This window comes from Gemmatimonadota bacterium (assembly GCA_041390105.1).
Classification (GTDB): domain Bacteria; phylum Gemmatimonadota; class Gemmatimonadetes; order Longimicrobiales; family Gaopeijiaceae; genus JAGQIF01.
On the sequence record JAWKQO010000003.1, the window covers coordinates 115344 to 173014 of the forward strand.

Consider the following 57671-nt stretch of genomic DNA (forward strand, 5'->3'; position numbering starts at 1 on the left):
GTCCGTCCATCGGTTCTACTCCTCCGCTCAGAGCTTCGCTGAGGTCACTGAAACAGGTTGAGCTGCATCGGCAACGGTGGGCGCAGCGGATCGGCAATTCGTACCGAGTCGCTCCGGCGCCGACCCGAAAACGGCCAGGGCGGCACCCGCGTGACCACCTGTCGGAGCGAGGTGCGATGGCGAATGGGGTGGTGGGTGCACGCGACCGGTTCGCACCCCGCGATCCGCGCCCACCGCTTCCAGGACGCGCCGTGTCCCTGCCTCCCGCTGAGGAGGTAGTCGGCCGCGTGTGCCATCTCGTGGGCGAACGTCTCCACGAGCTCTCGGTCGTTCCCCGCGAGGAAGAGGTCCACGTTGAGTGCGAGCTCGATCACGACGCGGCGTCCGAAGCGCAACCCAGGCACCATCTGGCCCAGTCGGGAGACCATCCGTCCACTCACCCGCACGGGCAGGTCGTCCGGCAAAACCCCAGCAAAACGCTGACGATTCAGGTGTCGGTACATGCGGCGGAGGAAGCTGCGTTGGGCCTCCGAACCGATACAGGGCCCCGGCTCCAGGCGAAGCAGCCGCGGGTCCCCCGACTGGATCGCCAGCTCCTCCATCGCCGACTCCAACCCGGGCCAGTTGCGCACGATGGCGGTGGCTCGCCGGTAGGAGGCCGAGGTGCCGCGGGCGCTCGATGCGATGACCGCGAACGCCTCCAATACCTGCTTCGGTGCCCGGCGATATCCGACGTGAAGGTTGAGCACGCCGCCGTCCTGGGTGAGCGACCAGATGGTGCTCCGGTTGGCTCGGAAGCGCACGTGCTTGAGGTGTTTGGCACCACGCTTGCGAAGCAGCGCCAGAATCTCGGTTTCCGAATGAGACGCGGCCACCGGTGAACACAAAGCGGAAGGTGAGTCAGACTGGGGGAGGGACAGCATACGCGACCCGTCCTCCGGAGGACAACCCAGGCTGAAGGGTTCGCTCACGCGCTCGATCACACGGCCGGGAGGGACAGGACGGAGGATACTTTATACAGTGGCGCTCTTGCGCAACAACACAATATATTGTATCCGACGTTTCACGAGGATTGGGTGCGCTCGGTGGGCGTACCCGGATCGGCACCCCAAACAGGAAGGGTCAGATGGCTGCAACCCGGAAGCGCGCGGCGAAGAAATCGACGCGTCGCAAAGCCACTGCGCGGAAGGCCACCAAACGGAAGGCCACCAAGCGCAAGGCTGTGAAGCGGAAGGCCACGAAGCGGAAGGCCACCAAGCGCAAGGCCACCAAGCGGAAGGCCACCAAGCGCAAGGCCACCAAGCGGAAGGCCACCAAGCGCAAGGCCACCAAGCGCAAGGCCACCAAGCGGAAGGCCACCAAGCGCAAGGCTACCAAGCGCAAGGCCACCAAGCGCAAGGCCACCAAGCGCAAGGCCACCAAGCGCAAGGCTACCAAGCGCAAGGCCACCAAGCGCAAGGCTACCAAGCGCAAGGCTACCAAGCGCAAGGCCACCAAGCGCAAGGCTACCAAGCGCAAGGCCACCAAGCGGAAGTCCACCAGACGTAAGGCTACCGCCCGCAAGACCACGGCTCGGAAGACTGCTTCACCGGCAGCCTCTTGACCGGATCCTGAGCCGAAAGGGGGCTCGGCCAACCGGCCGAGCCCCCTTCGTCGTTTCTGCCCCCCACCCAGCGGATCCAGATCGGGACACGCCCGCCCCGCTCAGCGCTGCGGGAGGTGCCGCGCTTCCGCTAGCTCAGCGAACCCTCCAGGACACCATGGCCCGGGCGTTGAGAAGAGCTTCCGTCGCAGCAACCGTCGCCGGCGGACGGACGATCCCGAGCGGGGTGTAGAACAACTCCCCGGTCAGTGAGAGCGCCTCGGAAAGCCGATAGCGCAGCCCGGCAGCACCGGCGTACGTGACGCCGCTGGCTTGCATGTCCCGGCGATCGGTCACCCCGGAGTAGCGGGCTCGCACTTCGAAGACCATGTCCAGGTAGTTGACCGATGCAGCCACATAGGGCTCCAGCGCACCATGGGGGAATGCCGCCGACAACTCCACTCCCGCGTAGCGTTGGGTCACCTCGTCCTCGGAGGGTTCCTCGCACAGGAAGGGGTTCCTGACGGGATCACTCCCGTACGAAACCGTCTGCGCGTCGCAGGTGATGTCCCCCTGTACTGTGCCGACCTGCCCGTAGACACGCCCCCCCACGCGTAGCGCATCCCGCTCCACGAGCGGAAGCCCCAGCGCTGCATCGAAGAGCAGGGGCTTGGCGCCCCCGACCTCGAGCGGCGGCACCACTCCGGCGCTCACCGACAGGCCACCGGGTCCATACACGGTGGCCCGGATCCGACCGAAGACGGGCGTCTTGTTGGTGTCTTCCAACTTCGTGCCGTTGAACCCCAGTCGGCGCTCGTCGTCGGACAGCTGCGGAACCCACCCACCCTCGAAGCCGAGCTCGAACGAGCCTGCCGCTCGCCGCTCGGGAACCCCGAGCCCCGTGAAGAGCGACACCGAGGTGTAGTACTTCATGCCCCAGGACTCGGGGCAATCGAAGCCCAACTCGTCCTGGTTGCACTGTTGAGCCTGGAGGGCGCTCGCGCCGAGAAGAGCACCCAGAGCCAGGATCCCGCTCGCGACCCACCGACCATTCATCGCAGCGCCTCGAGATTGAGGTAGATATCGAACTCGTTCCGGTTCCGGACGGAGCCCAGCGCGGCCGAATACGGCTCGATGCCAAACTCCTCGAAGGTGAAGCGTCCCGCTCCTTCCACTGACAGAACCGTGCCGTCGTAGCTCCATCGCAGGGGAACCGAGCGCTGGACCGTGCGGCCTCGCACCGTCAGCGCGATCTCCGCGGCCCAGGGGAAAGGCTCGCCCGCCACCGTCTGGTCTTTCTCCTGAAGAGCCATCAGTCGAACCGTGATTTCCGGAAAGCGATCGACGTCCAGCTGCTTCTCGCTCAGCATCGCCTCCCGGATCTTCGCCCGATCATCCTCCCCCGGGGTCCCCAGGTCGTCCTCGATCTCGAGGGCCGCCACCCGGTCTCCCCATCGCTCCCGGTCTCCGGCGTCATCGGGCCGCAGGTCCGCCACGGGGACCGTGAGTGCGAAGCTCGTGCGCAGAGGCTGATCGGGTTCGAACAGCAGCTCGGCCTCGTAGTCGCCGGCGACGATGAAGTGGTTGTGGGCCAGGCGTGCGGCGAAACCGGTCTTGTGCGTGACCACGGCGAAGACCGAGCGTTCCGGCAGAACCTGGAAGCGTTGTGGCGCAGCCGAGTCGGTCGGCTCGGCCTGCAGGGACAGCGCTGCGATCAGGAGCGGCCACATAGAAGGTGCCTGGGGGAAGGTAGTTCAAACTTTAACCTTCTTCCCCGGTGGGGGTTCCCCACGGCGGTGCCCCCGACCCCATGTCGTTTGCCTCGGCCGCACTGCGGCAGAATCTTGCGTCCCGGAGCCGGCCGCAGCGGACGGCCCGGTGGCTGCCACCCGCACCCTCGGAGAACCCATGAAGCGATGGACCCTTGCCGTGGCCCTGACCGCGCTGTCCGGAGGATGCGCACCGGCACCTGGTGGGCCGGCGCAGGCGGCCACGACCCAAGGACAAGAAGGCCGCCGACTCGGGTACGAGTGGTCGGAAGAGGAGGTGTGGGACGCGGTGAACGCCGTGCGGGCGGGCCGCGACCTGAATCCGCCGAACTGGCCGGGTGGTGCGCGCGTGGCCGTGCTCCTCTCCTTCGACGTGGACAACGAAACCGTACAGGGGATTCGCACCGGCGACCCCACTATCGGTTCCCTGTCCCAGGGGGAGTATGGCGCGCGCGTCGCCCTGCCCCGCATCGTCGATCTCCTGGACCGCCATCAGATCCCGGCATCGTTCTTCATCCCGGCCTGGAGCATGCGCGTCAGTCCCCAGATGAAGGACGTGATCCAGCGCTCCGGCCGCCACGAGATCGCGATCCACGGCTGGATCCACGAGCTGAACACCACGCTTGACGCTCCCACCGAGGAACGCTTGCTCCAGCAGGCCATCGACTACTACACGGAGCTGCTCGGCGAGCGTCCGCTGGGGTACCGCGCACCGTCCTGGAACTTCAGCCCCAATACACTCTCCATCCTGAGAAAGCTCGGGTTCCTCTACGACTCGTCTCTCATGGCGGACGAGCGGCCCTACGAGCTCGTGGAGAGGGGTGAAGCGACGGGCCTCGTCGAGCTTCCGGTCGAGTGGATCCTGGACGACGCACCCCTCTCCAACCCGCGGGGAAACGCGTACGCCCCCCCACGTGACCTCATGCAGATCTGGATCGACGAGTTCGACAAGGCCTACGAGGAAGGCACCACGTTCACGCTGACCATGCATCCGCATATCAGCGGGCACCGGTCGCGGATCGTGGCGCTGGAAGGCCTGATCGAACACATCCGCTCGAAGCCCGGCGTCTGGTGGGGAACGCACCGCCAGGCGGTGGAGTGGGCCAAGCAGCAGGCGGGCATGGAGTAGGCGTCGGACCGCGCGGGCGGTCGGGAGCGGGGGGGCCGTGCGACCCCGCTCCCACCACCCCACCGTGGAGCTCCTGGACGCCGCGACCCTTTTGAGATGGCGCGGTGTAGATGGAGCGCGCGGATCCTCCCTGGGCCCAATCAGGGGCGACCGGACGGATCCGACACGAAGACAGGCGATGCACATCCCGACGGGTTCGGCCCCACGTGTGGCCGGGCCCTTTTCTCATGGTAACAGGGCCCCACGGGCTTCGGGCACATCGCTCACGCTTCTCGCCCTACCCCTACCATCCCGTTCACTCCGGCACCTTCCCCGCGCGTGTGAACCCACAGGGGACGCACTCGACCATTCCGGTCGGGTGCCGCGCCGTCCGTATCGGCGGCACCTCTCTTCGTGCGCGCTGCGCTCGGAGGCTGGATGTACGCGCTCGCAACGCTTCCACAAACCCCCACGCCGTCCCCCGTTTCAGGGGGCCTGAGCCTTCACCAGCTCTTCGCGTCCCTGCCCCGCGACCCGCTGTCGATCGCGGTGGTGGTGTTCTTTCTGATCTCCGTGGGAATGGTGCTGCACTATGGCCGAGACCGATCGGGAGCGGCCCCTGGCAAACCCGACGCCTAGCCCTGATCCGTCACGCCGGATCGGTCGATACCGACGCCCCGATCGGTGGCGGCCTCCACCGGAGCTCGGGCGCGCACCGGCATCCGCGCGCAACTCCGCACCGCTCCTCCCCGTCCAATTGCGAAACGGGCGCCCCCGCCCGCGCGTAGGTCGTGACGGCATGGGGGTCGCGGGACGGACGGATGAGGGATGGCAGAGCCAGGCGAACAGGGCCTCTGGGCCGAGCTGAAGCGAAGAAGCGTCGTGAAGGTCGGGGCAGCGTACGCCGCCGCGGCCTTCGTGGTGTTGCAGCTCGCCGAGATCGTCCTGCCGGCTCTCGGGCTGCCCGAGTGGTCGCTGACGCTGGTGGTGGTCCTCGCGGCGGCCGGGCTCCCCGTGGCACTGGTTCTGAGCTGGGCCTTCGATCTCACACCAGAGGGCGTGCGTCGCACCCGGTCGGACGGACAGAGCCAGCCCTTCGGCCCCCGCAGGCGCCGGATCGTACAGGGGGCGGCGCTGGCGGTGAGCGCGGCCGTTCTGGGGGCGGCGGGATGGTGGAGTGTTCGCCACCGTTCCCTGGGCCCCGACGCCCCACCCGCGTCGATCGCCGTGCTGCCCTTCATCGACCTGAGCCCACTCGGAGATCAAGCGTACCTCGGTGACGGGATGGCCGAGGAGATTCTGAACCTGCTCACGCGTCTCGACGGTCTCCGGGTGGCAGCGCGCACCTCCGCCTTCGTGTTCCGCGGACAGGAGGTGGACATCCGGGACGTAGGCGAGACCCTTTCGGTGGCACACGTCCTGGAGGGGAGCGTGCGCAAGGACCGGGACGAGATCCGCATCACGGCGCAGCTGATCGATGTGGAGACGGGCTACCACGTCTGGTCGAACACCTATCAGCGGACGTTGGACAGCGTCTTCGAGATCCAGGACGAGATCGCGCGTGTGATCGTGGAAGCGCTGCGCGGCACGCTCACCCCGCGAGACCGCGCGCGGCTCAGCCAGTCCGATGCCACCACGTCGGAGGCCTTCGAGGCCTACCTGCGGGGGCGCATGGAATGGAATCGCAGAACACCGGATGGACTGCGCGCGGCCGTCGAACACTTCGAGGCCGCGATCGCCGAGGACGCGTCCTACGCCAAGGCCCACGCGGGGCTGGCCGACGCCTGGGCGCTGCTCCCTCTGTTCGACCCCGCGGGAGTCGACGCCGAAGGCGCCTGGGTGCGCGCGGAGGCGGCGGCCGCCCGGGCATTGGCGCTCGACCCCGAGCTGGCCGAAGCACACGCCTCGCTGGGGTTGATCCATGGCTTCCGCTACCGGCTGCAGCGCGGCGTTGCTGAGCTCGAGCGCGCCATCGAACTGAACCCCGCCTATGCGCCCGCAAGGCATTGGCACTCGCTGCAGCTTTCGGAGTTGGGACGGGGAGGAGAGGCAGTGGAGGAAGCGCGGGTAGCGCACGAGCTCGATCCGCTTTCCATGCCCATTCGCACGGATCTGGGCTACGCGCTGCTGTGGGCCGGACGCGCGCTCGACGCGAAGCGCGCGTTCCAGGATGCGCTCGAGCTCTCTGCGGACTACCCACCCGCGTGGTTCGGTCTGGCGCTGGCGTCGCTCTGGACGGACGACCAGGCCGGCTTCGAGAGCGCTGCGCGGCGTTGGGCCGCCGCGAGTGCTGAGAACCAGGCGTCGCTCGCTCCGTTGCTGGAAAGGGCCGTAGCGCGTCGTGCGGGCGGACCCACGATCTCGGTGGCGGCAGAGGTGGCGGCACTGAGCCGCGCCACGGCGGGAGCGCGAGCGACACTGGCGGCTTTGGCAGGAGACACTGCCACGGCCTGGGTCTGGCTGGAGCGGTCGCGCAGCGACCGCTCCTATGCCGACCACTACCCAGCGGTCAATCCCGCTTTCGCCGCGCTGCGGACCGATGTCCGCTTCCGGGCGTTCTTGGAGCGACTGAGGGACGGGTAACGCGAGTGGGGGAGAGGGAGCCGCCGCCCGCGCCGCGGCGGCTCCGTGACGTCGACCCCTAGTTCTTCTTCAGGAAGATCTGGATGACTCCGTTCTTGGCGTCGTCACCATGGACGGTGCGCGCCGCGTCGCCCTTGATCACCTCGACGCGGTCGATCCGGTCTGGAGACAGCTTGGCCAATACGTCCTTGGCGCTGCCGTCCACGCGCTCACCGTCGATCAGGACGAGGGGGCCGTTCTCGGTGTCGAGACCGGGAGGGGGAACTCCAGACGCGGGTCCGACTCACGGGCTTCGTAGAGGAAAGGACGCCCCTCTGTGTCGAAGCGGGCGCCGATCCCTGGCAGCTTGAGCTCATCGGGAGCGAGACGCACCCGCGGCTGGACGCGCTCGCGGAACCGGAACCGTGCAACGGGCTCGGACCCATCGACTCCGTCGGCCTCCCGCAGGCGCCCCTCCAACTCCACCTGCAGCCGGTCCAGTCGCTCCTGCTCCACGCGCAGCCGCTCTTCCTGGGCGCGCAACATCTCACGCTGCGCCTCCAGCTTGTCCTGAAGCAGGCGGAGCTGTCGCTCGCTCATCCGCTCCTGCGTGAGCTCGATGCGCCCCATGGACTCCTGCACGCGTGCCAGGGACTCCTCGAGCGCCGCCTTCGCGCGCGCCTGCTCCATGAAGGCGCGCTCCCTGGCCTCCAACGCCGCCTGGCTTGCCAGCTCCGTGTCGATCTTGAGCCGCTCCAGACGGTGACGGTGTCCGCTGAACTCGACGGTCACGAAGCGCGGTGCGAACGCGAAGATGCCGACCAGGCCGGCCGTGATGGCTACCACCAACGCGACGCGGGTGTACCCACCCATGGCGTTGGCACCGCTACGCATGGCCTCCAAGCGATCGCGCAGAAACGAGCGGCGTTCCGAGAGGGCGGCGAAGGCGAACGGGAAGGACGGCGTGTCGGCCGCCATGCGCACCAGCAGATCGGCGTAGGAGCGGCGGCCTGCGCCGCGGGCCAAGACACGCTGATCACAGTCGAGCTCGACCGCGCGCCGCAACCGCAGAGCCTGCCACACCAGCGCCACGTTCCACGGCAGGGCGATGATCATCACGGTAGCCAATGCCAGCAGCCAGGGGTCCCGGGCACGCACGTGCTGCTGCTCATGCTCGAGGACGAGCGCGAGCTCCTGTGCGTGCAGATCGAGCGCCGAGCGCGGCAACACGATGTCGGGGCGGACGAGGCCGACCACGGCGGGGCCGAAGCGCCGGGACAGGCGCACGCGGCGCTCCTGGATCTCGGCCTCCGCCCAGTGCCGCCGGGCCCGCCACAGGCGCGCCACCGCGACGAGCGCCACCAGGAGCGCGACCACGCTCGACCCCACCCAGAGGGCCGCGAACACGCGCTCGGTCCATATCGCGATTCCGTTGCTGGAGACACCCTCCAGCAGCGAGGCCAGGCGCTCGGCGCTCAAGGCCGTCGCGGGCAGGGCCGCCGCGGCCTCTCGCACATCTGGCGTCGGCATCAGGCGGGGCAGGAAGGGAATGGCCACCGTCAGCGCCATGGCCGCGACCCACGCCCAGCGCCCCGGCCGCCCTTCCGCACGCAACCCCCGCTCGGCGAGCCACGCCAACACACCCAACACAGCCCCGATTCCGATCGAGGTCATCATGAACATCGTCGTCGTCATCGCTCCTCCCCCCCTCCGTCGGTCGGCGGTGTGCCGGGTTCCAGGTCGTCCACGATCTCGCGCAGCTTCTGGATCTCGTCCGCCGTCAGATCACGGTCGGAGACCAGACGCGCCACCATCAAATCGAGTGAGCCGTGAAAGACCTTGTTCAGGATGCGGGAGAGCGCTCGCGTCCCCGCGTCTTCGGGTGCCACCAGGGGCCGGTAACGATAGGCCCGCCCCTCGGCGTCGTGGGCGACGTGGCCCTTCTCCTCGAGGATCTGGAGGATCTTGAGCACCGTGGTGTAGCCCACGTCGCCCATTTCCTCGCGAACCTCGGCCACGGTTCCAGAGCCGAGCCGCCAGAGGACGCTCATCACGTCCAGCTCCCGGTCCGTGAACACGATGGGTCGGTGCTCGGTCACGCGACTCTCCCTGGTCTGCGAACGGGTCGACGCCCGGTTCAGGGGAACCGGGCTTTCTACCCTAAACTTCGTAGATAGTACGACGGAGGGAGCCGGTTGTCTACCCCCTTCTTCGTAGATCCGGCATCCGGTGCGGGACGGGGAACACCCGGGCCTTCGTAGATCCCAGGAGAGGGGGGATTGAGGGCGCTTCCCGGTCGCCCAGCCCCCCTCAGGAGGCGTCGGCTCCCGGCGTCTGGACCCCGCGCGCCAGCGAAAGCACCGCCTCGAAGATGCGGGCCACCGCCCCGGGGTCGAGCTGCTCGCTCTCCGCCCAGGTGCGGCGCGCGTCGAGGAGCGACCGCTCGCGGGCCGGATCCCGCACCGGGAGGCTCCGCCCGCCCTTGATGCGCCCCGCTCGGCGAGCGAGTTCCGCCCGTCGCGCCAGCATGCGAATGAGCTCGCGGTCCAATTCGTCGATCAGGTCCCGCGTCTCGCGAAGCTCGGGCGCCGCTTGGCCGAGGTCCGGAATCGCGAAGCCTCCCGCGGTGCGGTAGGTAGCGGGATCGGTGGCGGCCAGCTCGTCGTGCAGCCGGGCGAGCGCATCCAGGAGCTCGGCGCGCGCCTCGTCCGCGAAGGGGTTCATGCGCTCGATGGCGTAGAAGAGGTGCCCGGCGTCCGACCGCACGGAGTCGATGGTGCGGAGCATGGCGCGAAAGGACGGAGGTACGAAGCGCGAACGCTCGACGGCTTCGATGTCGAGCATACCCTTGGCCAGGAAGAACGCGAGCGCATGGGTGTAGGCCATGCCGCGATCGTGAGCTTCGGTCTCCTCTTCGATCACCTCACAGCCCAAGGAGCGGTAGAGCGCTGCCGCCTTGGAGGCCGCATCCGGATGCAGCGGGTTGGGACAGACCACCACCCGTAGCGGCCGTTCTCCCAACGCGATCGACGAGGGGCCGAACAGCGGATGGGTGCCGACCCACGAGACCGCTCTCCCGAGCGTCTCCGCCATGGCTGCCTCCATGGGTGTCCGCACGCTGCTCACGTCGATCACCAGATCGGCGCCGTCGAGCCGCGGGCGAAGCCCACGCAACACCTCGCCGAAGGAGATCACGGGAACGCAGAGAAAGACGGTGCACCCCGGTGCGAACGGCACGCGCCCCTCGCCCGGCACGAGCCCGGCCGGGATCTCGGCCTCCGGGTCGAGGGCTACCACCTCGTTTCCCGCCTCGAGAAGAAGTCCCGCCAGCGCGCGCCCGAAGCGCCCATAGCCGACCAACGTGACAGGTGCTCGCATGGATCCCATAGCAGGGGGTCACGGATGCGAGCCCAAAGTAGCGGGTGCGTCCACTCCTCCGAGAGGCCCGGCATCGTTGCGGGCACAGCCCTGCGTCGGGCCTCATGCGAGGCCCCGGGGTCGACCCCCGCGCCCCGACCCGCCAGAATTCGCCCATGGCCTTCAAGATCCGCGACGAACACGTCCGGGGAGCCCAACCGCTCCCCAGCCCAGCCCAGCTCGCTTCCGAGCTTCCCGTACCAGAGGCCGTCGAGACCCACATCGCCGCCAGCCGCGCGTGCGTGCGCGCGCTGCTGTCCGGGGACGACCCCCGTGCTCTGGTCGTGGTCGGCCCCTGCTCGGTGGACGACCCCGACTCGGCTCTCGAATACGCCCACCGACTGCGGAAGGTCGCGGACGACGTGGCCGACGCCCTGTTCGTGGTCATGCGCGTCTACTTCGAGAAGCCCCGCACCACCATCGGATGGAAGGGTCTGATCAGCGATCCGCATCTCGATGACAGCGGCGACCTGGCCACCGGAATCCGCACGGCGCGCAGGCTCCTCCTGGACGTGGCCGCCCTCGGGCTCCCAGCAGCCACCGAGTTTCTGGAGCCGGTGGTCCCGCAGTACATCGCGGAGTTGGTGTCGTGGGCCGCCATCGGTGCACGCACCACCGAATCGCCGACCCACCGACAGCTCGCCTCCGGGCTCTCGATGCCGGTCGGCTTCAAGAACGGGACGGACGGCAGCTTGCAGATCGCTCTGGACGCGATGGTGGCCGCCAGCTACCCGCATCACTTCCTGGGGGTCGACCACGAGGGACGCATCGCCGTGATCGAGACCACGGGCAACCCGGACCGCCACCTGATCCTGCGCGGAGGCAACCGACCCAACTACGACGCCGGATCCATTGCGGACGCGGTGACGGCGCTCCGCGACCGCTCCCTGCCCGACGTGATCCTGATCGACTGCGCCCACGGCAACTCACGCAAGAACGCGCGCAAGCAAGCGGCCATTGCCACCGAGCTGGCGGACCGCCGGGCGGGCGGGGAGACGGCCATCCTGGGGTGGATGGTGGAGAGCTACCTGCAGGAGGGCCGTCAGGACCTGGGAAAGGACCCCACGCAACGCGTGCGAGGGCTGTCGCTCACCGATCCCTGCCTGGGCTGGACGGAGACCGAGATCATGCTGCGCGAAACCGCGGCGCGGCTCCGCGCCGGCCGAGCAGCACCGTCCCTCTGACGCGAATCAGCCCTTGGCGCGCACGCGACGCCACCATTCGGCGGGGGTGACTCGCTCTCCCCTGCCCGTCCACCGATCGAGCTTGAGCATCCATCCCCGGAGCGGCGTCCGCAGCAGACGGGCCCACAGCCGGTTGTACCAACGTCGATAGTCTCGGTTGTAGGGGCAGACGCGCACGCAGATGGAGCAGTCCGTGTTCTGGTTGGCCCAGAAGGTGAAGCACTTCACGCCGTCGACCGACCATTTGCGCACACCGCGCAGATTGGACTCGTTGTGCCGCTCCGCCGTGGGCTCCCCGCCAGGAATGGCCTTGGACGGGCAGGCGTCCACGCACGCGCGGCACCGCTGACACGTCTGCCGCACCCCGAAGCTGCGAGGCCGGTCGAAGCGCAGAGGCAGTGTGGTGAAGACCTTCCCCAGCCGTACCCGCGGTCCGAACTCCGGAGTGATGAGCAGCCCGTTCTTGCCGTATTCGCCCAGGCCGGCCTGGATCGCATAGGGAATGGCCAGGGCAGTGTCGTTCATGCTGGCCACCGCGTCATAGCCGAGATTGCGAATGAACTGCGCCAGCGACAGCAGCACGACCGTGTCGCGCGCGTACCCGACGCCAGTTGCCGTACCCGAGAGGGCCGAAGGAACCGTGCGCAGAAGGTCGTAGTCCATGGCCTGCGCGATCACGATGACCGCCGTGACGTCGCCCGGCAGGTCGATGGGCTTCTCCCCGTCGGAGGCGCGGCTGTAGGAGGAGTGATAGACCCAGCGCGGATCGTAGGGCGCGATGCCCACCAGATCCGCTCCGTAGACGCGGGCCGCCTGCTTCACCTCGCGGGTGAGCGCGTCCACGTCCTCCACCTCCAGCCGCACGCCTGGGCCCTCACGGTGCACGCTGAAGGAATCCAGGAATCCTTCCCGGCGGTCCTCCGACTCCTTCAGCTCCGCAAAGATGTCGGGCACGTGCCAGGCGGCGTTACGCAGCGCGTAGTCACGCTGGGTGTAGCCGTCGACCGCGCGCCAGCTTTGTAGCGGGGTCCGGTAGGTCTCGTAGAAGCGCGCCGTGCGCGGGGATTGAACCGTAGGGTCCCAGAAGGAGCGGGAGAACACGTCCATGCGCTGGGGAAAGCGTTCGAACTCGGGCAGGATGTCGAAGCCGGCCTCGAGGTCCCGGGTGCTGTCCGGACCGGACGGAGGCGAACCCGTTGGGCCCACCGGCGGATGGCGAACGACGTCGTCGGTCGGAAGGTCTTGGCTGGACACGGGAAGAACCTGGCCATCCCTGGCGGCACCCCACAAGCCTCGGATGGCCTGCGCGTGCGCGCCGCCCGCGCCCCCTCTATCATGGACCACCCACAGGAGTCCGGCCACCGCCGGAACGATCAGGAGTCGCACCGATGTCGTTTGTCCGCGTTGCCATCCTCGCAGGGCTCACGCTGAGCGCGGCCGCGCCCACGCCGCTTCGTGCCCAAACCACACCCACCGAGATGCAGGCAGCGTCTCGTGTGCTCGAGCAGATCGAAGCGCTGCAGAAGCGGATCGACCCCACCGGGCAAGCCAGCCGCATGGTGGGGCGCTCCGATCGGCTTCGCGACGGCGTCATGAATGGCGCGGGCGCGTGGTGGGACCGGGAGATGCAGGCGCTCTCCGACCACATCGGTCGCACTCCCGAGGTGGGTTGGAACGAGCATGCCGCCGTCGACACCCTCGTCAAGGTGCTCCGCGCACGAGGCTTCACGGTCGAGGTGGGCGTGGCCGGCCTGGAGACAGCCTTCGCGGCCACCTGGGACTCCCCGGGTGGGACCGACGGCCCCACCCTGGGCCTGATCGGGGAATACGACGCGCTGCGCGACATCGACGGCCCCTTCCACGGAGATCAGCACAACGCCCAGTCGCCCGTGGCCCTGTCCGCCGCCTTCGCGCTGCAGGACTTCATGACGGAACGCCGGACCCCGGGACGCATCAAGGTGTTCGGCACCCCGGCCGAGGAGGTAGGCCCGCCCGCCAAGACCATCATGTACGAGGCGGGCGTCTTCGACGGCACTGACCTGTTGGTGCGAAGCCACTCTTCCACCGAGACCGCTCGGGCCCGCGCCGGCTTCGGGGTCTGCTGCCTCAACATCAACGAGGTGAAGTACACGTTCACCGGGCGTCCGGCCCACCAGTTGACGTCCTGGAACGGGCGCAACGCGCTCGAAGCCGCAGTCCGCTTCTACACCGCGGTCGACGGACTGCGCTCGACCTTCCGGCCGGAGGCATCCATTCAGGGTGTGATCCCCGAAGGAGGCGTCGCGCCCAATGTGGTGCCGGCCCGGGCCGTGGTGGACTACTACATCCGCTATCCCGACGAGGTCTACCTCGAGCACATCACGCGCATGATGGACGACGCCGCGCGCGGCGCCGCGCTCGCGACCGGCACGGAAGTGACCATCGATCGCTACGGCGAATACCGGGACGGCGTGACCTTGGGCTCCCTGGAAGAGCTCTATTGGGCCTACGCCAGCAAGCTCGGGGCTCCGGAGATGAACGAGGTGCCGCAGCGACCCGCAGGCTATGAAGAGACCGGCTTCCTGACCCGCGACATCCCCGGCATCGGTGTCAGCGTGTTCAGCTCGCGTGGTACCTACCACACCAAGGAGATGGAGGCGGATGCCTTCACCGACGTCGGACACGGTGGGTTCCGCATGGACGCGCAGATCATGGCCGGCATCGTCTACGACTATCTCACCAACGAAGCCTTCCGCACCCGCGTGGCGGAGGAGCATGCCGAGCTCAAGGGTCTGCTCGCCGAGTACCATCGACGTTTGCGCGAAGTCTACGCGCCGGAGACCGGCCCCGTGTCGGACGCCAACCCATGACCGCGCACCGCGCCCTCGGGGCGCTTCTGGTCCTGACCGCGCTGGGGTGCGCGGAGCCCGGTCCCCAGCCACCACCCGATACCCGCCGAGCCGGGCCGGACGTGGACTCCGCGCTCACGGTCATCCGCGCCCAACGCATCCTGGATGGGCGGGGGGGCGTGCTCGAGAACCGGGACATCGTCATTCGGAACGGGGTCATCGAAGCCATCACGGCGCCGGGTGAGCGGCCTGCGCTCCGCGTCCACGACGTGGGCCGCCTGACCGTGCTGCCGGGCCTGATCGATACGCACGTGCACATCGGGTGGCATTTCGATCGAACGGGTCGGACGCAGAGCTCGGCCGTGGAGGAGACTTCAGAGGAACGGGCCTACTACGCGGCCGAAAACGCCTGGATGACCCTGATGGGTGGGGTCACCACGGCGCAGAGCCTGGGTTCCCCGGACGACCTGGCGCTCCGCGACGCCTTGGGGCGCGGTGTGCTGCCCGGCCCCAGGGTGCTCACCTCCATTGCACCGGTCACGGAGCGCACCGGCTCGCCCGCAGAGATCCGCGCCTTCGTGGACCGCATGGCCGAGCGAGGGGCGGACGTCATCAAGATCTTCGCCTCGGCGAGCATCCGCGATGGGGGCGCGCCTACGCTGTCCCAGGAGCAGCTGGACGCCGCTTGCGGCCGGGCGCGCGAGCGTGGTCTGCGGTCGGTGGTGCATGCGCACGGACCCGAGAGCGCGCAGCGCTCGGCGCGGGCAGGCTGCACCACCGTCGAGCACGGTGCGCTGCTGGACCGCGCCACCCTGGAGTTGCTCGCCGAGCAGGGGACGTTCTTCGACCCCAACATCGACCTGGTCTTCCGCAACTATCTCGAGAACAAGGAGCGCTACCTGGGCGTCGGCAACTACACCGAAGAGGGGTTCGCGCAGATGGAGCGCGCGCTGCCGCTGGCGCTGGCCGTCTTCAAGGAGGGGCTCACCACTCCCGGTCTGCGCATGGTGTTCGGCACGGACGCCGTGGCAGGGTCGCACGGCCGCAATTGGCAGGAGCTGGCCTACCGAGTGCACCAGGGAGGGCAGGATCCCATGGCAGCCGTGATCTCGGCGACCTCGCTGGCCGCCGAGTCGCTCGGGCTGGGAGACCGCATCGGGTCCATCGCGCCCGGTATGGCGGCGGACTTGATCGTCACCGACGGCGATCCCAGTCAGGACATCGACGCGCTGGGGCGGGTGGACTGGGTGATGGTGGGTGGGCGCATGTTCCGGGTGGACCGCTAAGGGACCTCCGCACGGGGGGCACCCGCGTTGGCAGCCGCGGGCCCCCCGGTTGTGCTTGGATCGCCCCGGAACCCGCCTCGCCAAAGCGCTCCGATGCACCCGCACCCCTTGAGGGGCGGCCGGGCGATGCTATCGTATTCCCCGCCGGCACACATCGCGCCTCCGCTCCGGAGCTCGCAGGTGTCGGTTCCCGTGCGGGTCGGAGGTCCGCACATGTTCCTGATCCCAACGATTCTGCGGCGCAGTTCTGTCCATGGTACGGGCGTGTTTTCCGCACAGCCGCTCACCCGCGGCACCAAGGTGTGGGAGTTCACCGAGGGCGTGGATTGGGAGATGACGCCGGAGCAACTCGCCGCGTTCCCGGAGCCGTTCCGCACGCAACTCACCGACTGGGTCTACCAGACGGATGAAGGCATCTACGTGCTGTGCGGGGACGCCGGACGCTTCATGAACCACTCCTTCGAGCCGAACTGCGACGACCTCGAGGACGCAACCTATGCGAATCGGGACATCGCGGCGGGCGAGGAGCTCACCTGCGACTATCGCAGCTTCGACCTGCGCAGTCGGCTGGACGGCCTGGAGGATTGGCGGCCCCGGCGGGTAGGCTGAGCTAGTCGTCTTGCAGGATGCGGGCTGGATCGAGGCGTGCCGCCCTGGCGGCTGGGTCGACACATGCAGCGATCGCGACCAGCACCAGCAGACCCGCGACCACGCCGAATGTGGTGGGATCGACCGGCGTGACGCCGTACAGCATGCCGCGGACAAGGCGTGTAGCCGGAATCGCCCCGAGGACGCCCAGGGCCGCGCCCGAGACACCCATCAGGACTCCGCTCCGTACCACCAGGGAGGTCACCTGGCGCCGGGTAGCGCCCATGGCCAGGCGTACGCCCAACTCGCGCCGCCGTAGTCGCACGCCATAGGCCAGCACGGCGTAGACACCGGTCGCGGCGAGCGAAACGGCCAGCAGGGCGAACGCCGCGAGCAGCGCGGCGTAGAAGCGCTGACTGGCCGTGGTCGCCGTCACCAGGGTCTCGACGGGGAAGGTGGCCTGCGGAGGTAGCAGTGCGTCCACATCGGAAACGGCACCTGCGAGCTCGGCAACGAAGCGCGCGGCAGGGCCGTCCACCCGCGCCACGACGGTCATGAACCCCCAGCCCACCTGATCGGAAGGATAAAACATCTCGCGACGGAGGGATGCGGTCGGACCATAGAAGCGAGTGTCCTCGACGACTCCGATCACCTCGAAGAACGCGTCCTGACGCCAGACGTTCTGGATCGGCTTGCCGACGGCGCTCTCTCCGGGCCAGAAGGACTCAGCGAGCGAACGGTTCACCACGGCCACCGGAGGGCCGCCTCGATCACGATCGTCGAAGAAGCGCCCTTCGAGAATCCTGAGCCCCAGCGCCCTGTCCAGACCGGGGGAGGCGATGCGGAAATCCACCTGAGGTGCCTCGCTCCAGGGGACCGAAGCGTCTTTGCGCGTGGGGAGGTCGAAGTTGGCCGCCACCGGATCCATGGGAAGGGCGGATGTGAGTCCGGCCGCGCGCACACCCGGGATCGCACGTACTCGCGCGAGGAGCCGATCGTAGTAGACACGCTGACCCTCCCGCCCTTGATGGCGTGATCCGTCCAGCGAGACGCGCGCCGCGACCGCGCCAGTGGGGGCGAAGCCGACGTCGATGGCACCCACCGCCTGTACGGTTCGGATCAGCAGCCCCGCAGCCACCAACAGCACCGCGCTCAATCCGAGCTGAGCGACGGCGAGTCCCTGACGGGAGCGCGTGCCCCGCCGGGTGGCGCGGCGGCTGCCGAGTGCGAGCCCGGACGATGCACTCCGACTACGTTCAGTCCACCAAGCGGGCACCATACCTGCCGTCAACGCGATACAGAGCGCCGCCGTGACGCCTACCACGACCGCCGGCAGACCAGGTGCTGCCTCGAACGAACGCGGCAGCGTGGGCCCCAACGCATCGACGAGCCAGCCTCCCAGGCCCCAGGCCAGCAGTAGGCCAGCCACCGCACCCCCGAACGCCAGAAGCAGCGCTTCCAGGACAGGGACCGCCAGCAACCGAAGGCCGCTCGCTCCAAGGGCGGCACGGACCGCCGTGTCACTCCGTCGATCGGACGTCCGCACCAAGAAGAGATTCGCCAGATTCACAACCGCGACGAGCAACAACAGCGCAACCCCGGCGCTGGCCGCGAGCAGGCGCGGACGGGTGGTACTCAGAAGGTACTCCCCGACCGGCTGCGCGTGGGCGCTCCAGCCGCGAGCCGACGTAGGGTACAGCTCGGAGTAGCGCTCGGTCAGTGCCGCGATTTCGGCGGACAAGCGGCCTACGTTTGCGCCGGGCGCCACTCGGGCGGCCGCGGTGAGCGTGCGCCCCCCTCGATTGGTCGGATCCTCCGGCCGAAAGGCGGTCGGCAGGAAGATCTCTGCCTGCGCCGACAGCACCTCCAGACGAGGGGGCAGGATGCCAACGACCTCATGGTCGCGTCCATCGATGCGCACAGTCCGCCCTACGGCGGTGGCGTCCCCGCCGAAACGGCGCTGCCAGTACCCGTGGGAGAGCATCACCGCGGGGTTGGTCCCCTCCACAATGTCGTCGTCCGCCGTGAACGTCCTACCGAGTGCGGGTGTGATTCCCAATACCGTCCAGGTATCGGGAGACATGCGAACGCCGATGAGTTCTTCGGGGCGCTCCGGATCCGCGAGGGTCCATGAGTCCCATTCCCAAGCGACCAGGCGCCCCGCCATGCGCAGATCGCGCTGCCAATCCTGGAACGTGGCTGCCGACGTGGGGCTCGCCTCGATCCCCTCCTCCGGCATGCGTTCGAGCAGGATGACCAAGGAGTCCGGGTCGGCGATGGCGAGCGGCCGGAGCAGGACCTGCCAGACCAGGCTGAACACCGTGACACACGCCGCCAGCGTCAGTGCCAGAGTCAGCATCACCCCCACGGCGAAGACCGGAGCGCGTGCCAGGGCGCGAGTCGCATGGGTGAGATCGGAACGGAGCCCCGCGAACGTCGCGAGAACGCCCCCACGGGACACCTGTCGCGTACGTCTCGCCACCTGACCGGGATCACCGAACCGTCTCGCCGCCTCCCGTCGAGCTTGCTCCAGCGTCAGTCCGGAGCGTACCAGCTCGTCCGTCAGTTCGGCGAGGTGGTGAGCGAGCTCCTCTTCGATGCGCCGGCCCTCCCGGTCTTCGTCCATCCCCTCACCCCTCCGCTCCCAGGACTCTGCGCACTGCCCAGGTCGATCCTTCCCAGCGCTCGGTCTGCCGCACCAATTCGGCCCTGCCTTCGGTGGTGAGGCGGTAGATCCGTGCACGTCGCCCGTGATCCGTGCGATGCCAGGAGGAGCGCAGCCAGCCTCTCTTCTCCATTCGGTGGAGCGCAGGGTAGAGCGCGCCCTCCTCGACGCTCAGGCGGTCTCCGGTGACGTGCTCGATCCAGCGTGCGATGCCGAACCCGTGACGCGCCTCCACGGACACGGCCTTCAGGATCAGCATCTCCAGCGTCCCCGGCACCAACTCGACGCGTCCGCTCAACAACAGCTCCGGCGTTGGGGTCGACTGCTGGAGCGTACCCTAATTCACTTACCCTAAATTGTCTAGGGTAAAGCCCCGCGGGCCCCCCCGTCTGCGGGCGCCCGGTAGACGACCACGTTGGCGCTGTCCGCAGACCAGCGGACCAAGGCCGCCACGCCCGGCCGGTAGCTGAGGGCCACCACACCGTCCCACCACTGGCTCGGCCCGTAGGTGGGGACGGTGGCTTGCGCGGTCGAGGGCTCCGGCACACGCACCACGAATGGGTCGCCGTCCACCAGCAAGGGCGGCTTGCCCAGTCGTTGGATGGCGAGTCCGTGGTCCGCCATCCAGCTCGGCTCCGTCCAGCCGCCCAGCCGGCCCAGAGGGACAGGCCGGCGCGCGCTCGCCTCGAAGGCCCAGAACTCTGCCCGATCGGCCACCGGAGCCGCGCACAGGTGACGGCCCGGCACTCCAACCGCCGGGCCGCACATCAGGCGGAGCGCCGTGCGGCCCAGCTCATGAACCCCGGCTCCATCGACGATCCACACCTCGCTCTGGGACGACAGAGCCCGTAGGAAGGCGAGCATACCGGCAGCGCCGGACATGGTCGACAGGGGAACGGCCGTGCGGGTGATCAACACGCTACCCGTCGTCGCGCTCTCGACATTCACGGCGGCAGGAAGCGCTGCGGCGGGAAGGGTCCAGTGGCTCGTGGAGACTTCGCTCCCCTGAGCGCGTCCGGCGTGTCGCACCACCTCCGCCCCCTCGCGTATCTCCCAGACGGCCCACCCGTCCTCATCCACCGCCAGCGTCGGAGCACCCTCCACATCCAGGGGCAACGTTGTGACGATATCCGCCGCCAGGTCCGTGTGGTGAAGCGCGTATCCCTCTTCAGCCCAGGCCAGCGAGACGACATCGTTTTCCGACAACCAGCCGAGGTCGAAGCCCGGAACCTCCTTCCAGTCCCCCTCCGCCTCGACGAGGTACCCACTCGGCCACTCGGAACCGGTCCCGTCCGGCTCGTCCCACTCCCCGGACATCAGGGCCGCCAGTCGACTGCCGGCAGGCGAGACGGACAGTGCGGACGGCCAGTCGGGCAGCGACACGGCACGGATCGGATCCATGCCGCCCGAGCGGGCCACGATGCGAGGACCCGCGGTGCTCAGGACGTCTCCCGCGAAGCGGCTCCGGAAGGCGTCCGTTCCGACGGCGCCCCACGCCACCGCGAAGAGCATGATCAGGATCCCCTGGCTGCGGGCCGGCCGCGAAGGCACCAGCAGCAGAGCGGCTCCGGCGGAGGCCAGGGTGATCAAGGTGCCGGGCGTCGACTTGGCCCACAGGTAGAGGTGCATGCCCTGGCCCGGTCCAGAGCTCATCACCAGGGCCAGCGCAATGCCGAGCCCGCCGCACAGGACCAGGACCAAGGCCGCTCGCTCGCGTTGCCGAACCGGGTCACCCCGGCCACGACGCGTTCGGACCCACGCCAACAGGAAGAGCGCCAGACCCACACCGGCGTGCAGGCCCGGCAGCAGCAGCGCGTCCCCGCCGGCAAGCGCTCGCAGCAGGCGGAGAATCGCACCGATGAGAAGCGCAGCGCCGGTGCTGGCCAGCGTGAAGGCCAGCGGCCAGATCAGAGCGACCAGACCGTTCAGCAGCGACGCACCGTCGTACACCGTGGCCGCCACCAGCAGGGCGATCAGGGCCGCCACCCGCACCAGGGACGGCGAAGCGTACCAGGATGCGCGCGCTTCCGCGGTGGCGGAGGCGAGCTTGTGATCGATGCTGTCCAAGAAGGCCTGCACTCGGGCCGCGTCCTCCGCGGCGAGCGGGTGCTTCCACTGGCTACCGTCCTCGCGCCGCACCATCAGCGAGCGATGCTGCGCGCGCGGAGCGTGCACTCTCACTTCGGTCAGCCTGTCGTAGGGGAAAGCAGCCGCCAGGGAGGAGGCGTCCAGAACCAGGTCGTCGAGTGGCCCCTCCTCGAGGGGGAGATCCTCGAACCACTCGATACGATCGATCTGGAGGCGCACCGCTTTGCGCGGATCGTCGGCGTTGCGCACGGCCAACGATCCGACGACCGGCGCCTCCCCGCGTAGGCCCGCATGCTCGCGGATGGCCTGCGCGCGACGCGCGAGACTGGGGTGGGTCGCGTGGCGCTCGACCCGGGCGGCCAGGCGGCGCGGTTGGTGATTGAGGGCGTGCAGCTTCTCGAGCGCCCGGATCACGAGCTCCGGGTCTCCCGTCAGCTCCGCAGCACGCAGGTCGGAGGCGGTCTCCCTACCGCGGATGCCCGCAGCAGCCATCCCCATTGCGGCCAGGAGCACCCAGGGCAGGATCCCTCCCACCCACACCATGACGTCCGAGTCCGGGCCGATGACACCGATCGCGGCCATTTCCAGCGCGGTGGCCAGGGGCAGCGGCAGAGAGCGCCAGAACCAGCGCTTCGGCGTGAATTCCTCCAGGTGCGCGACCTCGTGCGCGAAGATCGCGTCGACCTCTCCAGGCTCCAGACCTTCGAGGAGCCCCTCGGTCAACAGGACCGCCTGACGTCCAGGATGGGGAAGCGCGAACGCGTTTACCCAGCGCCCGCCGGGCGCCGTCATCAGCAAGAGGCGGGGCATGTCCACCGTGGCGCGCTCCACCAGCGCCGCGAAGCGTTGCCGGAGCCCCGTGTCCTCCAGGGGTCGGGCCGACAGGACCCGGAGCAGCACGCGGGAGTCGAAGGCGAGCACTGCCGACAACGCCACGGCGACGGGAGCGAGCCAGACATAGAAGTCAGGGCGTCGGACCACGATCGCAGGAACGAACAGCAGGGGAAGCGCGGCACCGAAGAAGGCCAGCGCCACGCGGGCGAGGTGGAGGACGTATCCCGCCAACGTCCACTGCTCGTCAAAGATACGGCGGCGCGCCGGGAAGCCTCCGACCAGGGCACCCGCCACCGTCAAGGCCACGTGGCCCCAGCCGAAGCCGTCCACGAGCAGGGTGCCCGAGACGCCCACGGCGACGGTCGCGAGCTGGACTCGTGCCCGATGGGCTTGCAGCAGGTCCGGGAACGACGGGTCCGCGAGGTGGGCCGCCAGGCGGCGCCCCCCCCACCACGCCACCAATGCGGGCAACAGCGCCAGGCCGAGCGAGAGCTCCATGCCTGGCGGCCGTGCAGGGGCCGTGCCGTGGGCTAGGCGGTCTGCATCCGGTCGAAGTCCACCCAGAGAGGGGGGTGGCCTTCGGCCTCCAGGAACGCCGTCAGCCCGGGCGCGGAGATCGATGTGGTCTTGTCGTTCACCAGCGGGTGGAAGTTCAGTGGATCGTAGGTCAGCAACGCCCGGTCCAGGGCCACGCCCACCTCGCGCCCCCGGTCGTTGATGATCCCGAACGGCGTGACGGAACCGGGCTCGACGCCCAGGGTCCGCCAGAGCCGCTCCGCGCTACCGAACGACAGGCGCTTGCATCCCAATTGGCTGGAGAGCCAGGCCAGATCCACCTGTCGGTCCTCCAGACAGACCACCAACCACATCACGCCCTTCTTGTCCCGGAGAAAGAGGTTCTTCACGTGGGCGCCGGGGATCGTCCCCCTCAGCCGCTTGGCCTCGTCGACCGTGAAGACCGGTGGGTGCTCGATGGTGGAATGGGCGATGGTCAGCTCATCGAGGCGGCGGAAAAGCTGCTCGGGCGTGTGGGGCTCGATTCGGTGCACGGCGGCTCTGCTATTCGTGGCGGATCGCATCGATGGGCGACAGGTGGGCGGCGCGCATTGCAGGGTACGTCCCGAAGGCCAAGCCCACCACCACGGCCGACGCGATGCCCACGGCCACCGTGGCAGGAGTGACCTGAGCCCACACCGGCGCCTCGGTGGCCCGCCGGATGGCCGCGGTGATCACGTAGGCCCCCGCCGTGCCCAGCACGATCCCCAACAGACCGCCGGCGAGCGTGACGGCCACCGACTCCGCCAGGAACTGGATCAGCACGTCCGCACGTCGCGCACCGGCGGCCCGGCGGATCCCGATCTCGCGTGTCCGCTCCTGCACCGCCGAGAGCATCACATTCATGATGCCGATCCCGCCCACGAGGATGGAGATCCCCGTGATGGAGCCCATGGCGAGCTTGAAGACCCCCATCGCCTGCTCGACCTGCTCCACTCTCCTTCGCATCGTCTGGATCTCGAAGTACTCGGCAGCCGCTCCGTGCCGGGCGCCGATCCATGCGGCCGCCCGGCTCTCGCACTCCCGCACGTCCTCCACCCGTTGGGCCCGCACGACCAGTCGAGGCACCACGGACGAAGGTGTCTCCACCAGCAGGCTCGCTTGTGGGAGCGGAACCCAGACGACCGGAGGTCCTGCAGCAGCGGCTACGATCCCCACGATCTCGAGTCGGGCATCGCCGATCCGTAGCGATCGACCGATCCACGCGGACAGGTCCTCAGCGGAAGCGTCCAACAGAGCCTGGGAGACCACAGCCGCCGGAGCACCTGCGAGCACCTCGACGGGCGACAGGAACCGCCCCGACTTCAGGACGAGGTTGTAGACGACGTCCGCACCGGTGCTCGTCCCGCGCAACAGCGTCGCTTTGCGGGCCGTGTCCCCATCGAACGAAACCCAGGCGGAACGATCCAGGTCGAGCACCGCAACGCCGATCCCGGCCAACGTGTCTGCGATGGCCGCGGCGTCGGCGGCGTCCAACCGGACGATCGAATCGCGAGGGACGAGCAGGCCGTCGAGACGATCCACCGTACGCGGGGCGAAGACGATCGACTGCACGCCGGTCGTGCCCGCGATCTGGCCACGCGAATAGGCCTCCAGACCCTCCCCCAGGGCCAGGATCGCGATCAGAGAGGCCACGCCGATGACGACACCCAGCGTAGACAACGCCGTTCTCAAGGGATGTTCCCGCAGGGTGCCCAGCGCGGCCCGCACCGCGGAGGCTAGGGGGCTCATGGGCCGAACAGCCCTACGAGGCGCTCCCGGTAGCGGCGGCTGAGCTTCAGTTCCACGCCCGAGTCGAGGATCACCATCCAGTCCCCGTGCGACCACGGCTGTAGCTCCTTGATGCGATCGAGGCGGATGATCGTCGAGCGGTGTATGCGCGCGAAGCAGCCAGCCGGCAATCGGTCTTCCACGTCCGCCAGCGTACCCCGCACCAGGTGGACGGCATCTCCGACGTGGACCTCGACATAGTTGCCCGCGGCGCCGATCCACTCCACCTGGGCGACCGGCACCAGCACCATCCGACCCCTCGACCGTACGAGGAAGCGCTCGATGGGGGTTCGCTCTGCCAGCGTCGCACGGAGCGCAGCGGGGAGCGGCGCCTCCGTTCCCCGCTCGTGTGCGTCGACCGCACGCTGCAGCGTCTCCGTGAAGCGGTCCGGATCGACGGGTTTGAGCAGGTAGTCGAGTGCGTGCACCTCGAAGGCACGAAGCGCGTGGTCGTCGTGGGCCGTGACGAAGATCACCTGGGGCTGCACACTGGGGTCCAGTTGCTGCAACACCTCGAACCCGTCCATGCCGGGCATCTGGATGTCCAGGAACACCAGGTGCGGACGCTCCCGCTCCAACACTTCCAAGGCCTCGAGTCCGTCGGAGGCTTCGGCGACGACCCGGATCCGCGCATCTTCGGAAAGGAAGCGTCGGATCTTCGAGCGCGCATGGGGCTCGTCGTCCACGACCACCGCAGTGAGCACGCTCACGAAGACGCTCGCTCCACCGGCAGCGTGGCCTCCACCACCACCCCACCACCGGAACGCGGCGCCACCTCGAGATCCGCTCCGTCACCGAACAGCAGCCGGAGGCGCTCGCGCGTATTGGAGAGGCCGATCCCCCGACTGAACGCGGCGGTGGGCTCTCCTTCCAGTCCCACCCCGTCGTCCTCCACACGTACCGTGAGCAGAGCGTTCTCGGTCTCCATCGTCACCCACACGCTCAGGGGTCCGGCGCGGTCTCCCCCATGCTGGATGGCGTTCTCGACCAGCGGCTGCAGCAGGAAGGACGGGACCAGGGCTTCGCGAGCGCCCTCCCCGACGCGTGTGGACACGCGGAGCCGATCATCGAAGCGCGTGCGCATGATCTCCAGGTAGCGCTCCAGAATCTGGAGCTCCTCCTCCACCGTGACCTGGGGACGGCTCGGTGCCGCGAGGGAAAAGCGGAGCAGCTCGGACAGCCTGGACAGCAGGCGATCGGCGCGCTCGGGATCGCCGTACATGACCGACGAGATCGTGTTCAGGGTGTTGAACAGGAAGTGGGGCTGGAGCTGGCCCTGGAGCGCCTGCAGCCGGGCTTCGTGCAGGCGTGCCTCCAACTGGGCCTGGTGCAGGCGACGTCGCTGTTGTTCCTGCCAGCCGCGCACGGCGTGTACCGCCCCCACCAGGATCACGAAGCCGAACACGTCGTTCGACCCCTCCATCAAGAACCGGTACCCGAGGTCGCCGTAGTCATAGCGCCCCAGTCCCGCCAAAGGCCACAGAAGGCTTCGGCTCCCCCACATGATCAGCGTCTTCAGTCCCGAGAACAGCACGAAGCCGACGACATAGGGGGGCAGCACGTGAGGAAACGCGCCGCGGCGGATGCGCCAACGCGCGCACAACGGCAGCAGCACGGCGAAGAAGACCGCGATGACGGCCAGTGAGCCCGTCGTCTCGGAGAGCAACGTATCCAGGAACGGTCGGGTGCTACCCTCCGCACGCTCCCCGAAGTGGAAATAGCCGGTGCGGAAGATGCCCTCCACCAGGAACACGCCCAGGATGACCAGGACGGTCCGGCGGTCGAGCCCGGTCGCCCGGTCGGGGTCCCGGGAACGCGGTTCGGCTGAAAGGTCGGTCAGCGGCATGCAAGGACGTTCGGGCATCGCCCTCCGTTCGCAAAGTGCCTTCCGACCCGCTCGCCCCGCCCTGGTCCCGCCGGGCCCCGATCGCTGGACCGCACGGGGCTCGGGTGGAGATTGCTGTATGGTCGCATGCTCTCGGAGGCACCCATGAACACGACGAGTTCCTCGGCCCGCCCGCTCTGCCCGGCGTTCGCCGTGGCCGCGCTGATGCTCCTGTGGCTGACCGGCTGCGCGCCTCCCGCTTCCGAGACCGGTGAGTCCTCGCCGGACGTGGAATGGCGCCACTATGCCAATGATGCCGGCGGCACCAAGTACTCCCCGCTGCGTGACGTGCACACCGGCAACGTGGCGCGTCTGGAGATGGCGTGGACCGCGCGGGCGGGCGACGTGCCCGCCGAGATGTTCGATCCGGAGCGTCACGGAACCGAGGGCGTGCGGGGCGATGGGCTGCCTGTCGACCCACGGGCGGGGGGAACCTGCTCGGCCTGCCACGGGCAAGACTTGCGCTTCGAGACCACGCCGCTCATGCGCTCCGGCGCTTTGGTCGTCTCCACACCGCTCAATCGGGTGCTGTCCCTGGACCCGGCCACCGGCGAGCAGCGCTGGGCCTACGATCCGCACGTCAGCGTGGACCACGGCTACTCGGAAGACTTCATCTCCCGAGGAGTGTCCGCTTGGGATGATCCGACGGCACCGGCCGCAGCCACCTGCGCCCACCGCATCTTCGTCGCCACCATCGAAGCCCGCCTCATCGCGTTGGACGCGGCCACCGGATCACCGTGTACGGACTTCGGAACCGAGGGCGTCGTTCGCCTCGACCTGGGTGTGTCGCTGGGCGAGCAGGAGGTCGACGTCGGCCAGTACCTGGTGACGTCGCCGCCAGCCGTGGTAGGTGACGTGCTGGTCGTGGGGTCCGCCATCGGTGACAATCGTCGGCGCGACGTGGAAAGCGGGATCGTACGCGCGTTCGACACCCGCAGCGGTGCGTTGCGTTGGAGCTTCGACCCGATCCCGCGCACGCCGAGTTCACCGGGCTGGGAAGGCTGGACGGAGGAGGCGGCCCACTCCACGGGCGCAGCCAACGTCTGGGCGCCGATCGCGGCCGATCCGGCACGCGATCTGGTCTTCCTGCCCACCGGCAGCGCCGCTCCGGACTTCTACGGCGGCGACCGTCCCGGACGGAACGACTTCGCCAATTCGGTAGTGGCGCTGCGGGCGGGCACCGGTGAGCTCGTGTGGTCCTTCCAGGTCGTGCATCACGACCTGTGGGACTATGACGTCGCCTCCCAGCCCATGCTCATCGACGTCGAGCATGAGGGTCGGCAGAGGGCCGCCGTGGTTGTGGGCACCAAGATGGGGCTGCTCTTCGTTCTGGACCGGGAGACCGGCGAACCCCTTCTTCCGGTCACCGAGCGACCCGTGCCGCAGAGCGACGTACCCGGCGAATCGAGCTGGCCTACCCAGCCCTTCCCCAGCCTGCCCCCCCTGCACGAGAGCGTGCTCACGCCTGACTCGGCCTTCGGCCTGACGGAGGAGAGCCGCAGGGCTTGTGGCGAATGGATCGGCCGGCTGCGCAACGAAGGGATGTATACGCCCCCTTCGCTGGAGGGGTCTCTCCTGTGGCCGGGGTTCGGAGGCGGCATGAACTGGGACGGAGCGGCCTGGGATCCCGAGCGCCACCTGCTGGTCGTGCCGATCAAGCGCTTGGCGATGTTCGTCCAGCTCCACCGCCGCCCCGACTTCGACACCCGCCTGCAGAATCGAGAACAGGGTCTCGAATACGCGCGCCAGGGAGGCACGCCCTACGGCATGAGTCGAATGCCCCTGATCGGAGCGGACGGGGTCCCCTGCTCCCCTCCGCCCTGGTCCAAGCTGGTCGCCGTCGACCTCGCCACCGGCACCATCCGCTGGGAGCGCCCCCATGGTGGGCTGGCAGCGTTCGAGACCCCATCGGGACCCGTCCACCCCGACCCGGCCTGGGGGTCGTTGACGTTCGGAGGGCCCCTCAGCACTGCGGGCGGGCTGACCTTCATCGCCGGGGGGATGGACGATCGCATTCGCGCATACGCCACCGAAACGGGCGATCTGCTCTGGGAGCATGCGTTGCCGGCCGGCGGACAGGCTTCGCCCATGACGTATCGCTACCGCGGCCGACAGTATGTGGTCATCGCAGCAGGTGGGCGCTCCGGGATCGGCACGTCCGGAGACCACATCGTGGCGTTCGCTCTGCCGGAGTGAGCCGACCTGTGCGGATCAGCCCAGCCCGCGCGCTCCCGCATAGGCGGGCAGCGCCGGCTGTCCACCCAGGTGGCAGTAGAGGACCTTCGAGCCCGGCGGAATGGTTCCGTCCTGGACCAGACCGATCAGGCCCGCCATCGACTTTCCTTCATAGACGGGATCGGTGAGCATGCCCTCGGTACGGGCAGCCAGGTGGATGGCGTCGACGGTCCGCTCGTCCGGGATGCCGTAGGCGGGCCCCTCGTAGCCGGTCACGATGGTGATCTCGTCTTCGCGCAGGGAACGACCGACGCCGATCTTCTCCGCTGTGGCCACGGCGATGCGGGTGACTTGCGCGCGCGTCTTCTCGATGGTGGCCGACGCATCGATCCCCACCACCCGACGGGCACGCCCCTTCTCCAGCGCGAAGCCGGCGATCATGCCGGCATGGCTGGAGCCTGTCACGGTGCACACGATCACGTGGTCGAAGAAGATCCCCAGCCCGGCTTCCTGCTCCGCCACCTCACGGGCCCAGTTGGCGAAGCCCAGCCCGCCCAGGGGATGGTCGGAGGCGCCCGCGGGGATTGGATAGGGCTTTCCTCCCGCCTCCACCACGGACTCCAGGGCCCGCTTCCAGCTGTCCCGGATCCCGATGTCGAAGCCGGCGGGGTCGATGCGCAGGTCTCCTCCGAGGATCCGGGTGAGTTGGATGTTGCCCACCTTGTCGTAGTTCATGTCGGGCCAGTCCACCCAGGCCTCCTGCACGGTGACTGCCCCCATTCCCAGATGGCGAGCCACACCGGTCACCTGCCGTGTGTGGTTGGACTGGATGCCCCCGATGGACACGAGCGTGTCGCATCCCTGGTCGAGGGCTTCGGCAACGAGGTATTCGAGCTTGCGGACCTTGTTGCCCCCGTAGGCGATCCCCGAGTTGCAGTCCTCGCGCTTGGCCCAGACCTCGACCTTGCCGCCCAGAGCCTCACTGAGGCGAGGGAGGGGGTGGATGGGGGAGGGGCCGAAGAGGAGTGGGACGCGCCGGAAATCGTCGAGGCTCATGGGACTCGGGGCCGGAGTGGGTGCGAGGGGTCGGGTGCAAGCTACGCTCTCGCCAGGCGCCGCGCCGCCCCCCAGGAAACGTCGAAGGGGCACCCCGTGCGGGGTGCCCCTCGAAGCCCGGAACGACCGCAAGGGCCGCCCTGGAGACGTAGTACGCCTAGAACTTCACGTTCACCTTCGTATAGATGTAGCGCCCGTTCATGCTCAGCCCCGAGGAGCTGTCGAACGGGAAGATGCCCGAGAAGTTGTAGCCCTCGGGCACCACCACCGGACGTGCGTTCAGCAGGTTCTCGGCGCCGATGGACAGTCGGATACCGTCCGTGACGTTGTAGCTGGCATCGCCGTCCATCACGAAGTGCGGCCCGTTCTCCAGGAACACGTCCTGGGCCGGCGTCGCGCCCTCCTCCAGACGATCCACCTGCTGGCCGTACCAGTTCCCGGCCAGCCCGACATCGAACCTCTCGTGCACGAAACGCGCTCGCGTGGTCGCACGATCCCGGGGCCGTCCATTCTCCAGCACGTAACGGTCGCCACTATCGAACACCTGGTCCGCGATCTCCTGGATCACGGCCGGCACGTGCACGTCGGTGACCTCGATCGAGTTCCGGTTGTACTGGGCCAGAAGCTCGAGATAGGTGCCCGCCGGCAACAAGTGGCGGTAACGGGCGGTCACATCGACGCCCTTGGTGCGCGTGTCCACGGCGTTGGTGAAGAACTTCACCGTGGGTGCGCCGAACTGGGCCAACAGCGCCTCGACCGTTGGACCCTCCAATGAACCGGTCAGGATGATCCGGTCACGCAGATCGATGAGGTAGCCGTCCACCGTGAAGGTGAGGCGCTCGACGGGCGTGAACGCGATTCCGCCGCTGTAGTTGGTCGAAGTCTCCTCGCGGAGGGACTCTGCCCCCAACGCCCTCGCTTCCGGCGATTCGACCGGGATCTCACCGATCTCGTAGGCGATCTGGTTGCCAGGATTGTTCGGATCCGTGCGGAAGCCCGTCGAAACGTGGCTGTAGTAGCTCTGGTTCAAGTTGGGAGCGCGGAATCCCGTGCTCACCGCACCACGCAGGATGAACTGATCGCCCGCCTGCAAGCGCGTGGCGATCTTCCCGGTCACCGTGCTTCCGAAGTCGCTGTAGTTCTCGAAGCGCGCGGCGGCCGCCACCAGCAGCCGCTCGGTAACGTCCGTCTCCACATCCACGTAGGCGCCGACGTTGGAGCGCCACTTGTCGACCGCCTGATCGGGTCGGAAGCCCGTAAACACCTGGCTCCCCACCGCGGCGGTGCCGCCTGAGCGGGTCGGATGGTTTCCGTTGACATAGGACGCGGCTTCGCCGGCCTCGATCTGGAAGTTGTCGGCACGGAAGGCGAGCCCCACGGCCAGATTCAGCGGCGAAGAGGCGCCGATGTCGACGCCGCGGTTGAAGTCCGCGGAGACGACTGCTTGGTTGCTGATCAGCTTTCCGGCGTAGACGTCGGTCTTGTTGGGGATCTCGTCCCCCGTGCCAGGCACCCCATCGGGCCCCGGTCCCAGCGACTCGCCGGGCGCGTTGCTGCAGCTCGCATCCAGGCACGGTCCCAACGACACGTTCATCGTCTGGTAGATATCCGTGTCCAGCGAATTGCGACCCCACTGGCCACTGATGTCGTAGTTCCACTGCCCTGCGAACCCGCGGACTCCGCTCACCCACATGAAGTCGGTGGCATCCCCGCGGAAATGCGGGAGGAACCCGAGCGGGAAGATCTGCGGCCAGTTGCGGTTGTCCAACCCGCGCCGATAGAAGCCGCTGTGCAGGTCGCGGCGGAAGGTGTAGCCTCCGAACCCGTACAGGTTGTGGGTCTGGTCCTCGTTGAGCGCGTAGTTGAGGTTGAAGAACCCACCACCGTTCTTGCTGGCGCCATCCCCGATCACGTGGTTGGGCATGGGCACCGCATTGTTCTTCTGGATGATCTCGTTGATGCCGTCGCCATTGGTGTCCGCCACCACGTCCGCGTCGCCCGGGACGATCTGGTCGCGCGGGTCGGGGCCGGCCCGTTCGGTCTCGGCGCGGCTGGAGAACATACCGCTGAGCACCAGCGTGCCACGCTCACCGAGTCCCCAGCCGGAGCTTCCGGTAAACTCGAAGCGCTCGCCATCGGGATCGAAGTACTCGGGCCGGTACTGTCCCACCGACGCCGAAAACTCCGGACGATGGATGTCGTCGCGGAGCTGCACGTTGATCACTCCGGCGATGGCATCCGACCCGTACTGGGCCGCGGCCCCGTCGCGCAGGATCTCCATTCCACCCATGGCCGACGGGACGATGGCGTTCATGTCCACGCCGCTGGATCCAGCGCCTCCGGATGCGGCACCGAAGACGTGCACGACTGCCGTGGAGTGCCTGCGCTTGCCGTTGATCAGCACCAGGGAGTGGTCCGGGCTCAGGCCACGGAGCTGGAAGGGCCGCACGCCCGACGTCAGGTCGGCGATCTGAGGACGCGGGAAGTAGATCGCCGGTGACAGCTCCTGCAGGATGGTGGCCACCTCCAGTTGTGGCGTAGCCATCTGGATCTCGTCGGCGCTGAACACGTCCACGGGGACAGCCAACTCGTCGGCGGCCGTGACCGCGCGCCGGGAACCCACCGTGACGGCCACCCCTTCGATGGCCACCGCGGTCTGGGTGATGCGGAAGTTGTGGGTGACGGTCTGCCCCGCGGCGACCTGGACGGTCACCTCGGAATCCTGGTATCCCAGCATCTGCACCTGCAGCGTGTAGGAGCCAGGCGGGACATTGACGATCAAGAACGCCCCGCGGGCGTTGGTGATCGCTCCCTGCCCGGTGCCTGAAAGGCTGACCTGTGCTCCGATCAAGGCCGAGCCGTCCTCGCCGGTGACGCGGCCCGCAACGGTGCCGTTCTGCGCTGCCACCCCGCGGGGCAACACCACGAACAGCGCCAGAGCAAGCAGGATTCGTAACACTCGAGCCATCGTGCTCCTCCTTCCAAGGTTCTTCCGTCGCGCACCTGAGCGCCCCGAACGGACCGCCAGTGCGAGATGAGGGCTGGACCCAGAGCAAGGCATCCGTCGCCCGGGGGGAAGACATGCCCACGATACGGGGCCGCTTCCCCGTGCTGCAAGGGTTTTCAGGGCCCTCCGACCCGCCTCCCGGCGCGGGTCGCCGCAGCGCGCGCGGACGGCGAGCGACGGCCGGGGGCTCCCGCTCGCGCCGCCGAGATCAGTTTCCGCCAGGCCCGGCCCCACCCTAGCTTGGCGTCAGCGAGACCATCCACTTCAGAACTCGGCCGTCCCATGATCCGACCTTCGCGGCTCCTGGCATTGGGCTTCCTGCTCCTGGGGTCAGTCGGGCCCCGTCCCCTCCCGGCCCAGACCCCAGATCTCTCGGGTGAGCTCGGCGAGGTGCGCACGATGCTGCAGTCCCCTGCAGTACAGCGCGCGATGGAGTACGTGCGCGCCTCGCGCGACGAGACGCTCACGGAATGGCTTTCCCTCTGCAACGCCGACGGCGCCTCCGGCCGGGAAGGCAACCGCTCTCGGCTGCTGTACAAGCTCTTTCGGATCTACGGGCTCGATGACGTGCGCATCGACGATTCAGGTACCGTGATCGGGATCCGTCGCGGCGTCGGGGGCGGCCCCACCGTGGTGCTGAACGCGCACCACGACAACGTCGCTCTCTCCCCGGAGGGCCAGTCCGTGGAGGCGTTCATCGCCGACGGTCGGGTCTGGTGCCCCGCCGCCTTCGACGACCTGGCCGGCGTGACCCAGATGTTGGGCGTGCTGCGCGCACTGAATGCCGCCGGTATCGAGACCCGCGGCGACATCTGGTTCGTCGGTCTCACCGGGGAGGAAGCGCCGCACGGACCGGATCACCCGGACGCCAGCCCCGGCGTCGAGCACCTGGTGCGCGCCCATGTGCCTCGCGACCTGGACTGGCGGCGTGGGGACATCCTGATGCAGTTCCACGGTCGCGGGGGCGCGGGCGTCACCACGGGGAGCACGCCGCTGCGCAACCGCAGCCAGCTCCGGGTCTTCGCCCCCTTCGAGGGCGATCGCTGGTCGCCGCATGCGGTCGACGCCCTGGGTCGCATCCTGGTGCGCTTGAGTGAGGAAGTGCGTGACCCGCGCGCCGGCGAGGAGCCATTCCCGGTGCGGGTGCAGCCCGATCCCAACTCAGCAGTGCTCTACCTGAACATGGCCATGATCCACGCCAGCGACATCATCGCACGGCCAGCCAGCGAGGCCTGGGTCCGCTTCGACATGCGCTCGGACGCGAACGCGCGCTTGCAGCAGGCGCACGACGCCATCCGGCGTATCGCGGCCGAAGAGACGGCCCGCATGGGAGGGGGATTCTCGTTCAGCTACGAGATCAACTCGGTCAACGGCACCGAGGCAGGGGTGCCCGGTTGGAACCCGGCGGACAACCGACCTGCCCGGGTGGCGGCCGCGGCGGGAGTCGCGCTCTACGGCAGCGAGCCGCTGATCGATCCCACGACCGGGTGCGGCGACTGCGTGCGGGCGTTCGCCTCGGGCATGCCGGCCATGTCCTTCCGGGGCGGGGTGCGGGAGGACTTCGGCGACCCGGTCGGTACACTCAGCGGATACGACCCGGTGCGACTGAGGAGCACGTCCCACGACGTCACCGAAAGCGCGGAGATCGCGCAGCTCTGGCCCGGCCTCAAGCAGGGCCTGCTGTTCGCGATCACCTACGCGGGCCTGGCAAACTGACCGAGGTGGGCGAGTCCCGCTACGAGCGCATCTACCGGGTCGTGCGGGCCATCCCGCCGGGCCGGGTGTCCACCTACGGGGCACTGGCCCGCTCGGCGGGTCTGCCGGGCCACGCCCGCCAGGTGGGGTACGCCTTGGCGGCACTTCCCACGGACCACGACGTGCCCTGGCACCGTGTGGTGAACGCGCGCGGCGAGATCTCCAAACGAAGCGCAGGACCGCTCTCCGAGCGCATCCAGCGCGCACTGTTGAACGAGGAAGGCGTGCGCTTCACCGCAGGCGGACGAATCGATCTGGAGCGTTTTGGCGTGTAGGGTGTGGCACCCGAAATCGCGGCCCCTGCGCTCAGCGCGCAACGTGGGATCGTCGGGCGCCTCGGCCTCGAGGAAGGCATCGCGTCCGTCGGGCGGCAGGAGGCGGGCCTCGTGGAACAGGCGAGCAATCACGTCCCAACGATCTGGTGCGTCCGACGCGCGGGAACCTGGCATGGATACGCCCTCTTAGGGCTCCTCCCCGCCGTCCGGGGAGAGGACCTTCCGCACCCAGCGCTCCGCGTGGACCGGGACTCCGACCAGCTCCGTGACCAGTCCGGCGTCGCGGGCATCGTCCAGGATGCGCCGCAGCGCGAGGGCTCCTGACAGGTCGATGCGGCCCAAGCCCTTGAGATCGACGCGCAGCACCTTGGCCCCTTCGTACTGGGAGAGGGCCCACAGGAGCTCCGGCTCCAGGAACGGTGCCGAGGCGAACCACAGCACGCCCTGCGGAGCCACTTCGATGACGTCTCCGTCGATTCGCAGGTTCGGCACCAGGCGCAGCTCACGATAGGCGTGCACGGCCAACGAGGTGGCGATGCCGAGCAGGACCGCCAGATCGATCCGCGGCGCGAACAGGAGCGTCGTCGCGAACGTGGTCAGGGCCACCACGCCTTGCGAGACGGACAACCGCGTCACCCGCGCGATGGCCTTCACATCGATGAGGCTCCAGGTGGCCGTGATCACGATCGCCGCCAAGGCCGCGCTGGGCATCGCCCGGAGCATGTCCGCGAAGGGCAGGAACGCCAGCACCGTCAGACCGGTGACGAAGCCGGCCCAACGGGAACGTGCTCCGGCCAGGCGTCCCAGGCTGGAACGGGCGAACGAACCGCCGACCGCGAAGCCGCCCACCAGTCCGGACGCGACGTTGGCGAAGCCCTGCCCGATGAATTCCCGGTCGGGATCCCAGGACTGCCGGTCCCGGGTCGCATAGGTCCGGGCGATGGCTGCCGCGTCGGCGAAGCCCACCAATGCGATCACCAGGCCCGGGAGCAGCAGCGCCGGCACGGCCGACCACGGGAGCCGCAACGACAGGTGCGGGAGCCCGGCCGTGATGGATCCGGTCACCGGGCCCTGGAACTCCATCGTGCGCGAGTACACCAACGCCCCCGCCGCCACGACCAGCACGCCGGGGATGCGCGGCCACCAGCGGCGCAGGCCGACGATCACCGCGATGGAGGCGGCCCCCAGCACCAGTGCCTCCCGCGACCAGGTCGCGGGTGAGGACAGTGCGGTGACGGCATCCGCCAGAACGCCTGCTCCACCCTTGGGTACGCCCACCAGGCCGGGCACCTGCGACGCAGCAATCAATACGCTCGCCGCCGACATGAAGCCCAGGATCACCGGCTGCGACATCAGATAGCTGATCCACCCCACCTGGAAGAGCCCGATCGTGAGGCGGACAACGCCAACCAGCAGCGCCAACAAGGCGGCCAGGGCTACGTAGCGGGGACTTCCAGCCGGCGCGAGCTGTACCAACGCACCGAGGGTCAGCAGCGACGTGACGGCGACAGGGCCCGTCTGCAGGAATGGAGACGAAGCGAACAACGCCGCAGCGATGGGCGCGGCGGCCGCAGCCCAGAGTCCGTGTTGCCCAGGCAACCCCGCCACGTCGGCGTACGCCAGCGCCTGCGGGATCAGAACCAGCGCCACCGAGACGCCGGCGATGATGTCGTGCCACGAAAAGCGCGGTTTCAGCGCTCCCTCTCCGGCAGGCGATAGGCGTCACGCTCCGGCCGCACCGGCCGCAGCAACCAATAGGGTCGCCGCGTGCCGTCCGGTGAGAACCGCGAGGCCGGACGGGCGCGCTGCAGCCATTCTTCGTATACCGCGCGCGACTTCTCCGTGTCCACGTGTACGTCTCCGTAGCGGTCGCCCGGCTCGGCCCGACGGACCCGCACCGCTTGATGCCAACAATGCGCGCCGGAAATGGGATCCGGCTGCACACCGAAGGTCAGATTCTGGTGCACGCCGGCGTCGGTCCACCAGATGCGTGCTGTGTCCGCGTCCGCGGACGCGAAAGGGCCGGGACCGCTGCTCTGCCGCAGCGACCAGCCACTTCCGGTGCGCTGCAACTGGACGGTTGCCATCCCGGCTCGCTGTCCCGGCCCCTCGACACGCCAGCGTCCCATGTGGTGGGAGCACGCGACCACGTCGGGGCGGATCCCCTCTGTGACCCAGGCTCGCAGCACGAAGTACCCGATCCGCGTCTCGACACGCACCAGATCCCCCGTCTTCACTCCCAGCGCGTTCGCGCGCTGCGGGTGGATCCAGAGGGGATTCGAGTGCGCGATCTCATCCAACCACTTGGCGTTGGCGCTCCGCGTATGGATGTGTACCGGCAGTCGGAACGTCGCGATCAGGGGCACTTGCCCTTCCTCGAGATGATCCGGATGGATCTGACTCTTCACGTACGTGGGAATGGCCAACTCGGGCCAGCCCCATTCCGCCACAGTCCGCGACCAGAACTCGAGGCGGCCACTCGGGGTCGGGAACCCCCGCTTGATCTCGCCATCCACATCGACACCCACCCGGCGGCGCCCCTCCGCGTCCGGGTCCAGCACGGGCAGGGGAACGACGTTGTGGGTCGCCGGCTTGGGTGCACGCGTGAACACACGGCCCTGCTCGTCCGTGCGTGCGTCCTGCAGCTCGTCGGCGGCGACCGATTCCTGGTAGACCGCACCCACGCCACGACTCACCTCGAACGCACCAAAGCGCCGCATGTACTGCAGCGGCGTCAGGCCCTTCGCCGCCGCGGCCTCCGGCAGGCCGGGTACGGAGTGCTCGAACAGCCATCCGTAGTACTCGTCCACGGTGAGTTTCTCACCGGGACGGGCCCTGGATTCGAAGAACGACCGGATGCCCAGGCTGCCGTCCGGATCGATCCTCCAGGTGAGGTCGATCCAGAACTCGTTCTCCTCCCAGACCTGACCCGGGTTGACGTCGCGTGTGTCGGAGACCGATTCCCCACCCCGGGTCCGGGCCTCTCGCAGCACCGGCTGTCGGAAGGCGATCCACTGCCCGTCGTACTGCTCGTACGACGTGAGGTCGTGCCGCTCAGAGGATAGGCCCATGGGGAGCACATAGTCCGCGAAGTACGCGGTTTCGTTCCACGTGGGTGTCAGCGCCACATGGAGTCCGATGCGGGCGGGATCCGTCAGCATCTCGATCCAGCTGAATCCGTCGGGGTTGGTCCAGACGGGATTGTAGACACGGCTGAAGTAGACCTCGAGCGGCCGCTCCCGTCGGCGCAGCAAATGCGGCAACAAGAATGACATTTCCATGTGCGCCAGCGGATACTCGTCCGGCCAGGTCATGTCGTTCCAGGTGGCGGGGTGCCGCGGCAATTGGATCGGGCGCGGCACGTACTTGTTCCACGCGTTCGGGTAGGTCCCCCCCGGCACCGCGATCGCCCCCAGCAGGGCATTCAGCATGAACAGGGTGCGTGAGGTCTGCCAACCGCCCAGGTTGCCCGCGGAGGCGGAGCGCCAGGTGTGGCTTGCCAACTGGGGTCCTGCCTCCGCGACCACCTCCGCGACTTCCTCGAGCACGTCGGCGGCGACACCGGACTCCGCAGCGGCGTACTCGAACGTGTAGTCGGCGTAGATCGTCAGCAGCGACTCGTGGAAACGCTCGAAGGTGGGCTCGGCGTCCGGGGCCATCTGCTCGAGGTACTCCTCCCAATTCCACCAGCGACGCACGAACTCCGCGTCGTAGCGGCGCGTGCGGATGAGATGCGCGGCCATGGCGAGGAAAATGGCAGCTTCTGAGCCCGGATAGGGCGAGAGCCAGTAGTCGGCGTGTGTCGCCGTATTGGAGAGGCGCGTATCGAGCACGATGACCTTGGCGCCTCGCTTCTTGCCCTCCATGATGCGTTGCGCGTGGGGATTGAAGTAGTGACCCGCCTCCAGGTGGCTGGACATCAACAGGATCACCTTGGCGTTCTGGTGATCAGGGCTGGGCCGGTCGATCCCCATCCAGAACGCGTACCCCGTGCGCGCACCAGCCGAACAGATGTTGGTGTGGGAGTTGTGTCCGTCGATGCCCCACTGGGCGATCATGCGCTCGGTGAAACCGTCTTCGCCGGGGCGGCCGACGTGGTACATCACGTCTTCGCCCCGCTGCTCCGTGAGGGCGGCTCGGACGCGACGGGCGATGTCGTCGAGCGCCTCGTCCCAGCTCACCTGCTCCCAGTGGCCTTGTCCCCGCTCACCCACCCGACGCAGCGGGTGCAGGATCCGGTCAGGATCCTGGATCTGGTTGAGCGTCGCAGGCCCCTTCGCGCAGTTGCGACCCCGGGAACCCGGATGCTCGGGGTTCCCCTCGAGCTTGCGCACCTGTCCGGTGGCGTGATCCACATAGGCGAGCAACCCGCAGGCCGACTCGCAGTTGAAGCAGGTCGTCGGAATCAGCGCATACCGGCACTCCTTGCGACGCGGCCAGGCCTGGGTGTCCAGCTCGGTCCAGTCGTCCCAGCGTTCCTTTGGAGGAAAGGGGGAGAGTGGGGTCATGCCTTGGCCGCCACGGTCGGGCGCCACGACCCGAATTCCCCATCGACGTAGACCACGTCGTATCCGTCCCTCTGGAGCAAGGCAACCGCCGGAGCCGCCCGCGCCCCGGTCCGGCAGTGGACCAGGATCTCGCGGTCCTTGGGAAGCTCCGCCTCCCGAACCCGCAAACGGGTGTGGGCGATGTTCAGGGCGCCCGGTACGTGGCTGGCCTCGAACTCGTCCAGGCGCCGGACATCCAACACCAATCCGCCCTCGGCCTTCTGCCGACGATCCATCTCCGTGATATCGATCACATCGATCGCCTTCAGGCCACTCGACGACTCCACCACGTCGGGTGTGACATAGGCACCTACATGATCGTAGCCGATGCGGATCAGGTCGAGGATCGCCTCCTCGATGAACGCCTCTTCGATGATGAGCACCACTTCGGACTCGGGAAGCACGTACGACCCCACGATGGTGGGGAAGCTCTTGTCGAAGGGTGCGTAGAGCGTGCCCGGCAAGTGCCCTTCCATGAAGTCGCGACGATTGACGCGCGCGTCGACCACCGTCCTGGTGGTATCCGCAAGCGCCGCCGTGAGGGCCGCCTGGTCCAGCCGCCGAGCGCGGGGGATCTGCCCCAGCACCGGGGCCCCATCGCGGTTGAGGCGCTTCATCTCGGCGAAGTACACCGGCGGCTCGGGCTGACCGGTGAGGATGAAATCGACGAAGTCGTTCTGGCTGCGTTGCACCATGTCCAGGGCGGGGCTGAAGCGCCGTTCATAGCCGACCGTGGTTTCCGGAACGGCGCCCAGCGCCTTGCCGCAGGCGCTCCCGGCGCCGTGTCCAGGCCAGACCTGTAGATAGTCGGGCAGTTCGAGGAACCGGGTCGCGGACTCCCAGAGCCGGCGGGCCGAAGGCTCCATGGCGCCCTCCACGCCCGCGGCCGTCTCGAGCAGGTCGGGGCGGCCCAGATCACCCACGAACACGAAGTCCCCGGAGGCGATGCCCATGGGCTCGTTGGCCCCGCCGCCCTCGTCCGTGATCAGGAAGCTGAGGTGCTCGGGAGTGTGCCCAGGCGTGTGCACCGCCTCGATGCGGATGTTTCCCACGCGAAAGTGGTCGCCGTGCTTCAAGAAGTGGACGTCGTGCCGTCCCCTCTCCGGCCAGGTGTACTCCCAACCGGCGCCGCCCTCCGCGGACAGATACGCTTTGACGCCGTGCAGCTCGGCAAGCTCGCGGATCCCGGAGAGGAAGTCCGCGTGGATGTGTGTTTCCGTTGCGGCCACCAGACGCAGCCCCTCTTCTTCCGCGATCTTCCGGTAGCGCGCCACGTCACGCATCGGATCGATCACCAGCGCCTCACCAGTGCGCTGACACCCGACGAGGTAGGCGTACTGGGCGAGCTTCTCTTCGAAGATCTGACGAAAGAACATGATCCCCCCAACGGCCAACGGAAATCGGCGAGGCCCGCCGGACGATCAGGCCTCTGCTGCCCTGCTTGCCGAGTATATGCCTCCATGGTTATATGTGTCAACATCGACTCGCCCCCCGCCTGGGAGCCGCCGGAGTGAACCCCACAGCCGCCTCTGCTGCCCCGACGCAAGCCCCCGTCCAGCGCTGGGCCAAGGTCATCGACCACACGCGGTGCATCGGCTGCCACGCCTGCTCCACCGCGTGCAAGTCCGAGAACCTGGTTCCGCTCTCGGTCAACCGCACCTACGTCAAGTACGTGGAGGTCGGGGAGTTCCCGCAGGTCCGGCGCTCCTTCCAGGTGACGCGCTGCAACCAGTGTGACGATCCCCCCTGCGTCCACGCCTGCCCGACCGCGGCCATGTTCCGTCGAACCGACGGGATCGTGGACTTCGACAAGGCCGCTTGTATCGGCTGCAAGGCGTGCATCGCAGCCTGCCCCTACGACGCGATCTTCATCAATCCCGACGATCACTCGGCCGAGAAGTGCAACTTCTGCGCGCATCGCCTGGACGTCGGACTCGAACCGGCGTGCGTCGTGGTGTGTCCGACGCAGGCGATCCTGGTGGGCGACCTGGAGGATGCCCAGTCGGCGGTCTCCCAGATCGTGCACCGGGAGCCGGTCTCGGTGCGGCGACCGGAGAAGGAGACACGCCCCAAGCTCTTCTACCGGGGTGCCACCCAGTTCACGTTGGACCCCCTGGCCGCGCAGCGCCCGGATGGTGGACTCTTCATGTGGAGCCAACAGCCGAGCGGCCCGCATGCGGTGACGTCCGGACATCCCGGCCGGCACAACTCGTCCGCGGCCGCACTCCTGGCCTATGACGTCGCCCACAGCGCTCCCTGGGACTGGCGGGTCTCCCTGTACACCTGGACCAAGTCCATCGCCGCCGGTGCGTACCTGGCCCCTCTGCTTCTGGCCGTGTCGGGTCTGCTGGGGTGGACGGGGAGTCTGTGGAGCTGGGCGGCACCGCTCGTGGGACTCGTGTTCCTGGGCCTGACGGGCGTGCTCCTGATCTGGGACCTCGAGCATCCGGAGCGTTTCTACCTCCTCTTCCTCCGCCCCCAGTGGAAGAGCTGGCTGGTGCGCGGCGGCTTCATCATCACCGGCTACGCACTGGTCCTGGTGGCGCACATGGCCTTCGGCCTGACGGGGCGCGCGCCCCTGATCCGGATGGTGGCGCCGCTGGGAGGCGTGCTGGCCGTGCTCACGGCCATCTACACCGCGTTCCTCTTCGGCCAGTCGCGTGGTCGCGACCTGTGGCAGAACCCCATGCTGCCGGTGCACCTGCTCGCTCAGGCCGTGATGGCCGGAGCGGGCGTCCTGGGCCTGCTGGCCCCGGCCTTCGGCGTGTGGCCGCTGCCGGCACTCCGTTGGGTGTTCGCCATCGCTGCGGCCGGACACCTGTTCCTGATGGTGAGCGATATCTGGGTGGGAGGAGCAACGGCGCACGCGCGCTTGGCTCACCATGAATTGATCCGTGGTCACTTCGCGGGCTTCTACTGGGGTGGCCTCCTGCTGTCGCTGGTCGCGCTGGCCGCACCGTGGCTGGGAATGCCCTCCTTCATCGCCGGGCTGGTGGGCCTCTTCCTCTTCGAGCACGGCTTCGTGCAGGCGGGCCAAAGGGTGCCCCTGGCATGAGCACCACGCCGTTGACACCGGAACAGCTGGAGCAGGTGGCCGGCCGTTTCCGCGTCCTGGCGGACCCGTCGCGGCTCTCCGTGCTCAATTGTCTGCTGTCGGGAGAGCGTTCGGTCTCCGAGTTGGTCGAGCTGACGGGGCTCAGGCAGGCCAACGTGTCCAAGCACCTGCAAATCCTGCACAAAGCAGGGTTCGTCCGCAGGCGCAAGGAAGGGCTCTGGGTGCGCTACCGGGTGGCGGACGCCGGTGTGGAAACGCTTTGCATGGTCATGTGCGCACGACTCCCAGAGGGAGCCACGGGGACGCGCGGGCGGGCGCGGTCCGCGCCCTAGCCGCCTCTTCGTCGAGAGGCGCCCAACCTGGCAGTGGGGCGCCGCCGCTGGCGCCCGCCCCCGTCACGCGCGGCCGCGCAGCATCCCGTGCCAGTACATCCGGGGCAGTGCGTAGGCCTTCAGCGCGTACATGCTGTAGCGCTCCTGGGACTGGTCGAAGGGGAACGACTCCTTCGGGACCTTGTCGTAGTCGAACTCCGCCAGGATCAGGCTTCCGTAACCAGTCACCAGTGGGCAGGACGTGTAGCCATCGTAGCGTGCGGGCAGATCATGACCGCGCAGGGCCGCCAGCAGGTTCTCGGCCAGCGTTGGCGCTTGCTTGCGAATGGCCGCGCCGGTCTTGGAGGTCGGCAGGCTGCTGCAGTCGCCGCAGGAGAACACGTTGGCAAAACGGACATGGCGCAGGGTGGCTTGATCCACATCGACCCACCCGGTGGAAGCGGCCAACGGGCTCTTCTTGATGAAATCCGGCGCGCTCTGCCGCGGCGTGACATGGATCATGTCGTAGCGAATGACGGTCTGCTCCCCACCGCCGACCGGCTCGAAGATCGCCTCTTTGGCGTCGGGACGCAGGGCCACCAACTCCTGGTTGAAGTGCGTCTCGATTCCCTTGCGTTCGATGACGCGATAGAGCGAGTCCGCATACTTCTTGACGGCGAAGATCCCGCCCGTTCCCGAGACGAACACCACCTTGATGTTCGATCGCACGCCGGCGCGACGAAAGTAGTCGTCGGCCAGGTAGCAGATCTTCTGCGGAGCGCCCGCACACTTGATACCGGTGCTCGGCTGTGTGAACAGGGCCGTTCCGCTCTTGAGCGCCTGCAGGTTCGCCCAGGTAGACGGGACGGTCTCGTATGAGTAGTTGGAGCACACCCCGGTACCGGGCTTGCCGACGCTTTCAGCAAGCCCGGGGATGGCGCCCCAGTCCAGCTGGATGCCTGCGGTCACCACCAGGAAGTCGTATCCGATGGTCCGCCCCGATGCGGTCGTGACCGTGTTGTTGGCGGGATCGAACGTCTCCACGCGATCGTGGATCCAATCCGCGCCGGCTGGGATGTAGTCCCTTTCGGAGCGCTCGGTTTCCTCGCGCGGGAACACTCCCGCACCCACCAAGGTCCACAGCGGCTGATAGTAGTGTTTCTCGGACGGCTCGATGATGCCGAGATCCGGAGCATCCGGTTGTGCGGCCAGCCGGGACGCGACGCTGAGGCCTGCGCTGCCTCCACCCACGATCAGCACCCGATAGTGGTCCTTCATGCTCCCTCCAGAAACGTCGGGCTGCTGCCCGACCACAGGTCAGCGCGCTCGGTCGACGCGAGCACCGAATTCTTTGCCAAAGTCGAGCAGGAAGCCGAGTGCCCGTTGAAGCTCCGGCTCCTTCCCCGCACGCAGCAGCGCCCAGATCGATGCCCGGCGCTCGGGCCGCTCGCGCGCGGCCACCAGCGACTGAGCAGTGATGCCGAGCGTGCGAACAGCGTGCGCGTCCAGCATTCCCGAGTCTGCTTCCAGCAGCACGTCGAACATCTCGGCCAACTGCCGCAGCGTATCGGGCCTCGTCGCCTTCTCCAGGAGGGCGCCGCCCGCCCGGGACCGCGCGGGCAGATCCATTTCCCGGGCCAGGTCGTCCGCGGTATCGCCCAGCATCGCCAGAGTCCCCTCGCTTCCCTCGACAAGATCGAGGAGGCGATTGAGGGAGATGGCCAGCTTGGGATCGGTGAGCCGCTTGAGCAGATGCAGGGCTTCGCGGGTGCGAGCATCGACGTCGACGTCCTGCGCCTTCGCCTCGCGAATCGTCTCGTCCACGGCGTCCGTGAACGCCGCCAGCGCACCCGGCCCCACCTGTACGAGCTCGGTCAGCCGAAGGACGGCCTGCTCCAACTCGTCGATCCGGTCGAGGAGCCTGGCCAGGACGGAGGCAACGTGAGGGTCTTCCAGCTTGCGCTTCAGAACAGCACCGTTCGGACCCGAGTCCATTCCTTCACCTCCACTGTGGGCCCCACCGGTCGTGGGAAACGGGTTTCCAACCTGCGGCGCTCTCCCATCCGGTCGCAAGCGCGACGATCAGCTTCGGCGCCGACCCTGCTCGGGCAGCTCTTCGAAGTCCGCGCTGCGTGGCAGATCGGCCAGGGCCTCCCGTAGGCCAGCAGGCGGCGGCCGCAGCCGTCGTTCCTTCAGATCCAACCATCCACCCTCGACCGTGATGCGAACAGCCGTCCGTCCGTCCCCACGACGGGCTTCATGCCGCAACCGAAACCTCGTTCCCTCGGGCGAGACCCCGGCAAGCTGCAGATCGTAGGTGAGGACGTCCCCCGCGCCCACTTCCTTCAAGTAGAGGTTTTCCTCCCGCAGGATCACCGCGCCGAACCCGAGCTGAACCATGCGCCCCTGGTCGAAGCCGCGACTGGCCAGATAGGACATGCGAACGTGGGTGCCGTAGTCGGCATAGGCCGTGTGGCGCATGTGCTGGTTCGAGTCGAGGTCCGCCCATCGGACCTCGAAGGTCTTGCTCCAGTTCGCCATCCCGCGCTCCTCCTTCAAGCCGCCCTCTTGGGACTTCCAGCGGCGACAGGGGTCTGCACCTGTTGATAGTTGCTTTTAGCAACTATATACTTGCTTTTGTCCCGAACGAACCCCCGTCCAGGAGTTCGAGTGAGCACTACCCCGACGCCGCGCGTCGAGGCCGTACGCCGGTTCAATCGATTCTATACCCGCCAGGTGGGGGCGCTGGAAGAGGGACTCCTCAAGAGCCCCTATTCCCTGGCCGAGGCACGGGTCCTCTACGAACTCGCCCATCACGAGCACACCACGGCCTCCGAGCTGAGCCAGGAGCTGCGTCTCGACGCGGGATACCTGAGCCGCGTCATCAAGGCGCTGGAATCGAAGGACCTGGTTGTGAGGTCCCGGTCCGAGCGCGACGGCCGCAGCCACGACCTCAGCCTGTCCGACCAGGGGCACGAGGCTTTCGCCCGCCTGAACGAGAGCTCGAAACGGGAGATCGGCGCGCTCCTCACGTCGCTCAGCGACGACGAACAAATGCGGCTCCTGGAGGCGATGCGCACCATCGAGACGATCCTGGGTGCCGAGCCGGAACGACGCGTTCCGTACATTCTGCGCCCACCGCAGCCGGGCGACCTCGGGTGGATCGTCCAGCGGCATGGGGTGCTGTACAGCCAGGAATACGGTTGGGACGAGCGATTCGAAGGGCTGGTCGCCGAGGTCGTCTCCCACTTCTCCAAGCACTTCGATCCCGCGCGTGAACGCTGCTGGATCGCCGAGCGGGACGGAGAGAACGTGGGAGCGGTGATGCTGGTGGCGCATCCCGATCGGGCTGGCACGGCACGACTGCGGCTGCTGCTGGTGGAGCCCTCGGCCCGCGGCCTGGGCGTGGGGCGTCGGCTGGTGCAGGAATGCGCACGCTTCGCGCGTCGGGTCGGCTATCACACCATCACGCTCTGGACCAACAGCGTCCTGACGGCAGCCCGCCGTATCTACGAGACGGAGGGCTATCAACTCGTCGCCTCCGAGCCTCATCACTCCTTCGGGCACGATCTGATCGGAGAGACCTGGGAGCTCGCGCTATGAAGCCGCGCCACAGACTCTCGCTCACCGAGTGGTCCGCCGCGTTGGACGTTGCGGCGTCGGCGGCGCTGTGGGAGAGCCATGCTCCCGAGCTCCTGCGCCTTTCACCGGGCGACGAGGCCCGTTTTGCACAGGTGTGCGCTCGCCACCATCTCCAGGTCGTCGATGCCTACGAGCGGCAGGTGTTGGATCTGGCCGCGGCTCGCTTCCCCCAGCCGAACGCCCTCGGCGCGCGCGAGCGATTCGTCGCCGAAAGGGTCGACTCCGCTTCGGTCCTGACGGCCGGCACCTGGGTGTGGTACCCGTGGAGCCGTACGGTCGTCCATCTACTGGACGAGGACGAGTACTTCGAGGTGATCACCAACCGCAATCGCGACAAGCTCACACTGGAGGAGATGGAGCTCCTGCGGGGCAAGACCGTGGGGGTCGTCGGCCTGTCCGTAGGCGCCGAGGCCGCGGTCACGCTCGCCCAGGAGCATCTCTGCGGCACGTTGAGGATCGCCGACTTCGACCATCTCGACCTCTCCAATCTCAACCGTCTGCAGGCCGGCTGCGAAGACCTGGGGCTCCCCAAGACCACCGTGGCCGCTCGCCGCATCGCGCGCATCGATCCCTACCTGCGCGTCGAAGTGTTCGCCGACGGTGTCACGGCAGGGAACCTCGACGACTTCATGGAGGGCCTGGACCTGCTGCTCGACGAGTGCGACGGCCTGGAGATGAAGCTGGTGCTGCGGGAGGCGGCCCGAGCACGCGGAATCGACGTTGCCTACGCCGGCGACGAGCGTGGGTTCTTGAGCGTCGAGCCCTATGGGCGCAACACCCATCTCCCGCTCTTTCACGGACGGATTGGCCGGGCCCAGCGCCCGCGCCAGGAATACGCCAGCGCGCTCGACTTCTGGAAGGACCTGTCGGTCTGGCTGGGAGGATGGGACGGAATCAGTCCGCGTTCACGACAGTCGCTCCTCCAGGTGGGCGAACACCTCTGCGGCTATCCTCAGCTCGCCAGCGAAATCCGGCTCGCAGCCGGCGAGGTCGGGCATGTGGCTCGACGGCTGCTACTCGGGGAGCCCCTGCGCGCACAAGTGCTTCAGATCGACCTTGATGCCCTGTTGGCGATGGACGGGGAAAGCGAAGACAACTAGGGAAGCTCGCCCCACGTGTGCAGAGAATCTCTGGCGGTAGCGCGAACGGTCCGGCCTCCGGGCGGGTCCGGCCCCTGGCGATTCCAATGAATGACGAAGGGGCCGTCCCGATCTCTCGGAACGGCCCCGACGTTTCGATCAGAGCGCCGAAGCGTCAGACCTTGGTGACGTTCTCCGCGGCCGGGCCCTTGGTGCCCTGGACCATGTCGAACTCCACCTTGTCACCTTCGTTCAGCGAACGGAAGCCGTCGGCCTTGATCGCGGAATGATGGACGAAGCAGTCCTTGCCGCCGCCCTCCACAGTGATGAAGCCGAAGCCCTTCTCGTCGTTGAACCACTTCACGGTGCCTTTGGTACGCATCTTCCTGTTTCCCTGGTGTTCGTCGCTCGAGTCGGAGATCCGTACCCCGGGGCGACTCACCAATCCTTGCGTGGATGTCCACGCTGAGTTCAGTGGGTCGTCCGTACAAGTAAAAAGCGGAAAGACCCAAGTCGCTCAGGCTTTCCGCCCCTTCAGCATGTTCGTAGCAGCCCACATTGTGGCACCTCGCCACAGTGCTTGAAGGATGAACGGCCGCACCAGGGGCGTCAAGGGGAGGGGCCCGAAGGCGCAACTCCCCGTCCCTAGCGGACCTGCGGCCCCGTCCCTAGCGGACCTGCGGCCGGCCCCGTCCCTAGCGGACCTGCGGCCCTCCCGTGCGGTCGTCCTGGACGAATCGCTCCCGACCGGGCATGGGGACGGCCGGCAGGCTGGAGGCATCGACCACATCGTCCGGTCCGATCCGGTCATTCTCCGCCAGCAGCCACGCGACCAGGGAATAGATCTGATCCGGCTGCAGGGAGCCCGGCGCCGTCTGGGGCATGGAACGGCGGATATAGTCGTAAAGTGTTGTGGAGTAAGGCCAAAACTCGCCAATGCTTCGAGCCCGGAAGCGCTCCTCCGCCGTCCCCCGCCCCACCAGCGCCGGGTTGATGCCCATGCCCTCGCCCTCCGGCCCGTGACAGGAGGCACAGAGGTCCTGGAAGAGGGCCGCGCCCTCACGGGCGGTGCCTCGCCCCGGCGGAAGTCCCACCCCGTCCGGCCGGACGTCCCGGTCCCAGGCCACGACGAAGGAGTCGACCGCATGGCTGCCGAGACCCCACTGCTCCGGTGGCGTCTGCGAGGCCGCCGGGGCCGCCGCCGGGGCGGCTGCCCGTCCCGTCGCGCCGTCGGCCTGGGGGCTGTCGGGTCCCACCTGGCAACCGCCCCAGGCGGCGGAGGCCGCCACCAACGCAATTCGGGGAGCGCTACGGATCGCCCACCCCGTCATCCCCAAGGCTCCTCGCGATACGTGACACGACCGTCGGAGTCGACGACCCAGGCCGTGATCGGGTTCAAGTGATAGGACGTGCGGGCGCTACGCGCTGCGATCAGCTGTTCGCGCGTCGGCTGCACATAGCCGGTCTCGTCCACGGCTCGGCTGGCGATCTCCGCCCGCTCACCCGACCAGTTCCACATGAAGCGGAAGCGTGTGTGCGCCTTGGAGAACACCGGCTCCTGCAGGTCGGCCCTCTGCCAGGTCGTCCCACCGTCCACGCTGACCTCGACCTGCGCGATGCGCCCGCGGCCGCTCCAGGCAATGCCCCGGATCTCGTTCCAGCCCGGCTGGATCCGCTGCGGATAGGACGGGGTGGTGATGATCGAGCGTGCGTCGATGACGAACGAAAACTGACGCACCTTCCCGTCGTGCAGGGGGTCGGTGTACTTCGACGTCTCGTCCCGGGCCATGAGCGGACCGTCGGTCAGCTCCAGGCGACGCAGCCACTTCACATTGGTGTTGCCCTCCCATCCGGGGAGGAACAGACGCGCCGGGTAGCCCTGCTCGGGCCGCAGAGGCTCGCCGTTCTGGCCGTACGCGATCATGGCATCGTCCCAGGCCTTCTCCATGGGGATGCTTCTGGCCATGACCGCCGCGTCCTGGCCTTCGGCAATCATCCACGTGGCTTCAGGGCGAGCGCCCACCTCGCGCAGCAAGATCGACAGCGGGACTCCCGTCCATTCGCTGGTGCTCGTGAGCCCGCACACGTTCTGGGCCAGCGTCTCGGGACCGGCGCGAGTCGGGAAGTTCCCCGAGCACTCCAGGAAATGGACGCGGGACACCGAGGGGAAGCGCAGCAGGTCGTCCAAGGTGAAGACCGTGGGACGCTCCACCATCCCGTGGATCAGCAGGCGGTAGGTGCTGGGATCGACCTGCGCCACGCCCGCGTGATGCCGCTCGAAGTGCACATCCGAAGGCGTGATGACCCCGTGCAGATCCTGCAGCGGCGTGCGTGACGAGGTCGCGCTCGGGTCCCGGCGAGGCCGCACGAACGGAGAGCGCTCCCCCAGCTCGTTCGGGAGCCGCCCCTGTACGGAGGTCGGATCGACGCTCGCGTCCTGCGCTGCCGACTCGACGGCTCCACCCTCCGCTGCGCCGGCCTCGGCGAGCACTCCGCCTCCCAGCACGGACGCGCCCAGCGCACCCGCTGCGCCCGCCAGAAGCGTACGCCGTGTCAGAGATCCGTTCTGGTCACGCTTCGAGGTCATGGGAACGTGTAGGCTGCGGCCAGCGTCAGGTTGGGAATGTCGGAGATGCCCACCCACAGCTCGGTGGAGAGCACGCCGAAGTCGAGGCCCCCGCCCACGTTCAAGCCCATATCGGTAGAAGATCCTCCCCGCAGGCCGGGCGTATCGGCGTCGAAGAAGTAGATCGAGAGCCCCCCCAAGGCAAATGGGACGAAGTTCTCGCCCACCTCGAAGCGCCAGTGCCCGTTTCCGGTCAGCCGAATGGCCGAGTAGCCGATGGAGAACTCCTCTCCGAAGGAGACGTCGACGCTGGGCACGATGAGCAACTCCGGCACCTCGGCGACCTCCACCTCCGCGTGGGCGCCGAACATGAAGCCGTCCGGATCCAAGGTCAGGCCTCCTCGGACACCCCACGAAACACCCTGGGCAGCCGCGGGCGCCGCCACCAGCAGCGCCAGTGCCACTCCCGTTCCCATCCCGAACGCCAGTTTCATCGCCCCACGCCTCGACCTCCGCCGCCGGCCCACCCATCCGGGGGGCCCCCTGGTGAGTCCCGGCGCCCAGTCGGGGGCGGAGGTCCTGACGCGTCCGACCGGAGCCTGCAGTTGACCATCGATCCTACGGGACGCGGCACCGCATGGTGCCGTCAGGCTCGAGCTACTCCTCGCCGTTCCAGAGCGGTCCGCGCGGATCCCCGATGCTGGACGGCAGCTCGATACGCCCACCCGGACGCACCCGGAAGGCCAGGCGCAAGAGTGCAGCGATCACGAGCGCCATCCCGAAGGAACACACCAGCAGCGGACCGGTGGCGATGTCGAAGACGAACGACGCGACGATGCCGGCCACGATCGCCGCAGTGCCGACCGCCCACGCCAGGACGAGGGCCCGGTCGAAGCGGTTCGTGAAGAAGAAGGCGATCACCCCTGGAATCACCAATGCGCTGAAGACCATCAGCACGCCCGCGATCTCGACGGAGAAGCTGATGGTGATTCCCAGGGACATGTAGAACAGAAAGTCCCAGCGTCGGCGCAGGTTGGTCGGGTGGGGGGTGAACGACGCTTGCAGCAACGGGCGCCGGAACAACCAGTGAAACCCACCGATGACCAGATAGGCGAGCACCAGGGTCATGACCTTTCGCCAGTCCGCCCAGATGAGCGTACCGGTCAAGGTCTCGCTCACATGCTCGGCCCCCTCGGCTGTGAAGCCGGCCAGCAAGAGCACGGCCGCCGAGGCCACCACGTAGGTGATCCCGATGATGGCCTCCTGCGGCACCGGCGACTCCTCCATCCGGGACACGCTGAACAGGATGGCGCCCAGGAAGGTGGCGCCGAACGCCCAGGTCAGGGATCCGGGAGTGCCGGGCTCGAGCCCCACGAGCATGCCCCCGGTGGCGCCCAACGCAGCGATCTGAGCAAAAGCCAGATCCACGAAGATCACGCCCCGGGCCAGAACGTGGAGGCCGAGGTAGGCGTGCATGAAGAGAATGACGAGCGCGGCTGCGAGGGGAGGCAGCAGAAGCTCGAGCATCAGGACCTCATTCCGAAGCAGCGCTGTGTTGGAAGGCGGCCGCCAGCCGGGTCACCCAGTCGTCGACCATGGAGAAGTATCCTGCGGCGCCCCGCGTGCCATCCGAGTAGAGAGGGACCATGACTGCCTCTGCGCCGCCGCGGTCCGCGACGCTGGTCACCTTGCCGCGGTCGAAGTAGCTGGCCGCGAGCAGGACGCGGATCCCGCGAGTCTTCATCAGGTCGATCAGCTCGGCCACGTGTCCTGGCGTCGGAGGGATACCCGGCTTGGCTTCGACGTAGTCGACGCAGGTCACACCGAAGCGCTCCTCGAAGTACGCCCAGTTCTTGTGGTAGCAGATCAGACCCTTGCCGCGAAACGCCTCGGCGGTCTTCAGCCACCCACCCAACGACTCGCTGAGGGGGTGGCCCGCCAGTTGGTTGCTGGCGAGGAAGTCCATCAGCCCACCTGAGCGCGCCAGCTGCTCCAGTGTTTCCGCGCCCAACGCCTCCACCAGGGCATCGCCGAAGAGCTTCCGGTCCAACTGATCCCGGAACGACGCCAGATTGCGATCGAACAGCGCGGCCCGATCGGGTGCCACCCGCTTGAGGCCGGTGGCGATGTTCTCCGCGACCTGCAACGTGCGCAGCGGATCGGACGTGAGATGCGGATTGCCGTAGATGTGCACATCGCCCGCGCTGCGATCGGCAGCCACCGGCACCTCGAGGAGCTTGATCCCCGTGTAGGCGGTGACGTAGCCGACGCCTCCTTCGGACACCCGCGGATTCCCCGCGCGATCCAGCAGCGTGGGGGCCCAGAGCTCGAGGTCGAGGCCCGTGGTCACGAACAGATCCGCGTTCTTGAGCGCCAGGGCGAAGCTGGGTTTGGGGCGCACGAAATGGGCGTCGTCGCTGGCGGTCGCGATCGACGTCACGTCGACCTCACTGCCTCCGATCGCACGCACGAGATCGGCATACACCGGTAGCGTGGTCACCACCTTCACGGGTGCCGGAGGCGCCCCGCCCGTCCCCAGCAGGAGGCTGGCCCACACAACGATCGAAGCTCCCATCATCGCTCCCTCAGTACGTCTCGTGCTTGTGCGGCCCCATCGACCACGTGAACTGGAGGGTAAACAACCCGGAGCCTTCCGAAGCGCTCCCGTCCAGCCACGCGTACTCGGCACGCAGGCGCACGTATTCGCTCTGCCACCACGTCAACGTGGGCCCGAACAGCCGGGCCGTCGAATCCGGATCCTCCGGGTTCTCACTCCAATCGGCCCTGCCACCGAGGTACCATTGCTGGGACAGCCGTGTTTCGAACAGCCCCCAGGCGCCCCGGGCGGACCCCGGTCCCGCGGGCACACCTGATCGGTTCAGAACGCCCCCACGCAACACCAGCCCCCGATAGAGCGTCCGACCCGGCGGGGACCAGGTGAGCGCCCCCTCCACGGTCCACACGTGTCGGTCGAACTCGGCGGCCTCGGTCACGGCGCGGCCGGTCAGGGCGCTCATGCCCAGATCGAGATCGAAGGCGCTCCCGAGCGGATAGAAGGCGTTCAGGTGGCCCAACCACGTGGGTCCGGTCGACGTCCCGAACAGAGTCTCGTTGGAGCTGCGCGTGAGCTCGCCCGTCACCTGGTAGGTCCCCCCCAGGAGGGACGTGGGGGCGAGCCAGTGGATCGATACGCCCGCCTGAGCCAGCGGCTCCTCGCCGATGAAGGCGAGGGCGGGCAGCGACCTGGAGTGGGAGTAGAGGGCGTGCGAATGCCAGCGGTTCATGGTGCCGAACTGCTGGTAGAACTGCCCCACCTTCGCGGAGATGCCCCCAGGCAGGTTCACCCACTCCAGATAGGCCTCCTCGATGGAGATGCCGCCGCCGTGCTCCTCCTCCGCGGCGCCCTCCTCGAAGGGTGCCACGTCGATCCCGGGCGTTTCGATGCCAGCGAAGACCTTGGCGCGGGAAAACGGATCGAGCGCGGATTGCAGCGCCAGCTCGATCTCGCGAGGGACGAAGTTGTCCTCGCTCGCATCCATGGAGCGGACAGCGCCGAAGAAGTCGCCGGTCAAGCTGATCTCGGGATTCAGCGCCTGGAGGGAGCGCTGCCTTCCTACGAACTCCTGCGGCGCAGGCCGAGCCGTGTCGGGAGCGCCCGCATTGGCCGCAGCTGCGGCGGCAGCGGCGCGCAGGCGGGCCAGCTCGTTCTGCGGTGCGGGCTCGGGTGCCGCGGGGGACCCCACTCGGGAACGCAGGCTGTCGAGCGCGGCGGTGAGTCGCGCGATCTCCGCTCTCAGCGAATCGACCTGTGCCTGGGTCGGCTGCTGGGCCGTCAGCCCGCGAGGAGCACCGAACAGGAGCATCCAGCACGTGACACCCAGCCCTGTGATGCGGCGGACCTTGCTCGTACCGCGCTCCTTCGCAGAAGACGAGGACGGGAGCCTCTCCGCTCCCGTCCTCCAAGCTAGGTGCTACACCGGGAATGCAAAACCGATCTCACCCGTCAGCGCGGGCCCGGTCCCCCGCCTGGAGGCCCCCCGCCAGGGGGTCCGCCCCGAGGGGGACCGCTGGCCCGATCGGAGCGCTGCCGCACCTCGTCCAGGATCTGCTCGAACTCGGGGCGTTGCTCCGGATCGAGTACGGCTTCGATGGCAGTGTTCATGGAATCCAGCGTCGCGCTCAGCTCGGGACGGATGCTCTCCATCACTTCGCGGCTGCGACGCCGCTGGGCCTGCACGATGCTGTCGATCTGGGTGCGTTGCGTATCCGACAGATGCAGTCGCTCGGTGATCTCCTCGAGGAACCGGTTGCTGGACCGGGAACGACGTCCTTCGTCACGCCGGCCCGGCTCGCGACCGTCCGCACGTTCCACTCCAGGCGGTAGCCCCGGCGGACGGCGATCGACCCAGCGGGCGCCCGCCGCACCGGTCAAAGCGCCGGCCACGAAGACCGACAGAATCAGTCCGGCCGGGCCCATCCACCCGGCGCCGCGGCGGTCGCTCATCGGGCCTCTCCAAACTCACCCAGCAACGCGACCACCGTCGGGGCTTCCCCCGTCACCAGCCAATCGGCCATGTCGGGCAGCAGGGCATCGGCCGGGTGCACCATGGCCGCTTCGGCCTCGATCGCCGGTGTGCCCAGCATGAACAGCGCGATGGAGGCGGCCGCCGCTACGATGCCGGCCGCGGCCATCCCAGCCCGCCGCCAACGCTCCAGGGCACCGGCCAAGCTCCACTGGCCCAGGGCCCGCCGCCGCAACTCCGGCCCGGCCGCCGCAACGATACGATCGACAACGGCCTCCCACCGACCCGGGTCTTCCGCCGGATCGAGCGTCCCGTAGACGGTCGGACCGATGTGGCCCACCACCTTGTCGTCTCTCTCGTTCATTCCTCGTCCTCCCCTCGGGAAGTCCACCGCCCTGTGGACGGCGCGAGGTCCGCCAGCAGACTGCGCAACCGCTTGCGGGCCGCATGCAGATGGAAGCGGGATCCCCCATCGGAGATCCCCAGACGCGCGCCGATCTCCGCGTGCTTCCATCCTTCGTGATCGTGGAGCACCAACACCGAACGCTGGAGCTCCGTCAGTTCCTTCAACGCTTCTTCCGTCCGCTCGCGCATCTCCGCGCGCTCCGCATCCGCTTCGGGAGAGCTCGACCCACCGGCCCGCTCCCCCTCGAGGGGCTCCGTGTGACGCACCTGCTGGTACTTCCGCACATTGTGGGCCCGGTTGCGCACGATGCTCAGGAACCAGGCGCGGAAGTGGTCGGGCTCCCGGCAATCGTCCAGTCGCTCCAAAGCGCGGATGAACGCGTCCTGACAGACGTCCTCCGCATCCTCGTCCGTCGCCACCAGCGGTCGTGCGGTCGCGAAGGCCACGGCCAGGTGACGACGCACCAGGTCCCCGAAGGCGGTGCTGTCGCCTTCACGGGCTCGGGCCACGAGCTCCGCGTCGACGACACCGTCGGGACCATCGGCGCGGGCGCGGGAGAGATCCTCGTCGCTCACCGGTCGCGCGACCGACCACACTGGTTCAACTCCAGCCACCCCGATCTCCAGGACATGGCGTCACCTTCATCTGCCTTCATGACCGCGGGCCCACCCCGCGCGTTAGGTCCGGCACGTCCCCGCCTCCCGCCGGTCGAGACAGGGGGGAGACACCGGCCACAGTGCCGGCGCCCCTTCTCCGGCGCCAGCTCAGCCCCGGCCTTGACCCGAACAAACACCGAAACTACATTGGCTCCCCTCGTTGGATCGCGGCCCTGGAATGGAGGTGGGGTGGATGACGGTGGCAGAAGTGGCGAATGGGCTGAAGAGCCTGTGTGAGCGCGGGCAGTTCCTGGAGGCGGTGGACCGCTACTACGCCGAGGACGTCGAGAGCGTGGAGCCGGTCGACCTCCCTCACTTGCCCGCTGTAGTGAGGGGCTTCAACGCGGTTCGAAAGAAGACGGAGGGGTTCGGAGCGTCCTTCGACGTCCACGAGGTCAGGACCGAAGGCCCCTACGTCGGGGAGGATGGGTTCGCCCTCTACTTCTGGATGGATGCCACCCAGAAGGCCTCGGGTAGCAGACAACACATGACCGAGGTAGGGTGGTACACCGTTCGGGACGGCAAGGTGGTCCACGAGGAGTTCTTCTACCACATGCCCGGGGCGTAGCGGCACGCGGACCCGGCGCAACGCCACAGGGGGGCACTGCCCCCGCGGGTGGGGTGGCCGATCCCCCCACCCGCACCTGCGGGCGATCTCGACGGAGGGCGGCCAACACCCGCCTCCCGCCCCGAAGCTTCACACCCAGCGGGAGCGGGTCAGCGAATGGGCACCACCACGCCGACCTGGTGGGTCCAGACGGTCGCCGCCTGAAGCGTGAGCGGCCCGGACGGCGCGGTCAGGATGCCGATGGCCCCCGAGGCGTCGAGCTCCGCGCGAGGCACACCCGCCAGCTCCCACGACTGCGCCACGCCCGGCCTTCCCGTTCCGGTGGTGGCGCTCCCGAAGTAGCGCACGCTGGCGCCCCCGAACCGCCAGGACGCGCTCCAGGTCGGTGCCCACTCCATCCAGCTCTCGCTCTGGTCCCGGATGCCGGCCGATAGTCGATCGACTTGCTGCAGATCGTAGGCGATGGAGCGCGCCTCGAGTCCGAGCTGGAGATCCGCCTGCCGCCACCGGAGCCCCACGCCGGAGCGGAGCAGAACGTTCGCGAACTGGAAGTCGTTGTCGATGGTCCGGTCGCCTTTGCGCACGACCTGCCCCGCGGTGGTGACCGTGTCGGTCAGTGCCTCTTGCCACGTTTCCGCCCAGATCGGCTCCAGCACCGCCTCCACGCCGAAGGTCACCAATCCCGCCTGGCGCGACAGCCCCGCGCCAAGATCGAACGCCCAGGAGCGGCCCGGATCCCGCGGGATGTTCTGGATCTCGTAGTTCGGGATGCTGGGATGGGTGTTGCGATTGGCTGTGAGGGTCCATCCCAGCCGCCATCCCTCGGCCGCCAGGGGCCGCGCATACCGGACTTGCGTTCCCCAGGTGCGGGTCTTGTCGCGGTTCTCGTCCACGCGGAGCCGAGGCTCCACCACGACCGGTGTCGGCACCGTATCGGGTGGTACCGGAGGCACGATCCAGTCGAGGTAGGTCACATCGTGGCGCATGTCCACGCGGTGGTGCACGACGATGGCTTCCAGGGTGCCTCCCTGCCCTGTCTCGAGCAGCAGACCGGCGCGAAGGTCGAGGACGGTGCCGCTGGGGTCGATGCGTCGACTGCCCGCGTACAGGTGCTCCACTCCAGCCATCCAGTTCAGATCCGCCAAGGACACGCTCACGCCCCAGGCCCCGCTTCTCCCCTCCAGGGCTCGGGCCAGCTGTGCGTGTGCGTAGACGTTGCGAGCCGAGCGCTCGGACAGCGTGGGCTCGATCGGAACCTGGGTCACGAACCGGCAACTCAGGCAATCGTCGAAGAACGGCACCGGAAACGCGTCCGATGACGATCCGGGTGAGAGCTCCTGCAAGGCGAGGGTGGCCCCGCCCGACCAGCGTTCGCCGCGCAGAAGCACCCCGAGTGGGAGGGACGTGCCTGCCCCCCGATCGCCGAATCCCAGGTCGTCCGAGATCCCGTAGTGTACCGGCGACGCGAAGAACAACCCGTCGCCCAGTCGCACCGTAGCAGCGGGATTGCGAAAGACGCTGCCGAGCGTGTCTTCCACGGCGATCCACACACCGCCCATCCCGCGGGTGTCGGAGGGATCGAGGAGGAACTGGTCGCCGGTGGCCACGGGCACGGTGCGAATGGGGACGAGCTGACCCTGGGCGGGGCGTGGCCCCAGGCCAGAGAAGACCAGGACCACCAGGAGGCCGGTTCGGGAGGAGATCGGGTTCCAGTTCACGGGACGTCGGGCTCCATGCCACGGGGAGTCGTGAGCCCCATGGCCGCCACGGCTGCGGCGCCACTGCGGGGGCCCATCCGGAGAACGACCCGAGCGCACGGTCCGTGACGGATGGTCGCCCCCGCCGGGAGCTCCGTCGTCTCCGTAGGGCCCCAGTTGTTTCAGATCGTTACGGTGGCAACCGCCACAACGGGTCACGTGATACGTCCAG

At 68.2% G+C, this 57671-nt stretch carries 51 protein-coding genes (1 of these 51 only partly in view); 15 read left to right on the forward strand and 36 right to left on the reverse strand.

Annotated elements, in window-relative coordinates; translation table 11 throughout:
* The 5 genes from R3E10_13625 to R3E10_13645 form a co-directional block, all read right to left on the reverse strand.
* Positions 1 to 10 carry the start of a Gfo/Idh/MocA family oxidoreductase gene (locus R3E10_13625; GenBank protein ID MEZ4416783.1) on the reverse strand. The gene continues 1379 nt to the left of window position 1, outside the view, so the window shows 10 of its 1389 coding nt (coding positions 1-10); the start codon lies at positions 8 to 10; the stop codon falls past the left edge of the window.
* A gap of 34 nt (positions 11 to 44) precedes the next feature.
* Complete coding sequence (locus R3E10_13630) at positions 45 to 875, reverse strand: SprT family zinc-dependent metalloprotease (protein MEZ4416784.1); 831 nt, start codon at positions 873 to 875, stop codon at positions 45 to 47.
* 247 nt (positions 876 to 1122) lie between these two features.
* Positions 1123 to 1563: a hypothetical protein gene (locus tag R3E10_13635; GenBank protein MEZ4416785.1), complete on the reverse strand. Its 441-nt coding sequence runs from the start codon at positions 1561 to 1563 to the stop codon at positions 1123 to 1125.
* 175 nt (positions 1564 to 1738) lie between these two features.
* Positions 1739 to 2638, reverse strand: coding sequence for a hypothetical protein (locus tag R3E10_13640; protein ID MEZ4416786.1), 900 nt, complete (start codon positions 2636 to 2638; stop codon positions 1739 to 1741).
* Positions 2635 to 3312, reverse strand: coding sequence for a YceI family protein (locus R3E10_13645; protein MEZ4416787.1), 678 nt, complete (start codon positions 3310 to 3312; stop codon positions 2635 to 2637). The genes R3E10_13640 and R3E10_13645 overlap by 4 nt, the downstream gene beginning before the upstream one ends.
* Positions 3313 to 3490: 178 nt before the next feature.
* Here R3E10_13645 and R3E10_13650 point away from each other — a divergent pair, with 178 nt between their 5' ends.
* From R3E10_13650 to R3E10_13660, 3 genes are all read left to right on the forward strand, one after another.
* Positions 3491 to 4480 carry a polysaccharide deacetylase gene (locus R3E10_13650; protein MEZ4416788.1) on the forward strand — a complete coding sequence of 330 codons (990 nt, stop codon included), beginning with the start codon at positions 3491 to 3493 and terminating at the stop codon, positions 4478 to 4480.
* Positions 4481 to 4897: 417 nt separating this feature from the next.
* Positions 4898 to 5098 (forward strand): hypothetical protein, encoded by a 201-nt coding sequence (locus tag R3E10_13655; GenBank protein MEZ4416789.1) that lies wholly within the window; start codon positions 4898 to 4900, stop codon positions 5096 to 5098.
* Between the two features lie 189 nt (positions 5099 to 5287).
* Complete coding sequence (locus R3E10_13660; GenBank protein MEZ4416790.1) at positions 5288 to 7042, forward strand: hypothetical protein; 1755 nt, start codon at positions 5288 to 5290, stop codon at positions 7040 to 7042.
* A gap of 58 nt (positions 7043 to 7100) precedes the next feature.
* Here the strand turns inward: R3E10_13660 and R3E10_13665 are convergent, their stop codons facing one another.
* From R3E10_13665 to R3E10_13680, 4 genes are all read right to left on the reverse strand, one after another.
* Positions 7101 to 7247, reverse strand: coding sequence for a hypothetical protein (locus R3E10_13665; protein MEZ4416791.1), 147 nt, complete (start codon positions 7245 to 7247; stop codon positions 7101 to 7103).
* 14 nt (positions 7248 to 7261) lie between these two features.
* The gene (locus tag R3E10_13670) at positions 7262 to 8716 is read right to left on the reverse strand and encodes a M56 family metallopeptidase (GenBank protein MEZ4416792.1); all 1455 of its coding nucleotides are present in this window, start codon (positions 8714 to 8716) and stop codon (positions 7262 to 7264) included.
* Positions 8713 to 9120, reverse strand: coding sequence for a BlaI/MecI/CopY family transcriptional regulator (locus R3E10_13675; GenBank protein MEZ4416793.1), 408 nt, complete (start codon positions 9118 to 9120; stop codon positions 8713 to 8715). Before R3E10_13675 ends, R3E10_13670 begins: the two co-directional genes overlap by 4 nt.
* A 211-nt stretch (positions 9121 to 9331) precedes the next feature.
* Positions 9332 to 10399 carry a prephenate dehydrogenase/arogenate dehydrogenase family protein gene (locus R3E10_13680; GenBank protein ID MEZ4416794.1) on the reverse strand — a complete coding sequence of 356 codons (1068 nt, stop codon included), beginning with the start codon at positions 10397 to 10399 and terminating at the stop codon, positions 9332 to 9334.
* Positions 10400 to 10554: 155 nt separating this feature from the next.
* Between R3E10_13680 and R3E10_13685 the strand changes: the two genes are divergently transcribed.
* Complete coding sequence (locus tag R3E10_13685) at positions 10555 to 11622, forward strand: 3-deoxy-7-phosphoheptulonate synthase (protein MEZ4416795.1); 1068 nt, start codon at positions 10555 to 10557, stop codon at positions 11620 to 11622.
* A gap of 6 nt (positions 11623 to 11628) precedes the next feature.
* On the opposite strand, the gene R3E10_13690 is transcribed toward R3E10_13685, so the two are convergent.
* Positions 11629 to 13008 (reverse strand): reductive dehalogenase domain-containing protein, encoded by a 1380-nt coding sequence (locus R3E10_13690; GenBank protein ID MEZ4416796.1) that lies wholly within the window; start codon positions 13006 to 13008, stop codon positions 11629 to 11631.
* A 2-nt stretch (positions 13009 to 13010) separates the two neighbouring features.
* Between R3E10_13690 and R3E10_13695 the strand changes: the two genes are divergently transcribed.
* From R3E10_13695 to R3E10_13705, 3 genes are all read left to right on the forward strand, one after another.
* Positions 13011 to 14471, forward strand: coding sequence for a peptidase dimerization domain-containing protein (locus R3E10_13695; protein MEZ4416797.1), 1461 nt, complete (start codon positions 13011 to 13013; stop codon positions 14469 to 14471).
* The gene (locus R3E10_13700; protein MEZ4416798.1) at positions 14468 to 15736 is read left to right on the forward strand and encodes an amidohydrolase family protein; all 1269 of its coding nucleotides are present in this window, start codon (positions 14468 to 14470) and stop codon (positions 15734 to 15736) included. The genes R3E10_13695 and R3E10_13700 overlap by 4 nt, the downstream gene beginning before the upstream one ends.
* A gap of 213 nt (positions 15737 to 15949) precedes the next feature.
* Positions 15950 to 16345 carry an SET domain-containing protein gene (locus tag R3E10_13705; GenBank protein MEZ4416799.1) on the forward strand — a complete coding sequence of 132 codons (396 nt, stop codon included), beginning with the start codon at positions 15950 to 15952 and terminating at the stop codon, positions 16343 to 16345.
* Between the two features lies 1 nt (position 16346).
* On the opposite strand, the gene R3E10_13710 is transcribed toward R3E10_13705, so the two are convergent.
* From R3E10_13710 to R3E10_13740, 7 genes are all read right to left on the reverse strand, one after another.
* Entirely contained in the window at positions 16347 to 18950 is a 2604-nt protein-coding gene (locus tag R3E10_13710) for an ADOP family duplicated permease (GenBank protein ID MEZ4416800.1), read from the reverse strand.
* Positions 18951 to 18954: 4 nt separating this feature from the next.
* Positions 18955 to 19287: a PadR family transcriptional regulator gene (locus tag R3E10_13715; protein ID MEZ4416801.1), complete on the reverse strand. Its 333-nt coding sequence runs from the start codon at positions 19285 to 19287 to the stop codon at positions 18955 to 18957.
* Between the two features lie 62 nt (positions 19288 to 19349).
* Positions 19350 to 22409 carry a M48 family metalloprotease gene (locus R3E10_13720; GenBank protein MEZ4416802.1) on the reverse strand — a complete coding sequence of 1020 codons (3060 nt, stop codon included), beginning with the start codon at positions 22407 to 22409 and terminating at the stop codon, positions 19350 to 19352.
* A 32-nt stretch (positions 22410 to 22441) separates the two neighbouring features.
* Positions 22442 to 22960 (reverse strand): prolyl-tRNA synthetase associated domain-containing protein, encoded by a 519-nt coding sequence (locus R3E10_13725; protein MEZ4416803.1) that lies wholly within the window; start codon positions 22958 to 22960, stop codon positions 22442 to 22444.
* Between the two features lie 10 nt (positions 22961 to 22970).
* A complete protein-coding gene (locus tag R3E10_13730) occupies positions 22971 to 24197 on the reverse strand; it encodes an ABC transporter permease (GenBank protein ID MEZ4416804.1) in 1227 nt (408 codons plus the stop codon).
* Positions 24194 to 24946, reverse strand: a complete 753-nt coding sequence (locus R3E10_13735; protein MEZ4416805.1) for a LytTR family DNA-binding domain-containing protein — start codon at positions 24944 to 24946, stop codon at positions 24194 to 24196. The genes R3E10_13730 and R3E10_13735 overlap by 4 nt, the downstream gene beginning before the upstream one ends.
* Positions 24943 to 26100 carry a histidine kinase gene (locus tag R3E10_13740; GenBank protein ID MEZ4416806.1) on the reverse strand — a complete coding sequence of 386 codons (1158 nt, stop codon included), beginning with the start codon at positions 26098 to 26100 and terminating at the stop codon, positions 24943 to 24945. The genes R3E10_13735 and R3E10_13740 overlap by 4 nt, the downstream gene beginning before the upstream one ends.
* A gap of 126 nt (positions 26101 to 26226) precedes the next feature.
* Between R3E10_13740 and R3E10_13745 the strand changes: the two genes are divergently transcribed.
* On the forward strand, positions 26227 to 28317 hold the full coding sequence (locus R3E10_13745) for a pyrroloquinoline quinone-dependent dehydrogenase (protein ID MEZ4416807.1): 2091 nt from the start codon (positions 26227 to 26229) through the stop codon (positions 28315 to 28317).
* A 15-nt stretch (positions 28318 to 28332) separates the two neighbouring features.
* Here R3E10_13745 and R3E10_13750 read toward each other — a convergent pair whose 3' ends face one another.
* The gene (locus R3E10_13750) at positions 28333 to 29352 is read right to left on the reverse strand and encodes a 1-aminocyclopropane-1-carboxylate deaminase (GenBank protein ID MEZ4416808.1); all 1020 of its coding nucleotides are present in this window, start codon (positions 29350 to 29352) and stop codon (positions 28333 to 28335) included.
* Positions 29353 to 29509: 157 nt separating this feature from the next.
* The gene (locus R3E10_13755; GenBank protein ID MEZ4416809.1) at positions 29510 to 32320 is read right to left on the reverse strand and encodes a TonB-dependent receptor; all 2811 of its coding nucleotides are present in this window, start codon (positions 32318 to 32320) and stop codon (positions 29510 to 29512) included.
* Between the two features lie 321 nt (positions 32321 to 32641).
* On the opposite strand from R3E10_13755, the gene R3E10_13760 reads away from it, so the two are divergent.
* Both R3E10_13760 and R3E10_13765 read left to right on the forward strand, forming a co-directional pair.
* Entirely contained in the window at positions 32642 to 34075 is a 1434-nt protein-coding gene (locus tag R3E10_13760) for a M20/M25/M40 family metallo-hydrolase (protein MEZ4416810.1), read from the forward strand.
* Positions 34076 to 34080: 5 nt separating this feature from the next.
* Positions 34081 to 34389 (forward strand): MGMT family protein, encoded by a 309-nt coding sequence (locus R3E10_13765; protein ID MEZ4416811.1) that lies wholly within the window; start codon positions 34081 to 34083, stop codon positions 34387 to 34389.
* Positions 34390 to 34575: 186 nt separating this feature from the next.
* On the opposite strand, the gene R3E10_13770 is transcribed toward R3E10_13765, so the two are convergent.
* From R3E10_13770 to R3E10_13780, 3 genes are read right to left on the reverse strand one after another with little or no spacing between them, the layout of a single operon-like run.
* Positions 34576 to 36084: a SulP family inorganic anion transporter gene (locus tag R3E10_13770; GenBank protein MEZ4416812.1), complete on the reverse strand. Its 1509-nt coding sequence runs from the start codon at positions 36082 to 36084 to the stop codon at positions 34576 to 34578.
* Positions 36081 to 38897: a molybdopterin-dependent oxidoreductase gene (locus R3E10_13775; protein ID MEZ4416813.1), complete on the reverse strand. Its 2817-nt coding sequence runs from the start codon at positions 38895 to 38897 to the stop codon at positions 36081 to 36083. The genes R3E10_13770 and R3E10_13775 overlap by 4 nt, the downstream gene beginning before the upstream one ends.
* Complete coding sequence (locus R3E10_13780) at positions 38894 to 40312, reverse strand: rhodanese-like domain-containing protein (GenBank protein ID MEZ4416814.1); 1419 nt, start codon at positions 40310 to 40312, stop codon at positions 38894 to 38896. Before R3E10_13780 ends, R3E10_13775 begins: the two co-directional genes overlap by 4 nt.
* A gap of 134 nt (positions 40313 to 40446) precedes the next feature.
* On the opposite strand from R3E10_13780, the gene R3E10_13785 reads away from it, so the two are divergent.
* Both R3E10_13785 and R3E10_13790 read left to right on the forward strand, forming a co-directional pair.
* Positions 40447 to 41991 (forward strand): 4Fe-4S dicluster domain-containing protein, encoded by a 1545-nt coding sequence (locus tag R3E10_13785; protein MEZ4416815.1) that lies wholly within the window; start codon positions 40447 to 40449, stop codon positions 41989 to 41991.
* Positions 41988 to 42323, forward strand: coding sequence for a metalloregulator ArsR/SmtB family transcription factor (locus R3E10_13790; GenBank protein MEZ4416816.1), 336 nt, complete (start codon positions 41988 to 41990; stop codon positions 42321 to 42323). The genes R3E10_13785 and R3E10_13790 overlap by 4 nt, the downstream gene beginning before the upstream one ends.
* Positions 42324 to 42386: 63 nt before the next feature.
* Here the strand turns inward: R3E10_13790 and R3E10_13795 are convergent, their stop codons facing one another.
* The 3 genes from R3E10_13795 to R3E10_13805 all read right to left on the reverse strand — a co-directional run bounded on the left by R3E10_13795 (position 42387) and on the right by R3E10_13805 (position 44843).
* On the reverse strand, positions 42387 to 43580 hold the full coding sequence (locus R3E10_13795) for an FAD/NAD(P)-binding oxidoreductase (protein ID MEZ4416817.1): 1194 nt from the start codon (positions 43578 to 43580) through the stop codon (positions 42387 to 42389).
* Positions 43581 to 43619: 39 nt separating this feature from the next.
* A complete protein-coding gene (locus R3E10_13800) occupies positions 43620 to 44297 on the reverse strand; it encodes a DUF1641 domain-containing protein (protein ID MEZ4416818.1) in 678 nt (225 codons plus the stop codon).
* 87 nt (positions 44298 to 44384) lie between these two features.
* Complete coding sequence (locus R3E10_13805; protein ID MEZ4416819.1) at positions 44385 to 44843, reverse strand: acyl-CoA thioesterase; 459 nt, start codon at positions 44841 to 44843, stop codon at positions 44385 to 44387.
* A gap of 129 nt (positions 44844 to 44972) precedes the next feature.
* On the opposite strand from R3E10_13805, the gene R3E10_13810 reads away from it, so the two are divergent.
* Together R3E10_13810 and R3E10_13815 are read left to right on the forward strand one after the other, a co-directional pair.
* Positions 44973 to 45905 carry a bifunctional helix-turn-helix transcriptional regulator/GNAT family N-acetyltransferase gene (locus tag R3E10_13810; GenBank protein MEZ4416820.1) on the forward strand — a complete coding sequence of 311 codons (933 nt, stop codon included), beginning with the start codon at positions 44973 to 44975 and terminating at the stop codon, positions 45903 to 45905.
* Positions 45902 to 47044 (forward strand): ThiF family adenylyltransferase, encoded by a 1143-nt coding sequence (locus R3E10_13815; GenBank protein ID MEZ4416821.1) that lies wholly within the window; start codon positions 45902 to 45904, stop codon positions 47042 to 47044. The genes R3E10_13810 and R3E10_13815 overlap by 4 nt, the downstream gene beginning before the upstream one ends.
* 154 nt (positions 47045 to 47198) lie before the next feature.
* On the opposite strand, the gene R3E10_13820 is transcribed toward R3E10_13815, so the two are convergent.
* The 10 genes from R3E10_13820 to R3E10_13865 all read right to left on the reverse strand — a co-directional run bounded on the left by R3E10_13820 (position 47199) and on the right by R3E10_13865 (position 55114).
* Complete coding sequence (locus tag R3E10_13820; GenBank protein MEZ4416822.1) at positions 47199 to 47405, reverse strand: cold-shock protein; 207 nt, start codon at positions 47403 to 47405, stop codon at positions 47199 to 47201.
* Between the two features lie 313 nt (positions 47406 to 47718).
* Positions 47719 to 48354: a cytochrome c gene (locus R3E10_13825; protein MEZ4416823.1), complete on the reverse strand. Its 636-nt coding sequence runs from the start codon at positions 48352 to 48354 to the stop codon at positions 47719 to 47721.
* Positions 48351 to 49610, reverse strand: coding sequence for a sulfite dehydrogenase (gene soxC / locus R3E10_13830; GenBank protein MEZ4416824.1), 1260 nt, complete (start codon positions 49608 to 49610; stop codon positions 48351 to 48353). Before soxC ends, R3E10_13825 begins: the two co-directional genes overlap by 4 nt.
* On the reverse strand, positions 49607 to 50083 hold the full coding sequence (locus R3E10_13835; GenBank protein ID MEZ4416825.1) for a hypothetical protein: 477 nt from the start codon (positions 50081 to 50083) through the stop codon (positions 49607 to 49609). The genes soxC and R3E10_13835 overlap by 4 nt, the downstream gene beginning before the upstream one ends.
* A 163-nt stretch (positions 50084 to 50246) precedes the next feature.
* The gene (locus R3E10_13840) at positions 50247 to 51116 is read right to left on the reverse strand and encodes a metal ABC transporter permease (protein MEZ4416826.1); all 870 of its coding nucleotides are present in this window, start codon (positions 51114 to 51116) and stop codon (positions 50247 to 50249) included.
* Between the two features lie 7 nt (positions 51117 to 51123).
* Positions 51124 to 52167 (reverse strand): metal ABC transporter substrate-binding protein, encoded by a 1044-nt coding sequence (locus tag R3E10_13845; protein MEZ4416827.1) that lies wholly within the window; start codon positions 52165 to 52167, stop codon positions 51124 to 51126.
* Between the two features lie 7 nt (positions 52168 to 52174).
* Complete coding sequence (locus R3E10_13850; GenBank protein ID MEZ4416828.1) at positions 52175 to 53452, reverse strand: hypothetical protein; 1278 nt, start codon at positions 53450 to 53452, stop codon at positions 52175 to 52177.
* 140 nt (positions 53453 to 53592) lie between these two features.
* Entirely contained in the window at positions 53593 to 54093 is a 501-nt protein-coding gene (locus R3E10_13855; GenBank protein MEZ4416829.1) for a hypothetical protein, read from the reverse strand.
* Positions 54090 to 54476 (reverse strand): hypothetical protein, encoded by a 387-nt coding sequence (locus R3E10_13860; GenBank protein MEZ4416830.1) that lies wholly within the window; start codon positions 54474 to 54476, stop codon positions 54090 to 54092. Before R3E10_13860 ends, R3E10_13855 begins: the two co-directional genes overlap by 4 nt.
* Positions 54473 to 55114, reverse strand: a complete 642-nt coding sequence (locus R3E10_13865) for a sigma-70 family RNA polymerase sigma factor (protein ID MEZ4416831.1) — start codon at positions 55112 to 55114, stop codon at positions 54473 to 54475. Before R3E10_13865 ends, R3E10_13860 begins: the two co-directional genes overlap by 4 nt.
* Before the next feature lie 253 nt (positions 55115 to 55367).
* On the opposite strand from R3E10_13865, the gene R3E10_13870 reads away from it, so the two are divergent.
* Positions 55368 to 55742, forward strand: coding sequence for a nuclear transport factor 2 family protein (locus tag R3E10_13870; GenBank protein MEZ4416832.1), 375 nt, complete (start codon positions 55368 to 55370; stop codon positions 55740 to 55742).
* Between the two features lie 149 nt (positions 55743 to 55891).
* Here the strand turns inward: R3E10_13870 and R3E10_13875 are convergent, their stop codons facing one another.
* The gene (locus R3E10_13875; GenBank protein MEZ4416833.1) at positions 55892 to 57460 is read right to left on the reverse strand and encodes a hypothetical protein; all 1569 of its coding nucleotides are present in this window, start codon (positions 57458 to 57460) and stop codon (positions 55892 to 55894) included.
* Between the last annotated feature and the right edge of the window lie 211 nt (positions 57461 to 57671).

Coding starts and splice junctions, on each gene's coding strand:
- R3E10_13640 (MEZ4416786.1), bottom strand. CDS start 2,638: ATGAATGGTCGGTGGGTCGCGAGCGGGATCCTGGCTCTGGGTGCTCTT.
- R3E10_13645 (MEZ4416787.1), bottom strand. CDS start 3,312: ATGTGGCCGCTCCTGATCGCAGCGCTGTCCCTGCAGGCCGAGCCGACC.
- R3E10_13650 (MEZ4416788.1), top strand. CDS start 3,491: ATGAAGCGATGGACCCTTGCCGTGGCCCTGACCGCGCTGTCCGGAGGA.
- R3E10_13655 (MEZ4416789.1), top strand. CDS start 4,898: ATGTACGCGCTCGCAACGCTTCCACAAACCCCCACGCCGTCCCCCGTT.
- R3E10_13660 (MEZ4416790.1), top strand. CDS start 5,288: ATGGCAGAGCCAGGCGAACAGGGCCTCTGGGCCGAGCTGAAGCGAAGA.
- R3E10_13670 (MEZ4416792.1), bottom strand. CDS start 8,716: ATGACGACGACGATGTTCATGATGACCTCGATCGGAATCGGGGCTGTG.
- R3E10_13680 (MEZ4416794.1), bottom strand. CDS start 10,399: ATGCGAGCACCTGTCACGTTGGTCGGCTATGGGCGCTTCGGGCGCGCG.
- R3E10_13685 (MEZ4416795.1), top strand. CDS start 10,555: ATGGCCTTCAAGATCCGCGACGAACACGTCCGGGGAGCCCAACCGCTC.
- R3E10_13695 (MEZ4416797.1), top strand. CDS start 13,011: ATGTCGTTTGTCCGCGTTGCCATCCTCGCAGGGCTCACGCTGAGCGCG.
- R3E10_13700 (MEZ4416798.1), top strand. CDS start 14,468: ATGACCGCGCACCGCGCCCTCGGGGCGCTTCTGGTCCTGACCGCGCTG.
- R3E10_13705 (MEZ4416799.1), top strand. CDS start 15,950: ATGTTCCTGATCCCAACGATTCTGCGGCGCAGTTCTGTCCATGGTACG.
- R3E10_13710 (MEZ4416800.1), bottom strand. CDS start 18,950: ATGGACGAAGACCGGGAGGGCCGGCGCATCGAAGAGGAGCTCGCTCAC.
- R3E10_13720 (MEZ4416802.1), bottom strand. CDS start 22,409: ATGGAGCTCTCGCTCGGCCTGGCGCTGTTGCCCGCATTGGTGGCGTGG.
- R3E10_13730 (MEZ4416804.1), bottom strand. CDS start 24,197: ATGAGCCCCCTAGCCTCCGCGGTGCGGGCCGCGCTGGGCACCCTGCGG.
- R3E10_13740 (MEZ4416806.1), bottom strand. CDS start 26,100: ATGCCCGAACGTCCTTGCATGCCGCTGACCGACCTTTCAGCCGAACCG.
- R3E10_13745 (MEZ4416807.1), top strand. CDS start 26,227: ATGAACACGACGAGTTCCTCGGCCCGCCCGCTCTGCCCGGCGTTCGCC.
- R3E10_13750 (MEZ4416808.1), bottom strand. CDS start 29,352: ATGAGCCTCGACGATTTCCGGCGCGTCCCACTCCTCTTCGGCCCCTCC.
- R3E10_13755 (MEZ4416809.1), bottom strand. CDS start 32,320: ATGGCTCGAGTGTTACGAATCCTGCTTGCTCTGGCGCTGTTCGTGGTG.
- R3E10_13760 (MEZ4416810.1), top strand. CDS start 32,642: ATGATCCGACCTTCGCGGCTCCTGGCATTGGGCTTCCTGCTCCTGGGG.
- R3E10_13775 (MEZ4416813.1), bottom strand. CDS start 38,897: ATGACCCCACTCTCCCCCTTTCCTCCAAAGGAACGCTGGGACGACTGG.
- R3E10_13780 (MEZ4416814.1), bottom strand. CDS start 40,312: ATGTTCTTTCGTCAGATCTTCGAAGAGAAGCTCGCCCAGTACGCCTAC.
- R3E10_13790 (MEZ4416816.1), top strand. CDS start 41,988: ATGAGCACCACGCCGTTGACACCGGAACAGCTGGAGCAGGTGGCCGGC.
- R3E10_13795 (MEZ4416817.1), bottom strand. CDS start 43,580: ATGAAGGACCACTATCGGGTGCTGATCGTGGGTGGAGGCAGCGCAGGC.
- R3E10_13800 (MEZ4416818.1), bottom strand. CDS start 44,297: ATGGACTCGGGTCCGAACGGTGCTGTTCTGAAGCGCAAGCTGGAAGAC.
- R3E10_13805 (MEZ4416819.1), bottom strand. CDS start 44,843: ATGGCGAACTGGAGCAAGACCTTCGAGGTCCGATGGGCGGACCTCGAC.
- R3E10_13815 (MEZ4416821.1), top strand. CDS start 45,902: ATGAAGCCGCGCCACAGACTCTCGCTCACCGAGTGGTCCGCCGCGTTG.
- R3E10_13820 (MEZ4416822.1), bottom strand. CDS start 47,405: ATGCGTACCAAAGGCACCGTGAAGTGGTTCAACGACGAGAAGGGCTTC.
- R3E10_13825 (MEZ4416823.1), bottom strand. CDS start 48,354: ATGACGGGGTGGGCGATCCGTAGCGCTCCCCGAATTGCGTTGGTGGCG.
- soxC (MEZ4416824.1), bottom strand. CDS start 49,610: ATGACCTCGAAGCGTGACCAGAACGGATCTCTGACACGGCGTACGCTT.
- R3E10_13835 (MEZ4416825.1), bottom strand. CDS start 50,083: ATGAAACTGGCGTTCGGGATGGGAACGGGAGTGGCACTGGCGCTGCTG.
- R3E10_13840 (MEZ4416826.1), bottom strand. CDS start 51,116: ATGCTCGAGCTTCTGCTGCCTCCCCTCGCAGCCGCGCTCGTCATTCTC.
- R3E10_13845 (MEZ4416827.1), bottom strand. CDS start 52,167: ATGATGGGAGCTTCGATCGTTGTGTGGGCCAGCCTCCTGCTGGGGACG.
- R3E10_13850 (MEZ4416828.1), bottom strand. CDS start 53,452: ATGCTCCTGTTCGGTGCTCCTCGCGGGCTGACGGCCCAGCAGCCGACC.
- R3E10_13855 (MEZ4416829.1), bottom strand. CDS start 54,093: ATGAGCGACCGCCGCGGCGCCGGGTGGATGGGCCCGGCCGGACTGATT.
- R3E10_13860 (MEZ4416830.1), bottom strand. CDS start 54,476: ATGAACGAGAGAGACGACAAGGTGGTGGGCCACATCGGTCCGACCGTC.
- R3E10_13870 (MEZ4416832.1), top strand. CDS start 55,368: ATGACGGTGGCAGAAGTGGCGAATGGGCTGAAGAGCCTGTGTGAGCGC.